The sequence below is a fragment of the Flavisolibacter ginsengiterrae DSM 18136 genome (assembly GCF_059568575.1).
Genome location: NZ_JCANTR010000003.1, coordinates 57,672 through 115,342 on the forward strand (window position 1 = coordinate 57,672; position 57,671 = coordinate 115,342).

The 57,671-nt window shown below is 38.2% G+C and carries 44 protein-coding genes and 2 tRNA genes (2 of these 46 cut by a window edge); 20 read left to right on the forward strand and 26 right to left on the reverse strand.

The annotated features are described in order from the left end of the window. The 4 genes from BP74_RS04050 to BP74_RS04065 form a co-directional block, all read left to right on the forward strand. Nucleotides 1-38, forward strand: the final stretch of a protein-coding gene (locus BP74_RS04050) for a hypothetical protein (RefSeq protein ID WP_496371326.1). Its footprint begins 355 nt before the window's first position; 38 of the gene's 393 nt are visible here — the last part of the coding sequence; its start codon lies off the left edge, out of view; the stop codon is at nt 36-38. Nucleotides 39-198: 160 nt separating this feature from the next. Further along, complete coding sequence (locus BP74_RS04055) at nt 199-1,281, forward strand: efflux RND transporter periplasmic adaptor subunit (protein WP_496371328.1); 1,083 nt, start codon at nt 199-201, stop codon at nt 1,279-1,281. Nucleotides 1,282-1,308: 27 nt separating this feature from the next. Further along, complete coding sequence (locus BP74_RS04060) at nt 1,309-4,503, forward strand: efflux RND transporter permease subunit (protein WP_496371330.1); 3,195 nt, start codon at nt 1,309-1,311, stop codon at nt 4,501-4,503. Then, nucleotides 4,496-5,926, forward strand: coding sequence for a TolC family protein (locus tag BP74_RS04065; protein ID WP_496371332.1), 1,431 nt, complete (start codon nt 4,496-4,498; stop codon nt 5,924-5,926). The genes BP74_RS04060 and BP74_RS04065 overlap by 8 nt, the downstream gene beginning before the upstream one ends. 54 nt (nt 5,927-5,980) lie before the next feature. Here BP74_RS04065 and BP74_RS04070 read toward each other — a convergent pair. Next, nucleotides 5,981-6,064 (reverse strand) — tRNA-Leu (locus tag BP74_RS04070). A 413-nt stretch (nt 6,065-6,477) separates the two neighbouring features. Between BP74_RS04070 and BP74_RS04075 the strand changes: the two genes are divergently transcribed. Next, complete coding sequence (locus BP74_RS04075) at nt 6,478-7,710, forward strand: NAD(P)-dependent oxidoreductase (RefSeq protein WP_496371334.1); 1,233 nt, start codon at nt 6,478-6,480, stop codon at nt 7,708-7,710. On the opposite strand, the gene BP74_RS04080 is transcribed toward BP74_RS04075, so the two are convergent. The 3 genes from BP74_RS04080 to BP74_RS04090 all read right to left on the reverse strand — a co-directional run bounded on the left by BP74_RS04080 (nt 7,685) and on the right by BP74_RS04090 (nt 10,761). Next, nucleotides 7,685-8,395, reverse strand: coding sequence for a tRNA1(Val) (adenine(37)-N6)-methyltransferase (locus BP74_RS04080; RefSeq protein WP_496371336.1), 711 nt, complete (start codon nt 8,393-8,395; stop codon nt 7,685-7,687). The two genes, BP74_RS04075 and BP74_RS04080, sit on opposite strands and share 26 nt — an antisense overlap. Nucleotides 8,396-8,405: 10 nt before the next feature. Then, nucleotides 8,406-9,428 carry a tRNA (adenosine(37)-N6)-threonylcarbamoyltransferase complex transferase subunit TsaD gene (gene tsaD, locus BP74_RS04085; protein ID WP_496371338.1) on the reverse strand — a complete coding sequence of 341 codons (1,023 nt, stop codon included), beginning with the start codon at nt 9,426-9,428 and terminating at the stop codon, nt 8,406-8,408. Nucleotides 9,429-9,516: 88 nt separating this feature from the next. Next, the gene (locus BP74_RS04090) at nt 9,517-10,761 is read right to left on the reverse strand and encodes an ABC transporter permease (RefSeq protein ID WP_496371340.1); all 1,245 of its coding nucleotides are present in this window, start codon (nt 10,759-10,761) and stop codon (nt 9,517-9,519) included. Between the two features lie 151 nt (nt 10,762-10,912). Here BP74_RS04090 and BP74_RS04095 point away from each other — a divergent pair, with 151 nt between their 5' ends. Together BP74_RS04095 and BP74_RS04100 are read left to right on the forward strand one after the other, a co-directional pair. Then, a complete protein-coding gene (locus BP74_RS04095) occupies nt 10,913-11,278 on the forward strand; it encodes a response regulator (protein WP_496371342.1) in 366 nt (121 codons plus the stop codon). A 243-nt stretch (nt 11,279-11,521) separates the two neighbouring features. Beyond that, entirely contained in the window at nt 11,522-13,108 is a 1,587-nt protein-coding gene (locus BP74_RS04100; RefSeq protein WP_496371344.1) for a peptide chain release factor 3, read from the forward strand. A gap of 13 nt (nt 13,109-13,121) precedes the next feature. Here the strand turns inward: BP74_RS04100 and purB are convergent, their stop codons facing one another. Beyond that, on the reverse strand, nt 13,122-14,468 hold the full coding sequence (purB, locus tag BP74_RS04105) for an adenylosuccinate lyase (RefSeq protein WP_496371346.1): 1,347 nt from the start codon (nt 14,466-14,468) through the stop codon (nt 13,122-13,124). Nucleotides 14,469-14,581: 113 nt separating this feature from the next. On the opposite strand from purB, the gene BP74_RS04110 reads away from it, so the two are divergent. Beyond that, nucleotides 14,582-15,328, forward strand: a complete 747-nt coding sequence (locus tag BP74_RS04110) for a menaquinone biosynthetic enzyme MqnA/MqnD family protein (RefSeq protein WP_496371348.1) — start codon at nt 14,582-14,584, stop codon at nt 15,326-15,328. Between the two features lie 14 nt (nt 15,329-15,342). On the opposite strand, the gene BP74_RS04115 is transcribed toward BP74_RS04110, so the two are convergent. Genes BP74_RS04115 through BP74_RS04125 form a run of 3 tightly spaced genes read right to left on the reverse strand, consistent with a single transcriptional unit; the run spans nt 15,343 to nt 17,718 of the window. Next, the gene (locus BP74_RS04115) at nt 15,343-16,197 is read right to left on the reverse strand and encodes an alpha-1,2-fucosyltransferase (protein ID WP_496371350.1); all 855 of its coding nucleotides are present in this window, start codon (nt 16,195-16,197) and stop codon (nt 15,343-15,345) included. Nucleotides 16,198-16,225: 28 nt separating this feature from the next. After that, nucleotides 16,226-16,924, reverse strand: coding sequence for an FkbM family methyltransferase (locus BP74_RS04120; RefSeq protein ID WP_496371352.1), 699 nt, complete (start codon nt 16,922-16,924; stop codon nt 16,226-16,228). 8 nt (nt 16,925-16,932) lie between these two features. Further along, nucleotides 16,933-17,718, reverse strand: coding sequence for an FkbM family methyltransferase (locus BP74_RS04125; RefSeq protein WP_496371354.1), 786 nt, complete (start codon nt 17,716-17,718; stop codon nt 16,933-16,935). A gap of 308 nt (nt 17,719-18,026) precedes the next feature. Between BP74_RS04125 and BP74_RS04130 the strand changes: the two genes are divergently transcribed. Continuing rightward, nucleotides 18,027-20,555 (forward strand): T9SS type B sorting domain-containing protein, encoded by a 2,529-nt coding sequence (locus BP74_RS04130; protein WP_496371853.1) that lies wholly within the window; start codon nt 18,027-18,029, stop codon nt 20,553-20,555. A 21-nt stretch (nt 20,556-20,576) separates the two neighbouring features. Here BP74_RS04130 and BP74_RS04135 read toward each other — a convergent pair whose 3' ends face one another. From BP74_RS04135 to BP74_RS04155, 5 genes are all read right to left on the reverse strand, one after another. Continuing rightward, the gene (locus BP74_RS04135; RefSeq protein WP_496371356.1) at nt 20,577-21,488 is read right to left on the reverse strand and encodes a glycosyltransferase family 2 protein; all 912 of its coding nucleotides are present in this window, start codon (nt 21,486-21,488) and stop codon (nt 20,577-20,579) included. A gap of 12 nt (nt 21,489-21,500) precedes the next feature. Further along, nucleotides 21,501-22,517 (reverse strand): glycosyltransferase family 4 protein, encoded by a 1,017-nt coding sequence (locus BP74_RS04140; RefSeq protein ID WP_496371358.1) that lies wholly within the window; start codon nt 22,515-22,517, stop codon nt 21,501-21,503. A 163-nt stretch (nt 22,518-22,680) separates the two neighbouring features. Further along, the gene (locus BP74_RS04145) at nt 22,681-23,496 is read right to left on the reverse strand and encodes a glycosyltransferase family 2 protein (protein WP_496371360.1); all 816 of its coding nucleotides are present in this window, start codon (nt 23,494-23,496) and stop codon (nt 22,681-22,683) included. Continuing rightward, nucleotides 23,493-24,599, reverse strand: a complete 1,107-nt coding sequence (locus BP74_RS04150; protein WP_496371362.1) for a glycosyltransferase — start codon at nt 24,597-24,599, stop codon at nt 23,493-23,495. The genes BP74_RS04145 and BP74_RS04150 overlap by 4 nt, the downstream gene beginning before the upstream one ends. After that, nucleotides 24,596-27,064, reverse strand: coding sequence for a YfhO family protein (locus BP74_RS04155; RefSeq protein ID WP_496371364.1), 2,469 nt, complete (start codon nt 27,062-27,064; stop codon nt 24,596-24,598). The genes BP74_RS04150 and BP74_RS04155 overlap by 4 nt, the downstream gene beginning before the upstream one ends. Nucleotides 27,065-27,486: 422 nt before the next feature. On the opposite strand from BP74_RS04155, the gene BP74_RS04160 reads away from it, so the two are divergent. Next, complete coding sequence (locus BP74_RS04160) at nt 27,487-28,290, forward strand: queuosine precursor transporter (RefSeq protein ID WP_496371366.1); 804 nt, start codon at nt 27,487-27,489, stop codon at nt 28,288-28,290. A gap of 19 nt (nt 28,291-28,309) precedes the next feature. Here BP74_RS04160 and BP74_RS04165 read toward each other — a convergent pair whose 3' ends face one another. The 4 genes from BP74_RS04165 to BP74_RS04180 form a co-directional block, all read right to left on the reverse strand. Next, on the reverse strand, nt 28,310-28,774 hold the full coding sequence (locus BP74_RS04165) for an NUDIX domain-containing protein (protein WP_496371368.1): 465 nt from the start codon (nt 28,772-28,774) through the stop codon (nt 28,310-28,312). Next, nucleotides 28,774-29,715, reverse strand: coding sequence for a magnesium transporter CorA family protein (locus BP74_RS04170; protein WP_496371369.1), 942 nt, complete (start codon nt 29,713-29,715; stop codon nt 28,774-28,776). Before BP74_RS04170 ends, BP74_RS04165 begins: the two co-directional genes overlap by 1 nt. Before the next feature lie 85 nt (nt 29,716-29,800). After that, on the reverse strand, nt 29,801-30,586 hold the full coding sequence (gene dapF / locus BP74_RS04175; RefSeq protein WP_496371371.1) for a diaminopimelate epimerase: 786 nt from the start codon (nt 30,584-30,586) through the stop codon (nt 29,801-29,803). Between the two features lie 103 nt (nt 30,587-30,689). Beyond that, the gene (locus tag BP74_RS04180; protein WP_496371373.1) at nt 30,690-31,568 is read right to left on the reverse strand and encodes a nucleoside phosphorylase; all 879 of its coding nucleotides are present in this window, start codon (nt 31,566-31,568) and stop codon (nt 30,690-30,692) included. 133 nt (nt 31,569-31,701) lie between these two features. On the opposite strand from BP74_RS04180, the gene BP74_RS04185 reads away from it, so the two are divergent. The 4 genes from BP74_RS04185 to BP74_RS04200 all read left to right on the forward strand — a co-directional run bounded on the left by BP74_RS04185 (nt 31,702) and on the right by BP74_RS04200 (nt 34,130). Beyond that, a tRNA-Cys gene (locus tag BP74_RS04185) sits at nt 31,702-31,772 on the forward strand. A gap of 42 nt (nt 31,773-31,814) precedes the next feature. Further along, entirely contained in the window at nt 31,815-32,162 is a 348-nt protein-coding gene (locus BP74_RS04190) for a hypothetical protein (RefSeq protein WP_496371375.1), read from the forward strand. Between the two features lie 21 nt (nt 32,163-32,183). Then, nucleotides 32,184-32,660 carry an FKBP-type peptidyl-prolyl cis-trans isomerase gene (locus BP74_RS04195; protein ID WP_496371377.1) on the forward strand — a complete coding sequence of 159 codons (477 nt, stop codon included), beginning with the start codon at nt 32,184-32,186 and terminating at the stop codon, nt 32,658-32,660. 45 nt (nt 32,661-32,705) lie between these two features. Beyond that, nucleotides 32,706-34,130: an L-serine ammonia-lyase gene (locus BP74_RS04200; protein ID WP_496371379.1), complete on the forward strand. Its 1,425-nt coding sequence runs from the start codon at nt 32,706-32,708 to the stop codon at nt 34,128-34,130. Between the two features lie 12 nt (nt 34,131-34,142). On the opposite strand, the gene BP74_RS04205 is transcribed toward BP74_RS04200, so the two are convergent. The 3 genes from BP74_RS04205 to BP74_RS04215 all read right to left on the reverse strand — a co-directional run bounded on the left by BP74_RS04205 (nt 34,143) and on the right by BP74_RS04215 (nt 38,258). Continuing rightward, nucleotides 34,143-34,727 carry a hypothetical protein gene (locus tag BP74_RS04205; RefSeq protein WP_496371381.1) on the reverse strand — a complete coding sequence of 195 codons (585 nt, stop codon included), beginning with the start codon at nt 34,725-34,727 and terminating at the stop codon, nt 34,143-34,145. Nucleotides 34,728-34,845: 118 nt separating this feature from the next. Then, on the reverse strand, nt 34,846-35,973 hold the full coding sequence (gene mqnE / locus BP74_RS04210) for an aminofutalosine synthase MqnE (protein ID WP_496371383.1): 1,128 nt from the start codon (nt 35,971-35,973) through the stop codon (nt 34,846-34,848). A 113-nt stretch (nt 35,974-36,086) separates the two neighbouring features. Next, on the reverse strand, nt 36,087-38,258 hold the full coding sequence (locus BP74_RS04215) for a M43 family zinc metalloprotease (protein WP_496371385.1): 2,172 nt from the start codon (nt 38,256-38,258) through the stop codon (nt 36,087-36,089). A gap of 350 nt (nt 38,259-38,608) precedes the next feature. On the opposite strand from BP74_RS04215, the gene BP74_RS04220 reads away from it, so the two are divergent. Next, nucleotides 38,609-39,892 (forward strand): nucleoside permease, encoded by a 1,284-nt coding sequence (locus BP74_RS04220; RefSeq protein ID WP_496371387.1) that lies wholly within the window; start codon nt 38,609-38,611, stop codon nt 39,890-39,892. 68 nt (nt 39,893-39,960) lie between these two features. Here the strand turns inward: BP74_RS04220 and trxA are convergent, their stop codons facing one another. Then, nucleotides 39,961-40,281 carry a thioredoxin gene (gene trxA / locus BP74_RS04225; protein ID WP_072835048.1) on the reverse strand — a complete coding sequence of 107 codons (321 nt, stop codon included), beginning with the start codon at nt 40,279-40,281 and terminating at the stop codon, nt 39,961-39,963. A 168-nt stretch (nt 40,282-40,449) separates the two neighbouring features. Next, nucleotides 40,450-44,079: a DNA polymerase III subunit alpha gene (gene dnaE, locus BP74_RS04230; protein WP_496371390.1), complete on the reverse strand. Its 3,630-nt coding sequence runs from the start codon at nt 44,077-44,079 to the stop codon at nt 40,450-40,452. A 173-nt stretch (nt 44,080-44,252) separates the two neighbouring features. On the opposite strand from dnaE, the gene BP74_RS04235 reads away from it, so the two are divergent. Beyond that, the gene (locus BP74_RS04235) at nt 44,253-44,963 is read left to right on the forward strand and encodes a C40 family peptidase (RefSeq protein WP_496371392.1); all 711 of its coding nucleotides are present in this window, start codon (nt 44,253-44,255) and stop codon (nt 44,961-44,963) included. Here the strand turns inward: BP74_RS04235 and BP74_RS04240 are convergent. Both BP74_RS04240 and BP74_RS04245 read right to left on the reverse strand, forming a co-directional pair. Beyond that, the gene (locus BP74_RS04240) at nt 44,946-46,442 is read right to left on the reverse strand and encodes a lipopolysaccharide biosynthesis protein (protein WP_496371394.1); all 1,497 of its coding nucleotides are present in this window, start codon (nt 46,440-46,442) and stop codon (nt 44,946-44,948) included. The two genes, BP74_RS04235 and BP74_RS04240, sit on opposite strands and share 18 nt — an antisense overlap. 432 nt (nt 46,443-46,874) lie before the next feature. Then, nucleotides 46,875-48,536 carry a M1 family metallopeptidase gene (locus tag BP74_RS04245; RefSeq protein WP_496371396.1) on the reverse strand — a complete coding sequence of 554 codons (1,662 nt, stop codon included), beginning with the start codon at nt 48,534-48,536 and terminating at the stop codon, nt 46,875-46,877. A 58-nt stretch (nt 48,537-48,594) separates the two neighbouring features. Between BP74_RS04245 and BP74_RS04250 the strand changes: the two genes are divergently transcribed. Further along, nucleotides 48,595-50,226 carry an ABC transporter substrate-binding protein gene (locus tag BP74_RS04250; RefSeq protein ID WP_496371398.1) on the forward strand — a complete coding sequence of 544 codons (1,632 nt, stop codon included), beginning with the start codon at nt 48,595-48,597 and terminating at the stop codon, nt 50,224-50,226. On the opposite strand, the gene BP74_RS04255 is transcribed toward BP74_RS04250, so the two are convergent. Together BP74_RS04255 and BP74_RS04260 are read right to left on the reverse strand one after the other, a co-directional pair. Continuing rightward, a complete protein-coding gene (locus BP74_RS04255; protein WP_496371400.1) occupies nt 50,218-51,864 on the reverse strand; it encodes an aminopeptidase P family protein in 1,647 nt (548 codons plus the stop codon). The two genes, BP74_RS04250 and BP74_RS04255, sit on opposite strands and share 9 nt — an antisense overlap. A gap of 86 nt (nt 51,865-51,950) precedes the next feature. Next, nucleotides 51,951-52,223, reverse strand: a complete 273-nt coding sequence (locus BP74_RS04260; RefSeq protein ID WP_496371402.1) for a hypothetical protein — start codon at nt 52,221-52,223, stop codon at nt 51,951-51,953. 477 nt (nt 52,224-52,700) lie between these two features. On the opposite strand from BP74_RS04260, the gene BP74_RS04265 reads away from it, so the two are divergent. The 3 genes in view from BP74_RS04265 to BP74_RS04275 are tightly spaced (at most 41 nt apart) and all read left to right on the forward strand, a layout consistent with a single transcriptional unit that may run on beyond the window. Next, on the forward strand, nt 52,701-54,596 hold the full coding sequence (locus BP74_RS04265) for a DNA topoisomerase IV subunit B (protein ID WP_496371404.1): 1,896 nt from the start codon (nt 52,701-52,703) through the stop codon (nt 54,594-54,596). Nucleotides 54,597-54,637: 41 nt separating this feature from the next. Further along, nucleotides 54,638-55,498 carry a DUF1835 domain-containing protein gene (locus BP74_RS04270; protein WP_496371406.1) on the forward strand — a complete coding sequence of 287 codons (861 nt, stop codon included), beginning with the start codon at nt 54,638-54,640 and terminating at the stop codon, nt 55,496-55,498. 40 nt (nt 55,499-55,538) lie between these two features. Continuing rightward, nucleotides 55,539-57,671, forward strand: the 5' portion of a protein-coding gene (locus BP74_RS04275; protein WP_496371408.1) for a DNA gyrase/topoisomerase IV subunit A. 402 nt of this gene lie beyond the right edge of the window; 2,133 of the gene's 2,535 nt are visible here — the first part of the coding sequence; its start codon is at nt 55,539-55,541; its stop codon lies beyond the right edge, outside the window.

The window sequence follows — 57,671 nt, forward strand, 5'->3', positions numbered from 1 at the left end:
CTCCAAGGTATATAGTACATAGGGTCATAATAATTTAAATCAGCCGGCAATCAAAGCGGCAGGTATGTTATACCATACCTGGCTATGTGTTTTACACTTCCTCGTAGTACCAGGTATGCTGCCGGAGAATGATTGCACTTCTTATCACAGGAATTGCTGGTTTCTACTAATTCCATCTTTTAATTATCACTTAATACCATGAAAAGAATTGTAAGCTTTATGAGTTTGTGTGCCTTATTATGCCACACAAGCTGTACATCTGAAAAGAAAGTAAAGGAGGAAACAAGTAAGTACAAGGTTACTTCTCCTTTAAGAGTAGATACCTCATTTGTCAAAGAATATGTTTCGCAGATAAAATCGGTCAGGAATATTGAGATCAGGGCCCAGGAAAAGGGATACCTGCAAAAAATTTATGTTGATGAAGGACAATTTGTGAAAGCCGGCCAGGTATTGTTTCGCATCATGCCAACAATATATGAAGCTGAATTGCTGAAGGCACAAGCCGAAGCCAGGGCATCGGAGATAGAACTGAATAATACAAAAGTACTGTCGGATAAAAATGTGATCTCAAAAAATGAGTTTGCAATTGCTAAGGCAAAATTGGACCAGGCTAAGGCAGAAGTAGCGTTAGCAAAGATCCATCTTTCCTTTACGGAGATAAAAGCTCCATTTTCCGGAACAATAGATCGTATCCCGTTAAAACTGGGAAGCCTTGTGGATGAAGGCCAACTTTTGACCAGCCTTTCTGACAATAGCCAGGTATTTGCCTATTTCAATGTTTCGGAACCTGAATACCTGGATTATAAAACAAACACTCAAAACAGGGGAAGCAACAAAGTGAGCCTGTTGTTGGCCAATAACCAGCCTTTAAAATACCAGGGTGAAGTAGAAACCGTAGAAAGTGAGTTTGACCATGAAACGGGAAATATTGCTTTCAGGGCAAAATTCCCCAACCCGGACAATCTTTTAAAAAACGGTGAAACTGGGAAAGTTGAAATGACAGTTCCTGTTAGAAACGCCCTGGTTATTCCTCAAAAATCCACCTATGAGATCCAGGAAAAGACCTACGTTTTTGTTGTTGATAAAAATGGCGTGGTCAGATCAAGAAATATTACCATAACCAATCAAATGCCCGACCTGTTTGTGGTAGGAAGTGGTCTTGAAGAAACTGATAAGGTATTGCTGGAAGGGGTGCAAAAAGTAAAGGATGACGATAAGATCGATACTGAATTTGTGGCACCCAGGGAGGTGATCACACACCTGAAATTATATGCAGAATAGTGGTTCACCTACTAAAAGAATTTATCAATGTTTAATAAGTTTATACACAGGCCAGTCCTGTCCATAGTGATATCGCTCATTATTGTTTTTTTGGGTGTGCTGGCCATTACCAATCTGCCTGTCACGCAATTTCCTTCCATCTCACCCCCTAAGGTAACTGTAACAGCAGAATACCCTGGTGCCAATGGTGAACTGATGACGAAGGCTGTACTTATTCCCCTGGAAAGAGCCATCAATGGAATTCCCGGAATGAAATACATGGCTTCTGATGCTGGTAATGATGGTGAGGCTACCATACAAATTGTATTTAATCTGGGCACTGATCCAAACCTTGCATCTGTAAATGTGCAGAACCGTGTAGCTTCTGTGGTGAATAAGTTACCACCACTGGTAGTTCGGGAAGGAGTGAAGATCACCCGGGAAGAATCAAATATGTTGATGTACATCAACCTGTACAGCAAGGATACCAGCATGGATCAGAAGTTCCTTTTCAATTTTGCTGATATCAACATCTTATCGGAACTAAAAAGAGTTAATGGAGTAGGGTTTGCCGACATCCTGGGTAACCGGGAATATGCCATGCGCATCTGGCTAAAGCCTGATAGGATGCTGGCTTATAAAATTTCAGCAGATGAAGTGTTAAAAGCCCTGGATGAACAAAGCCTGGAAGCTTCTCCGGGAAAAACAGGAGAAAGTTCCGGTAAGCGATCGCAGACCTTTGAATATGTATTGAAATACCCAGGAAGATTCAGTACAAAAGAAGAATATGAAAATATCGTTTTAAAGTCCAGCCAGGCGGGCGAACTATTACGTTTAAAAGATGTAGCTGATGTGGAGTTTGGAAGCTCCATGTACGATATTTATTCTACCCTGAACGGCCGTTCATCGGCTGCCATTGTCTTGAAACAATCTTATGGTAGTAATGCCAGCCAGGTGATAGCAGATGTAAAGGCTAAGCTTAAAGAAATCAAAGAAAGCTCTTTTCCAAAGGGAGTGGATTATGAGATCAGTTATGATGTTTCCAAATTCCTTGATGCCTCTATTGAGAAAGTTATTCACACACTTGTAGAAGCTTTCATCCTGGTTGGTCTTGTAGTGTTTCTTTTCCTTGGCGACTGGCGCTCAACACTCATCCCGGCCATTGCAGTTCCTGTGTCGCTTGTTGGAACATTTTTGTTCATGCAATTTTTTGGGATCACACTGAATCTTATAACGCTGTTTGCTCTTGTTCTTGCTATTGGTATTGTAGTGGATAATGCCATTGTAGTTATTGAAGCGGTGCATTCCAAAATGGAAACCAGGCACCTTTCACCTTTAAAGGCAACAGAAGAGGCGATGCATGAGATCAGTGGGGCAATTATCGCCATTACATTGGTAATGGCAGCTGTATTTATCCCCGTTGCTTTTATGTCAGGACCTGTCGGAATATTCTACCGGCAATTTTCCATAACCATGGCTACAGCCATTATTCTTTCAGGTCTTGTTGCATTAACGCTTACGCCTGCACTTTGCGCGATGATGTTAAAAAATACTCATGGAAAGGCAAGGAAAAAAACGTTGTTGCAAAAAATGCTGGATGGTTTTAATAACCGTTTCAATCGTTTGAGTGGCAGGTACCAAAGGCTGCTGGGAAGGATAGTGAACAGGAGGGCTATCACATTTGGAATGCTGATAGCTTTTTGTGCAGCCACATGGTTTTTGAACAATAGACTCCCTTCAGGATTTATTCCAAACGAAGACCAGGGAATGTTCTATGCGGTCATTCAAACTCCTCCCGGCTCATCGCTGGAAAGGACCAACCAGGTTGCAGAAAAGCTGCAAAAAATTGCACAGGGACTGGAAGATGTGCAATCTGTTTCTTCTCTTGCCGGCTATGAGATTCTTACCGAAGGTACCGGCTCCAACTCCGGCACCTGCCTGATCAACCTGAAAAGCTGGGAAGACAGAAAACATTCTGTTCAGCAAGTGATAGATGAACTGGAAGAAAAATCGAAAAATATATCCGGAGCAACTATTGAATTCTTTCAGCCACCTGCAGTTCCTGGCTATGGAGCAGCAGGCGGTTTTGAATTGCGCTTATTAGATAAGTCGGGAACCGGGGACTATAAAAAGATGGAAACAGTGAGCAACGATTTTGTAAGACAACTAAGCAAACGACCTGAATTGGCATCTGTTTTTACTTTTTATAGTGCCAGCTTTCCCCAATACATGTTGAAGATCGATAATGATATTGCCCAGCAAAAAGGTGTCACTATCGATAACGCTATGAATACACTTTCCACGCTGATAGGAAGTAATTATGAGACCAGTTTTATCAAATATGGCAGGCAGTACAAGGTAATGGTGCAGGCGTTGCCCCAATACAGGGCCTTGCCTGAAGATATCCTGAAATTGTATGTAAAAAACGACCACGACGAAATGGTTCCGTTTTCTGCATTTATGAAGATGGAAAAAGTATATGGACTGTCTGAGATCACGAGACATAATATGTACAATTCTTCAGAGATCAGTGGAGCTTCTGCACCAGGATACAGCAGTGGATCTGCCATCGAAGCGATTACAGATGTTGCTAAAAAAACCCTACCCAGGGGCTTTGGAATTGATTGGGCTGGTATATCAGCAGACGAGGTGGCAAGAGGTAATGAAGCCATTTACATATTCCTGATTTGCCTTGTCTTTGTGTACCTGTTACTGGCAGCCCAATATGAAAGTTTCATTCTTCCATTAGCGGTTATTCTTTCCCTTCCTGCAGGTGTTTTTGGTTCATTTCTATTATTGAAGATAATGGGATTGGAAAATAACATCTATGCACAGGTTGCATTAGTAATGCTGGTAGGACTGTTGGGAAAAAATGCTGTATTGATCGTGGAGTTTGCAGTGCAAAGACACCGTTCAGGAGAAACAGTTTTAAAAGCGGCTATGCAAGGTGCGGCATTACGATTTCGTCCCATCCTTATGACCTCCCTGGCCTTTATTGCAGGATTGGTACCACTTGTGTTTGCCTCAGGTCCAGGAGCTATAGGCAACCGTACCATAGGTGCTGCATCTGCAGGCGGAATGATACTCGGAACTATTTTCGGCGTTTTGCTTATACCGGGTTTGTATTATGTATTCGGTAAAATATCGGAAAGACGTTTATTGGTAAAAGATGAAAATGAAAATCCTTTAACAGAAGAAATCGATCACCATACAGAGAGAGAAAAAATAGAGCACTATGTTTAACCACAAACGATACGTATATTTTATAATAGGGGCCATGATGGCCATGGCAAGCTGTAAGGTTCCATCGGTAGTTCAGAGAAATGAAAATACGATGGTTCCTGAAGCGTTTACTGATAGCAGGGATTCTACAAATATGGCTGGCACAGCATGGCGAAAAATCTTTGCAGATCAGAACCTGGTTAACCTGATAGATACAGCACTTCTACGAAACCAGGAATTAAACATCACATTGCAGGAAATAGAAATTGCAAAAAATGATATACTCTCCCGTCAGGGTGCTTTGCGTCCAATGGTAAGTGCAAAACTTGGTATTGGGGTTGAAAAGGTGGGCAGGTATACCAGCCAGGGAGCTGGAGATGCTTCTACCGAAATTGCGCCGGGAAAAGAAGTGCCTGACCCGTTGACCGACATTGCAGGTGCAGTGTATGCCAACTGGGAAGTGGATATCTGGAAAAAACTTCGCAATGCAAAGAAGGCTGCTATTTCGCGTTACCTGTCAACCATTGAGGGTAAAAATTTCGTTGTTACCAACCTGGTTGCTGAGATAGCAAATTCCTATTTTGAATTGCTGGCGCTGGATAATCAATTGGAGATCGTTCAGCAAACTATCGGGTTGCAAAAAAATGCCCTGGATATTGTAAAGATCCAGAAAGAGGCTGCACGTACAACGGAATTGGCTGTTCAAAAGTTTGAGGCCGAAGTGATGAAATCACAAAGCATGGAGTTTGACATTCGCCAGCAGATCAAAGAGACCGAAAACCGTATCAACTTTTTGTTGGCGCGTTATCCACAAGAAATACCAAGAAATAAGGGTAATTTTTTAAACCTGGTTCCTTCTGTTATTAACTCTGGTATTCCTTCACAATTGCTGGCAAATCGTCCGGATATAAGACAAGCAGAATTGAATCTTACTGCAGCAAAACTGGATGTGAAAGTTGCGAGGGCAGAATTTTACCCTTCACTTGATATATCTGCTGCATTAGGTTTGCAGGCATTTAAGCCTTCTTACCTGGTGAAATTTCCTGAGTCGATGCTTTACTCGCTGGCAGGAGACCTGGCTGGACCGCTGCTCAACAAAAATGCTATCAAAGCGGAATTTTATAACGCCAATGCCCGCCAATTACAGGCCATGTACAATTATGAGCGTAGCATATTGAATGCCTACCTGGAAGTGTCTACACAGCTTTCTAAGATCGATAACCTTAAAAAGAGTTATGATTTGAAGTCAAAGCAGGTAGATGCCTTGACCAAATCGATAGATCTTTCGAATGACCTCTTCAAATCAGCAAGGGCAGATTATTTTGAAGTTTTAATGACCCAGAGAGATGCTTTAGAGTCGAAGCTGGAATTGATAGAAACTAAAAAAGAACAGTTGAATGCAGTAGTAAATATCTATCATGAGCTGGGAGGTGGCTGGCGATAAAAACGATGGAAATAAAAAAGAGCTGGTAGAAATACCGGCTCTTTTTATTTTTCGTGCCCGGGACTGGAATCGAACCAGCACATTCTTGCGAACGGCAGATTTTGAGTCTGCTGCGTCTACCAATTCCGCCACCCGGGCTTTCTTTACCCTTTTTGAAGGGGTATTAAAGGGGTGCAATGTTACAACTTTCTAGTCAATTGCAGGAAAACTTGCAGGTTTTTTTGATGAATTATTTGCAACAGCTTTTTCTAGGAATAAATATTTTCCCCAGAAAAGAGAGTATTTTTTTTAAATAATACATATGGCCTTATTCTGAATAATGTATAATAATCTAATGTTCCTTTGTAAAGCTCTGATATAAATCAGGATAGAAAAAGTCAAAGTAACGTTATTAACATTCCTGTATCACATTATTGGTTTCCCCCTGTGATTTGATGATGAATAGCTCATTTATTTATAGAGTTTGATTAATTTTCTTCATTCTATCTCAAACCTGGTGATCCTGATAAAAGGTGAAAAGGCGCGTATTTGTATCAATAGAATGTTTGTATATGATCAAAATAGGATTATTAAAAGAAGGTAAAGTGCCTCCGGATAACCGGGTAGCATTGACCCCAGCTCAATGCAAATGGCTGGTGAAGCATTATCCTGACCTCCAGGTAAAAGTTCAAAATTCAGGCAACAGGTGCTTTAGTGATGAGGAATATAAGCGGGCAGGTATTGAAATAGCTGTTGAACTCTCAGATTTTGATATTCTTCTTGGAATCAAAGAAGTGCCCGTAAACCAATTGCTTGAGAATAAAACCTATTTATTTTTTTCTCATACACGAAAGAAACAGGCATATAATCAGCGTCTTTTACAAACAATCATAGAGAAGAAATGCACCCTGATTGATTATGAATGCATGGAACATGAAGATGGCCAGCGAATAATCGGATTTGGATTTTTTGCAGGCATAGTAGGTGCTCATAATGGAATGATGACATATGGTCAGCGATCGGGAAGTTTTAAGCTGGAGCGGGTATACAAGCAAAAAGATTTTAAAGAGTTGATTCATTGTTATTTTGGATTGAAAGTGCCCAATATCAAAATAGCTGTTACCGGATCGGGTAGGGTGGCTCATGGTATATTGGAAGTGATGAACCTGATGGGTATAATAGAAGTTGAAAAAGAGGAATACCTGTCAAGAGATTTTTCCTATCCGGTATATGTCCAGTTAAAGGGCTCGGACCTGTATGCGCATAAAATAACCGGATTGTATAACAGAGAAGATTTTCATGAAAATCCGGATAATTATCGATGTCTGTTTGAACATTATCTATCTCAAACAGACATCCTGATGAACGGTGTGTACTGGGATGTGAAGGTGCCGCGTTTGTTTGATTTGAATGCTATAGCTGAACCGAACTTCAGGATACAGGTAATTGCTGATATTACTGATGACAGTAATGGGTCTGTACCAATAAACCTGGGCGACCAAACCATTGAAGATCCTGTTTATGGAGTGGACAAAATAAAGCTTTGCAAAACCGCACCCTATTTACCTGGTTCAATAGATGTCATGGCGGTTGGAAATCTGCCCAATGAATTGCCAAGGGATGCATCAAAATATTTCGGGGAACAGTTGATCAAATATATTTTAGATGACCTTTTTAAAGGGGCATCTTCTATTTTGGAAAGAGCCACTATTGTTCATAAGGGCGAACTGACTCCCAGGTTTGAATATCTCCGGGATTATGCGGAGGGTAAACCTGTTGTTACAGGTATAAATAATAATCTTTAAGAAGATTCTTAAATCTCGCTGAATAATCCTGTCCTTCTTTAATAGAAAATAATTCATTATCAGTCAACTCAACCCTGTATTTGCTGCCCATGATCATTACACGGAAAGGGGAATGCTGAGTGGTTTGTTTTACGACGAGTTTTTTATGAATATAAATGTTTTGCGCGTCCAGCATTTTTTCAATTTCTGCAATCCTTTTATAGGGTAATAGCAAAAATATATATCCCTTGTCTGTAAGACTTTTTCCAGCATATTCGAGCAGGTCCAATAGGTTTAAACTTGAACTATGGTGTGCGAGATTATTCCTGGAATCGGGTGAGGGTAATTCGTTTTCATAGAAAGGAGGGTTACTGATAATGCAATCATATTTTCCCCTATGCTCCATTATATCGGAATGATAAACGGATATTCTGTCTTTCCAGGGTGAGGATGATATGTTTTCTACTGCCTGGCTGGCAGCATTTTCATCCAATTCTACAGCATTAATTTGAACGGCATTTTTTTGAGCGATCATCAGGGCCAAAAGACCCGTACCTGTTCCAATATCAAGGATATTTATGCAATGCAGTTTTTGAATTTCATCAGCGCACCAGGCCCCAAAAAGACAGGAGTCTGTTGTCACTTTCATGGCACTGCGATCCTGGGAAACTGTAAATTCTTTGAATTGGAAATAAGTGTTAGCCACAAAAAATGTTTTATGACCATGATGCCCTGGCGCTGGCACTTACAGACAAATCAGAAAATTCATTATTCAAATACTTGTAATAGCCTGTAATAGCTATCATAGCGGCATTATCCGTACAATATTCGAATGGAGGAATGTAGGCGTTCCAGTGATTATTCCTGCAAAGTTCTTCAAAGTTTTTTCTTAGACCGCTGTTGGCAGAAACGCCACCTGCCAGGCAAAGTTCTGTAATGCCGGTTTGTAATGCTGCTTTTTTTAGCTTCTTAAGCAGAATAGATATGATTTTTGACTGTATGGATGCACAAATGTCGGCCAGGTTATCTTTTATAAAATCCGGATCTTTCTTCGTTTCTTTTTGTAAGAAATAAAGAATAGAGGTCTTTATGCCACTGAAACTAAAATCCAGGGCTTCTATTTGGGGTTCAGCAAATTGGAACCGGGTAGGATCACCTTCACTGGCATATTTATCAATCAATGGTCCTCCAGGGTAAGGAAGTCCCAAGAGTTTGGCTGATTTATCAAAGGCTTCTCCTGCAGCATCATCCCTGGTTTCTCCAATCACCTGCATTTCGGAAGTACTGATAACTTTTACAATTTGTGTATGCCCGCCGCTAACAGTGAGGCAAAGAAATGGAAAAGAAGGTCTGTTCATTCCTATGAGGTTGGCCATTACATGTGCCTGCATATGATGAACGGAAATCAATGGTTTGTTTAATGACAGTGCCAATGATTTTGCAAATTGAGACCCCACAAGCAAAGAGCCTATTAGTCCCGGAGACTGAGTAAAGGCTATTGCATCAACTGAGTTCAAATCAACCTCTGCCTGTTGTAAAGCGATATTGATAACCGGAACAATATTTTGCATATGCGCCCTGCTTGCCAACTCGGGTACAACTCCTCCATATTGCTCATGGACTTTTTGATTGGCAATAAAATTGGAAAGGATTTCTCCATTCCTGCATATCGCTACAGATGTTTCATCGCAGGATGATTCTATACCCAGAATTGTGACCGTGGACTGATTAATTTCCATTGTTGTACAACGTGTAAATAATTAAAATGCTTTTGCAAAGAAATGAAAATACTTAGGGATGTAAACAAGTAAGAAACGACTATGGAAATTAGCTTCTTATGGCTACTACCGGATCCATCCTTGCGGCCTGCGAGGCTGGTATGATGCCTGCCAGAATACCCGCAACGATACAAATAATAATAGCGATCAAAATGATAAAAGGTGAAAGAAAGAAAGGAAAGTCAATAAGAGAACTAGCCACCTTGGTAAGAATAAAAACCAGGAGCAAACCCATGATTCCCCCGATTATACAAAGAAAGGCTGATTCTAATAAGAATTCCATCAAAATGACCCTGCTCTTGGCTCCAATTGCTTTTTTAAGCCCAATCTGAGAAGTTCTTTCCTTGACGGTAACGAACATGATATTGGCAACACCAAATATACCTACAATAAAAGCCAGTGCACCAATAGCCCATCCGCCAATATTGACACTAACGAAGGCTTTTTCCAGCGACTCGCTAAGGTCATTGATATCATTCAATGCAAAGTTGTCCTCCTGTGTAGGATTTAAGTGCCGGATAGATCTCATAGTTCCGGTCAGTTCATCTTTCAGGACTTTACTGCTAACTGCCGGTGCTCCTTTTACCATAATAATGGGATCTGACCGTCTTTCGTCAATGACTGACTGGGCAAATTGATAAGGTATGATCATACTTTTATCAAACTGCCAGCCACCAACTATCTGGCTACCCTGTTTTTTAATTACCCCTGCAACATTGACTTTTCTGCCCTTTATATCAATTACTTTTCCGGGAGCTCTCTCAGCCTCGCCAAATAACTGTTCTGCGATCTCATTACCGATGACCACCGTATTCGTGCCACGCTGGAATTCGCCTTCAGTTAAAAATCTTCCATATTGAATGTCCAGGGGCTGAATATTGGTATAGTCCTGGGAAACGCCGTATAGCCGGACATTACTAAGGGTGTTTCCATCAACTTCAGCACTGACACTTGAACTAATAAAAAAAGCGGCAAAATTGGCTGTTGCTGTACGTTTTTTGATCTCCGCCACTTCATCATACTGCGCTAAGGGTCGTTTGGAATATTTCCAAAAAGGGTAATCGGCACCGCCGCCCCATTCCCATTTGTCAATGTAAATTGTATTATTACCCAGTGATTTTAACTGGTTTTGAATATTTGTTTGAAGGCTATTAACTGTTGCCAGAACGCCAATGATGCAAAATATTCCGATTGTAACCCCAAATAAGGAAAGAAAGGTTCGGAGCTTATTCTTCCAAAGCTCCTGCAAAGCCATCTTAAAACTACTGCCTATAATTTCCAGTATGCGGCGCATAGTTCAAAAGTAAATCTTTGTTTTCTTTACCCATGTAGAATTTAGCACATTCTTTGATTACAATATCCTATTTTCCCTAATTTCGGATATTTCATTTTTTGCAGGGATTAAACCTTAACCAATTGAAAATTATCAATATTGTATAAGTGCTATGGCTAAGATTTTAGTAATTGATGATGATCCGGATATTAGGACGGTATTGAATATACTCTTGAAAAAACAAGGTCATGTGGTGGATACGGCATCCAGGGAAGAAGAGGTTTTTGATAAGATATCTCAATTTCAGCCATCTATTATCTTGTTGGATGTTTTACTTTCCGGTGCAGATGGCCGGACTATATGCCAGCAGGTAAAAGCCAATAAGGAAACAAGCCATATTCCAGTGATCATGTTTTCAGCTCATCCCGGGGCCGCAGGAAAAATTGACACTTACGGGGCTGATGATTTTATAAGTAAGCCTGTTAATACAGATACCTTAATATCCAAGATTCAAAACCAGTTAAAACTTTCAAATTAACCAAAGCATTTGAATTTCTGTCTATTCAAAATAAGATTAGATTGAATGAGGCTAATAATCAGATTAGCTGCTTAATTTTTGATTTCAAACTCACCTTCTTTTATTTCAAAGCTTTTAACGTATGATGCTGTACTTTTGCGCGTCCAAAAATCTCAATTTATTACCTTTTAAATACCGCTAAAATTGAGCATAGCGGTACCGGGGAGCAGAAAGATTATAATTGATTCATTGGATATTAACAACATGAAGTATCAGCAAGAAATAGAAAAGCGTCGCACTTTTGCTATCATATCGCACCCCGATGCGGGAAAAACCACGTTAACTGAGAAGTTTTTGTTATTCGGTGGTGCCATTCAAGTGGCAGGGGCTGTAAAGAGTAATAAGATCAAAAAGGCAGCTACTTCTGACTTTATGGAAATAGAACGCCAAAGAGGAATTTCAGTTGCTACATCGGTAATGAGCTTTGAATATGAAGGAACTCTGATCAATCTGCTTGATACACCGGGCCACAAAGATTTTGCGGAAGACACATTCAGAACCTTGACTGCTGTGGATAGTGTGATCCTTGTTGTAGATAGCGTGAATGGTGTGGAAGAACAAACAAGAAGATTGATGCAGGTATGCAGGATGCGTAAAACGCCTGTGATCGTTTTCATTAATAAACTGGATCGCGACGGTAAGAATCGCTTTGACCTTTTGGAAGAAATTGAAAAAGAACTGAGTATATCATTGCATCCTATGACCTGGCCTATTAACCAGGGAAAAGATTTCAAGGGTGTTTATGATCTGCACAATAAGAGCATCCGCCTATTTACTGCTAATACTAAGGCAACAGATGAGGATACTATATCCATATCAGATCTTTCCTCTACAGTCTTAAATGAAAAATTAGGAGAACGTGACGCTGCCACTTTAAGGGAGGATGTTGAATTAATTGACGGAGTGTATGGGGAACTGGATGTCAATGATTATTTAAGTGGGGACGTAGCACCCGTATTCTTCGGCAGCGCTATTAACAATTTTGGTGTGAAAGAAATGCTGGACACTTTTATCCGTATTTCTCCTAAACCCCGCGACAGGGAAACCAACAAGGGCACGGTAAAAGTGGATGCTGATAAGTTTAGTGGTTTCATTTTTAAGATACATGCTAATCTTGATCCTAAACATAGGGACAGGATTGCCTTTTTAAGAGTATGTTCTGGCAGGTTTGAGCGCAACAAATATTTTCATCATGTGCGCCTGGATAAGGATGTTCGCTTTAGTAATCCTTATTCATTTTTAGCCAGGGAGAAAAACGTTGTGGATGATGCCTACCCGGGTGATGTAGTTGGTTTATTTGATACTGGGAACTTTAAGATAGGAGATACACTTACTGAAGGGGAAGAATTCTTCTTTACCGGCATTCCTTCTTTTTCACCTGAGATATTTAAAGAGGTGGTGAATAAAGATCCTATGAAAACAAAACAACTGGAAAAGGGATTGATTCAACTGACAGATGAAGGCGTTGCCCAGTTGTTTACACAATTTGGAGGAAATAAGAAAATTATTGGTTGCGTTGGTGAACTACAATTTGAAGTGATCCAATACCGCCTGCTGCATGAATATGGCGCTTCTGTAATCTTCAACAGTGTACCCTTTTATAAGGCATGCTGGATCACCAGTGAAGATCCCAAAAAGCTGGAAGATTTCATTCGCTTTAAATCTGGAAATATTGCCATTGACAAGGACGGACATTTAGTGTACCTGGCCCAAAGCGAATGGTTTTTGAACACAGAAAGGACCAACAATCCTGATGTAGAATTTCACTTTACCAGCGAAATCCACAAATAATAAGATCACCGCATTAAAATTCAGGGTGCTGGCCGATATAATTTTGGGGAGTTATTGCCTTCAATTCCTTTTTTAGCGTCACTGGTACTTTGAGGCCTTCTATAAATTTATGCATTACTGCTTTGTCAATTTTTTTGTTTCCCCTGGTCAGTTCTTTTAATGCTTCATAAGGATTGGGGTATTGTTCCCGGCGCAGTACGGTTTGAATAGCTTCTGCAACTACTGCCCAATTATTTTCAAGATCTGAATTTATAGTATCTGCGTTCAATACCAGTTTATTGAGTCCTTTATCTATTGATTTGAAAGCAAGGATAGTATGTGCAAAAGGAACTCCTATATTTCTTAGAACTGTGGAGTCGGTGAGGTCTCTTTGTAATCTAGATACAGGCAACTTGGCGGAGAGATGTTCAAGAATAGCATTCGCAAGACCTAAATTGCCTTCTGCATTTTCAAAATCAATAGGGTTCACTTTATGTGGCATTGCTGATGATCCTACTTCCCCTTTTTTTACTTTCTGTTTGAAATAGTCCTGGGATATGTAGCTCCAGATGTCCCGGGAGAGATCAATAAGTATGGTGTTGATTCTTTTAACGCAATCAAAACTGGAAGCTAAATTATCATAATGTTCGATCTGCGTAGTATATTGAAGTCGTTGCAGCCCGAGCGTATCCTGTATAAATTCGTTTGCGAATCCAATCCAATCTTTTTTGGGGAAAGCCACATAATGAGCATTGAAATTTCCTGTAGCACCACCAAATTTGGCACTGATTGGAATATTGATCAACTGCTCAATTTGGTTTTCGATCCTTTCTATAAATACCATTAATTCTTTGCCAAGCAATGTAGGGCTGGCAGGTTGGCCATGTGTGCGGGCAAGCATCGGTATCTTTTTCCATTGCCTTGCCAACACCTTTAATTCAGCTACAAGGTTGAATACAGCAGGCAGATATTCGAATTCAAGTGCATGCTTCCAGGATAAAGGAATTGATGTATTATTTATATCCTGGGAGGTCAGTCCAAAATGGACCCATTCTTTGACCTTGGTCTCTCCAATTTTATCCAGTTGCTCCTTTATAAAGTATTCTACTGCCTTAACATCATGATTGGTGACCTTTTCAATTTCCTTGATCTGCTGTGCCTCTTCGATAGAAAAGTTATCCCGGACCTGGGCTAATTGTTCCGCTGCTTTGGCTGATAATTTAAATACTTTTTTATGTGAAAGAAACAGCAGGTACTCCACTTCCACTAAAACTCTGTACTTCATCAAAGCATATTCTGAAAAATAATCGTCCAGGTGTTGCACTTGATTCCTATACCTTCCATCAATTGCAGAAATAGCGGTCAGTGAAGAAAGTTCCATTTGTTATAAAGAATAAATTTTACTGTCAATAGATACAAAGAACGCATAATTAAGATTTCTAATAGCGATCAAACTATAAACAGCGTTTATATTTGCACGCAAAATTAAATGATTTGGGTAAGATAAGAGTTGCGGCAGTAAGTTATCTCAATACAAAGCCTTTGTTATATGGTATCATACATCACCCGGTAAGTGCTCAAATCGAATTGATTGAGGATTACCCGGCAAAGATTGCCCAAATGTTGATAGATGATGAAGTGGATCTTGGACTTATACCAGTTGCGGCTACATTAAAACTTAAGGAATGGCATACTGTTACAGATTTTTGTATTGGGGCTAATGGCCCGGTAGCATCTGTATGTATTTTCAGTGAAGTTCCAATTGATCAAATTGAGACCGTTTACCTGGATTATCAATCCCGCACTTCTGTAAACCTTGCTAAGGTTTTATTAAAGGAATATTGGAAGAAAGACGTCGTTTTTTTAGACGCAAAAGGAGAGGACTTTCGTCAAAAGATATGCGGGCAAGTTGCAGGTGTGGTAATAGGGGACAGGGCGCTTGAACAGAGGCAGTATTCTTCTTACATTTATGACCTTGCTGAAGCATGGAAATTACATACAGGACTTCCATTTGTTTTTGCTGCATGGATAGCCAATAAAAAGCTCCCGGCAGAATTTGAACAATTATTTAATGAAGCCAACAGTTTGGGTTTTGAGCATATTGATGAAATAGTGCTTCAAAATCCTTTTAATGCATTTGATCTAAAGAAATATTATACCCAGTGTATTGATTATAACCTGGATGAGGAAAAAAAGAAGGCGATGCGATTGTTTTTAGGAAAACTTTCAGTGAAATTGTAAAAAATCTCATTGATCTAAATCGTAGTCCAGGTTTTGGGGATCAGATCCTGGAGATCCCGGGGGCCATTTTTAAACCAGTTTGCCGGGGTTATTACTACTTTATTTTCATTTTTATTCAGCCAGGCGCCCCACCAGCTAAAGCTACTATTGGCAATGATATTATGAGAACAATGCGACATCAGAAACAAATCCTCAAAATGGTTTGTTGAAATGTTTCCGGATACAATAGTAGAATTTGGCAACTGAAGGTTTTGTTCTGCCCATGTTTTGTCATCTGTAAAAATATAAAACCAGGGATCTTGCACTAATGCAGTTATTTTGTTTATGGCTGCCTGGTAATATTCTATTGGTAACACACCATGAACTTTTTGCGTTTCTACGTTTTTATAATCGCCTTTCCTGATATGAATGGCAACAGAATTTATTGATTTCAATTGTGTACTGAATTCCAGAACATTGCCTATTACTTCATGATTTATCGCAAAGTCTTTTTTTATTATTTCTTTGATCTTCTGGAAGTACTTTTCACTTTGAAAATAACCCTGTATATAAACATTTGATCCAAGATTAAAGAAATTAGTGTCAAAATGAAAGAAAGGTTGTTTGTAAAATTTTTTTTTCTTATTTGAGGTAAGTTTTGCCCGAACTCGGTCAAAAGAATTAAAAGCTTTTAATTGATCAATTTCATTTTTTGATGCTATTGAGACATCTGCATTCAAATTAATAAGGTCAAAGTTTCGGAGTTGATCCCTGGAAAATCCAGATATATCCAGCTTAACTTCGGTGTTATTTTTAATGCTTAGTGCTTTTGCTGCGGCATATTGAAACATCTGGTTTCCAAGTCCCCCATTAATTCTTGCAATAATCATTGTTTGAGAATCTAATAGTAATTATGATTTAATCTCTTTTTTCCAAAAAAGTCCATACAAATGGATAATCATAAACTTGTTGATGTGTGGCGGATAATCGTTCAAGAATTTCTTTCATTCTTTTTTCTGCATCATTGGAAAAATTATGAAACTGTATTAATAAACTTCCAATTTTGTTTATTAAATTTTTACCAATCAAATATTCTAAAAGGTCATACTCAGCGCCTTCAATATTTATTTTTATCAAATCAATGGAATTAATATTTTCTTGTATGATAAACTGGTGGAAATCCATCAGTTTAATAATTTCCGTTTGCTTTGATTCTACTTTATTATTTAGGATAGTTGATGCAAATTCATCAATTGTTATAGGTACTTCCTGGTTAGAACCAGCTAATCCATATTGAAAAACCTGGATTTTGGAGTTTTGCTTAAATCGATCCTTTATGATATCAGCATAGGCTTTTACAGGTTCGAAAATATATACATTGCAATTATACCTTGCATATACATCACTTGACCATTGGCCTTCATATCCACCTAAGTCAAAAACAGTGCTTTCTTCTGTTAATTTTGTAAAGGTACTTTTCTTCAAATTGTGGAGATCATCTTCATACCATTTTGACAATGTTTGATATTGTTTGTTTGTTTTTAATTGTAGATTCTTTTTGACTCTTCTAGTTAATCCCTCTGCTTTTTCTAATAGCGATATAATTGTTGTAATCATTTTATTATCTAAGATTTTACTATTGCATAAATGTCTCCAAAATCACTATTTTGAAAATTTGCTGAATGAACAATTGAAGTGAATTTTTCAAAAGGCAGCCATTGGGACAATTTTAAGGACATCGATTCTCCAATGGAATAGTTGAATAAATAGTCTGTAGAAATGTCATTTAATAATTGCAGACAAAGTGATACATTACCTGACATTTCAGGCACATTGTATTCAAAAGATACAAGTGGAATTTTTGCAGATAAACCTTTTAAAACCTCCGATTCAAAACCTTCAACATCTATTTTGCAAAAGTCAGGCATTCCATATTTATTTATCAAATGATTTAGTGTGGTAATCCTGATTTTTTCTCTTTTGTTCCAGTTATTTCTTTTGAATTTATTATTTTTTGTTTTTTCAACAAACTCACTGGAAAATGTAGAAATGGTAGATTCATCTGCAATTAACATTTCCAATTCACCCTCTTCTTTGCCTAGACCTTTTTGTTCTATTACTATTGAGTCGCCAAATTTTTTACGCAAAACCATTACGCAAGCCTCCTGGGGTTCTACAGCAATAACACTACAACCTAGTTCTTTAAATACCTGAACTCTATTTCCAATATTAGCTCCAACATCAAATACGAGTTGACCTGGGTGCAAGAAACGCTTATAAAACGAGATCCTTTTTTTATGATAAGATCTTTCAATTTTTTGAGCTTTTATAAGGTCAAACTTTCTTTTAATATTTACTATAGGCTTGTATAGCCCTATAGTTTTTAATATTTTATTAAGTGACTGGTTCATTTATTGATTAGTAATTATAAACTTGCAACTTAAATTAAAATGGATTTAAAAATATTTTTTTGTGTACTTACATGGTAAAAACTTTTAAAATTATTATAATAACTACCTGATAGTAACAATATTTTTTATATTTTGTCGATCCGGGTTAATCCTGGATGTTTATGAGAAAAATTATCTGTACCGTTATTTATGTTTTTGTGTCATTAATAGTTTTCTCACAGGTTAACTTAACTAATGGCCTGGTAGCATATTATCCCTTTTCTGGAAATTCAAATGATTTATCAGGGAATGGTCATCATGCTATGAATATGGGAAATATATCATTAACTACGGACCGTTTCGGAAATGCCAATAGTGCCTATTATTTTGACGGAATTGACGACTACCTGAAAATAAGTGATGATAACAGTGCATTCTCTACACCCCAGTTTAGCCTGGTGTTGTGGTTTCAAACAGAAACAGATGCACTTCAAAACCTGGTAGGGAAAAGAAGTTTTACAAATGCAAGTGGATCTGGAGGATCTCAATATCAGTTTTTTATAAATTACCCACCTTTTCCAGGAATAGGATCAAATATTGTAGGCAATAATTCAACCTGCTTCAATACCAATTCTTCAAGTTATTTAAATACAAACAATTGGATTTGTAGAGATAAATGGTATTGTGCTGTCATTGTTTTTGATGGATTTAGTCATTCCATTTATATTGATGGAAAACTTAAAACCAAGAGTGTTACCTCATTTAGTAGTTTTTTATCTTGTAATTCAGAATTGCGTTTTGGAAATTGGTGGCAACAAGATCTACTTTCATTTAAAGGTAAGATGGATGATATTCGATGGTATAACAGGGCTTTGAATAAGGATGAAATAGAAGCCCTGTATGGAAATTTTGAAGCTTCAACGCGATCAATAGATTTTTCATTTGATCAATCAACATGTAACAATAAGGAAGTTAAATTAATTGCAAATAATGCCAACCTAGCTTCATCAAACTGGAGTTTTGGAGATGGGACATTTGGTGCTGGTTCAACTGTAGCTCATACCTATTTTGATTATGGTGATTACTTCATAAAATTTAAATCTGAAAATGCTTTAGGTTGTTTTGACAGCATTGAAAAAAAACTTTCAATTGTCAAACCTGTAAAAAGTATTTTATTAAATTTAAAAGATACAACTATTTGTAAGGGCCAATCTGTTTTAATGACCTCAAATATTTCAAGTTTGGATAATTGCTGGAAATCAACAAACGGAGTTTCTTTTCCAAATAGTACTATGCAACTAGTAACTCCATCAAATTCAGAAACTTATTTTTTAACAGCACAAATAACGGGCACTAACCTGATCCCAAATGGCAACTTTAGTCTGGGCAAATCAGATTTTACATCTGATTATGCATTCGCAAGTTTGAATTCAAATGAAGGTCAATATTGGGTAGGTAATGATGTTCCCAAATGGAATATTTCTTATGGAAATTGTAAAGACCATACAAGTGGCTCGGGAAATATGTTAATGGTTAATGGCTCTTCCTTATTAAAAGCTAAAGTTTGGAGCACCACTATTAATGTTCTACCTAATACAAGCTACAATTTTTCATTTTGGTTGCAATCATTACGTTCTGTCAACCCTGCCAAACTGAGGTTTTCGATCAATAATGTTTTAATGGAGAAAAATGTCAATGGGGAAAATACTTCTTGTAATTGGAGTTTTTGGCAAACATCATGGAATTCGGGTAACCTATCAAAGGCCGAACTAAGCATAATTAATGACAATTCTTTAAATGATGGCAACGATTTTGCCATTGATGATATTTCATTTTCCAAAATTGATTTTCAATATGATTCTGTTCACGTAAATGTAGTAGAACCGCCAAATCTTTCTGCAAGGACTGATACATCTATATGTGCCAATTCTACCATTATGCTTCCTGCTAATGGGGCGCAACATTATTCATGGACTCCGGCATTGGAGGTTTCAGATCCCAAAGGTCAAAGCCCTGTGGTTAGTCCTAACAAATCTTCTCAATATATTGTGACCGGGTGGGATATGCCTGGCTGTTATAAAAAGGATACCGTTAATGTTGACGTTTTTCCAAAAGCTGTTTTTTCAATTACACCAGATAGATTTGATGTTTGTGACGGAGATCAGGTAACTATGACCGCTTCCGGAGCAGATCAATATTCATGGTTCACTGATGAAGAAAACAACATCTCTTCTTCCACATCTTTAACCCTAACTGCCAGAATTACTGATACAATATTCGTCAGGTTGGATTCACGTTGTTCAACGGATACTTTAAGAAGTATTGTTAAGGTGAATCCAAAGCCAATTATTGCTATTAAAAAATCGAATGATATCGATTGTGTGTCTTTAGAAGCTCAATTAACAGCATCAGGTGGCACTTTGTTTAATTGGAGTCCTAATGTTAATATTGATAATCCAAATATACCAAACCCAATTGTCCATCCTGAGAGCGATACATGGTATAAGGTTTTTGTAGCTAATGGTGGTTGTACTGTTTCAGATTCCATTCAGGTACATGCTAACCTATTATATGGCACAAATGGATTCCACATTCCCAACGCGTTCACACCAAATAATGATGGTAAAAACGATTGTTTTAATTTACGGCATTGGGGAGAAACAACCTATTTCGAGCTTTGGATTTATAACCGTTGGGGCGAGCTTGTTTTTCACAGCACCGAAAAAAATTCATGCTGGGATGGTACCTACAAGAATGTAAAACAGCCTTCAGGAGTTTATATATACCAGGTAAAGGCAGAAAGTCCTTGTAGTTATGAGCCTATTTATAAAAAAGGGGTAATAACCCTTATAAGATAAAAATATTATTAATAGTAGCACTTAATACCAGAGTCTTGCATTAAGTGATTTCAAATAGTCTAAAGTCTCCTTATTAATTGTTGTTCTAGGACTTTTAGTTATACTTATAGTCTCTTTCCATGCTTTTATCCAACCATTAAGATGGTATCCTGTATTTTTTAAATAAAATAAGGACCATAGGAATGTTGTACTTATGAAATATTTTAGAGGAAGATAGCGCCAGCAAACCTTACTCTTATTGACCCACATCATCCGCAATTTTTCTTCTTTAGGCTTTCTTCCTAAAGGAGATTCTTTATGCAGCATTATTATTTTATTACTGTAAACGATGGAATAGCCTGCATTTAAAATACGGTAACTAAGATCGTACTCTTCCATACCATAAAAGAAATCTTCAGGATATGTCCCCACTTCACCTAATACTGATCTCTTAATAGCATGCGCACCTCCGGCATAAAAGTAAGTTTCAAAAAAATCCTTGTCCTTATATGTATTGAATTGTTTATGAGGTAAAGCATTAACCTGCATTTCCCTGGTGTCGAAGTATAAAACTTTAAACGAAATAATAGCTTTGGGACGTTTTGTATTTTTATTTTCAAACTCTTCCAACAAGCGTATAAGGCAATCTTTGTTTTGTAGTTCAGCATCATCATCCAGCATAATAAGAATCGGGCTCGTGCTTTTTTGCAAGGCAAAGTTTCTGCCTTTGGCTACTCCCAGGTTCTCTTTTGAATAAAAATAATGATAAGGTAATTCGGGGTGCAAAGCAATAAAATTTTCTACTTCACCATAATCTGAAGTAGAAGCATTGTTTACTATTATTATTTCTTCTAATAGTTCTTTTGCATTATCCAGCTGATAGATATTTTCTAATAGTAATAAGGCATCTGCTGGCCTGTTGTATGTAATGATAATAAAACTTAGAGGTTTCAAATTAGTTGCATTTTATCGTAACAGCTTTTGATAAGATATGGCAAAATCTTTTATATCAAAATGTTGACTGGCATATAAGACATTATAGTTACTTATTTCTGAAAATAATTTTTCATTAATAGCTAATTCCTTAATGTAGGATACTGCTTCATCAATTATTTTTGGCTCATCTTCTATAGAGTTAAATAAAAATCCATTAATGCCATTCTTTAAATGATAAGGAATGTCACCAACAGGTGTTGCCACAATTGCAAGACCATTTGCCATTGCTTCAATCATTACCATTGGAAATCCTTCAGTTTCAGAAGGAATGATTAAAACATGCGTATTTTGATATATTGAGTCAATTGCTGCTGTGTCTGTTACATTGCCCCAGAATTTTATAAATGGATAATCTGATATACTTATTGCTTCGGTTACGTCTCCCAGCATTTGAAAACTAATATCCTGATCAAAATGAAGTTTTTCGGCAACCTTAGTAAAAATATGCGGTCGTTTTTCAGATGTTCCCCTTCCTACATATAAAATGGTAAATGGCTTTAAAGGTTTTGATACAATACTTTTAGGCAATTCTATAGCATTTGAAATAAACTGAATTTTGCTATCATATTCTTTTGGAACCTTTATTTTTTTGTAGAGATACAGGTGGTCATTGATCCTTTTTTTGCTGATCATGACTGTTCTATTTATGAAAGGCAAAAATGGAATACGGATGTAAGAAAAGGTATTAAAGGAATGTATTAATTCAATTTGCTTGCTTTTTTTTGTTATCCATGGACTGATCTTATAGCCAAAATTGCATTGCCCATTAAATATGGTGCTTGAAGTTTTTTGATTATTTACATATCCACTTATGATCCCCCTGTAAATCAGGTTAAGGAAGTATAGCCATTTATTATCCGTATAAAAAGATATATCCTTGATTGTACATCCTGTGGTTTTAAATTCATGTATATAGCCCTCGTTATGTGAGCGACGCGTAAAAAATATTATAGTATCCGACCCTCCCGTATATTCTGCTATTTGCAAATGAACTTTTTCTGCTCCTCCTATATGGTAGAAAGGGAAAAAATAGTAGATCTTATATTGTTTTTCCAGGGGCTTTAACAGACTGATAAACCTGCCCATTAGAATGAATGGGAAAATAAAAACGTCCTCAATTCTTCTTTTTAATATATAAAGACTGTACATGTTAATTCAATATAGCTTTTAAAGCTTTTGCGCAGCCCTTTATAATATCTAATACTATGGCTAAGAGGATACGTAGTTGGTATGCAGAAAATTTCTTGCCTTTGATGGCAGCCCATATGATATCTTTTTTCATACGGGCATGCCTGAAAAAGAAATTATCTTTTCTTAAAGTTTGATTGGTAATTGATCCAGGATTGTCACGGTAGAGCAAAATGGAATGTGAAACTTTTTCTATGATGATGCCATTTGATAACATTCTTAACCAAAGGTGATAATCCTCCAGGTGATTCTGTTGGGGGTCATACATAAAGGCTTTAAAAACAATTGTTCTTCCCATAATGGAAGGGTGTGCCAGGCAATTTTCAAAGGGCATCGTTTTACAAATGGACTGAAAGGTAATAGTATTTCTATCCAAAGGCCAATGACCTATATTTCTATTATTATGATCAATAAGGGTTATACACCCGGCAACGACATCACAACCTGGGTGTGTATCAAGAAAATTATTCTGTTCCAATAACCTTTCAGGTAAGGCAATATCATCTGCATCCATTCGGGCGAGATAAACTCCTTTGGCCATATTGATTCCCAGGTTCAAACTGTATATTAGCCCTGAATTTTTTTCATTTTTAATATACCGAATGCGTGGATCAGTATAACTGCTTATTATCTTTTCGGTGTCATCAGTTGATCCATCATTAATGATCAATAATTCAAAATCTATAAAGGTCTGTGATAACAGGCTATTAATACACTCTTTTAAAAAAAAGGCACCATTAAATACTGGCAATATGATGCTTATTTTAGGTAAGTTCATGCCAGCAATTTTATTTTTTCTGCCACATTTTTTGTTATTCTTTCCCAGCTTTGACCGCTTAACAGATCAACGCAAAAGGATTCACAATGGGACTTTTTAACCCTAAGCATTTCGCAGCTGAATTTTTTCCAGTCACCATTGTTCGCCGGGTGAATCAAAGTTCCAATAAATTGAGATGGTATTCCGGAAAGCATAACATCGAAACAAATGACGGGTAATTGGTAGGAGAGAGCGTCCAGAATTTTTGTTTGAATACCACCACCAATTGTCACAGGGTTAATAAACACATCGGCAGCAAAAAAATATTCATCAATATTATCTACTTCACCTGCATTGATAATATGTTTGGCTGTTAATTTCTGTAGATAATCGAAGCCTTTGATCTTATTTCTTCCACAAATAATAATTGAATAATCAATACCTGAATTATCCAAATATGGAAACAGTTTTTTGTAAATATTCTCTATAGCTTCCGCATTTGGCTTATAGTCTAATGTTCCTGCAAATAGAAAGATCTTGCAATTATCTGATAGATTGTATTTAGTTGAAATCTTTGACCTGGCCTCCTTATTAAATGTTCTTTTTTCAATTCCATAGGGAACAATAAATGTTTTTCCAGGGTTTAAATGAAATAACTCTATTGCCTTTAATTGGTCTTGAAAAGTTTTAAAAAGAACCAGGTCCGCATGTCGACTTAGCTGGGATTCTAAAAATTTTAATATGGGCCACCAACTATAACCCATTTCCCTAAACCTTACATGTTCCAGGTTATGTTGGTGTAGTACTAGCCTGACTTTTAATAACTTTTTAGCCAATATGCCAGTAATGGCGTGATATGGGTGCTCAATAATGAGAACCTCAGCATTTTCTTTTTTGATTCTAAGTAAAATACTTACCCAAATTATGGGATTAATAAATTGCCATTTTCTTACTGGAAGTTTGGGAACTACTTTTAAAGAGTTTCCTAAATAATTGTTATCCCTGGAACATAAACAGGTTATGTCAAAATATGCGGTCAAATATTCAAGGAAAATTGCAATGCCTTTCTGCCCACCGAATTTTGCAGGGAAAATTTTAAACCAAACAAGACTTACAATTTTCATTTTATTTCAAGCTGCCTGCTTCTTTTCCATTGTAATACTAAACCTGCAACTAATAGCAAGACCATAATAATGGAAAAGATTGTGGTAATCTTCCTGCCTAACAGAAAACCAGGTGGTTCAAATCTAAATACTATTTCATGATTACCTGCAGCTACCGGTATACCGCGTAAAACATAATTAACTTTTACAATGGGTACTTCTTTATTGTCAACCAACGCTTTCCAGCCTGGTTCATAAAAAATCTCACTGAACACAGCAAACTCGTTTGCTGGATTCGAGGATCGATAGGTAACTACTTCGTTATCATTTTTAATTAACTGTATAGTTCCGGTTGCAGGATATGAAACAGGTATTGACCCAAGTTTGCTTTTATATGATTGTTGAATTACTGCGGTATCCCTGGGATTTAAATTATCAAGTGCCCTCATTTCGGCATGTGCGTCCGGAACAAAATGTAAATATTTTACAAACCAAGCATTACCGAGTGCATTAGGATTTACCCTTGCTGATTGTGTAGCGCCATTTTGATCCTTTTGAATAATATACTTGGTATTAAGCATATTATAGACCATAGGATTGCCCTTCCTGAGTTGGCTGTCAATAAGATCATTATAAATAGCCAGCCGCGCTGTTTGATATCCTCCGACTGAATTATATTGATAGGATACATAATTATTACCACTAAAAGGATCACCTGCTTCATTTAGTACTCTATAAAAACTGGTGTCTTTTTTTAGTATTTGATCGGCCTGCGTTTCTGGTATCATTACCGATCCTTCATAGGGTGCATCTACATAATTTTCTTCATTGAGATATTTTGAATCTATTGCTATCAAATCAACCAGGCTTAATAATGCAATAGCAGCAAAGCCAATGGTTTTGTTTATTTTTTTCTTATATAACAGGTATACAAATAAAAATCCAGCTGCCATAAAGCCGAGGGAACGAAACAGGCTTCCCAGCATCAAAGATTTGCGATCTTCTTTTAAGCCGTTGAAGAAAGTATGCAATGCATCGGATAATTGGGGTTGACCAGAACTATTAACCTGTTTTAATATGTCTTTGTCTCTCTCACTTAAAAAATCAAATGACATATAAAGAAGCAACAAAATAGCTATAATTATACCTGTAGCGATCAGTCCTTTTTTTATTGATGGCCATAACGATTCTTTATTTTCGTAAAAGGCAATTTTATGTAAACCCATCACAGCTAATGCTGGGAGCAATAACTGTGGAACAACTAGGATCATGGATGGGGCTCTGAATTTATTGTATAGTGGCAGGTATTTATAAAATAAAGTATTTACCTGTTCCAGGTTTGATCCCCATGACATAATGATTGTTAGTACGATAGCAGAAAACATCCACCATTTATGTTTGTTGTCAAGTACAAACATGGCTAATATGGCAAGAAGACAGATAATGGCGCCAACATAAGGAGGGCCACTTGTAACTCCAATACCTCCCCAATAATAAGTTAATGGCAATTGTTGTTGTATTTCCCGTGGCAGGCTACTTGCTGCTTCAATAGCCTTCGAACTTTCCTGGTCCACCTCAGCTTTATCACTGCTACCTCCGAACATTTTTGGCACCATCATTACAAATGGTTCCGAGTTTTCCATGCTGTATGCAAAAGCATAGTCTTTACCTAACCCGTTTTTAGCATCATCCTTCTTGTGCTCAGCTAAAGCAGAGCCGCCTCTAATCGTTGACTTTTGATATTCATAAGTAGATAAAAGAGAAACCGCATTTGTAAGTAATCCTACCAATGCAGCTAATAACGTCAATGACAATGCTTTAATCAAATGGGAGTAATCTTTCTGCCTGATCCACCTTACGATAAAAAATATGCTCATTATTACAAGAGCAATAAATAAATAATAGGCAATCTGGGGGTGATTCATTGAAATCATTATGGATGTAAATAAACCAGTCAAACCAGTCCCTAACCAATATTTTTTATCGTAAATTAATAGTATGCTTGCTAAAAGAGCTGGCATATATGCTATGGACCACATTTTGGTATCATGTCCTACACTTATTATCACAGGATTATAGGTTGCATAAGCAAATGAAAGCGCCCCAAATATTCCTATGTATGGATTTATTCTTAATACTATACATAAAAAATAAAAGCAAATACAGGCAAGGAAGAAAAATTGTATGGGTTTGGGTAAATGGAGCGTTAAAACTTCATGTGCATACCAGGGGATATAGTTGTTAGTAGGATAAGCAATGGCAAAAGTTGGCATTCCACTAAATAAGGCATTTGTCCAAAGGGGAACTTGTCCATGAGAAGCCTTGTAATCTTCTGATTGCTTCATCGATGCCTTCCATTGTGTAATATCTTCCTGGTTTAAGACTTTACCTTCAATGGCAGGCCTGCAATAAATTAAAGCCACAACCAAAAAAACAACTACAGCTATTAAATGGGGAAGGATTCGTTGAAAGAGCCCTTTGTTCATATTCCGTTTTTTAGATGGCGACAAAATAATGTTATTTTGAATGAATAATACCGGGTTATATGGAAAAATCTGGTAAAGTTTAATTACCTATTTTTAAAATCAGACTAGCTACAATATTTTGTTTGATAATTCAGTTTCGATGCGTTGGCTTTTATTTCTATCCAGACTGGCTTTTATATGTAATATTTTCTTTGTTTTGGCCATTTTGATTCAAATGACCAATTGGCTATCCCATGAGACACTAATTGGCACTATTGCAATCATGGGATATCTAATGGTGGCCCTTCTTAATCCAGTAGTAAACATCTCTTACTTAGTACTTTTTGTGCTGGGCAAAAAAATTCGGGCTGTCATTCCGTTGTGGCTGATCTATGCAAATACTGGATTCTTAATTATGCAATTTTTTTACATCTTATACTTAAATGATACACTACATACTTAAAGACAAACCAGCCAAGCTTTTTCTAGGAATTACCGCTTTTTTTTGCTGTAATGCCCTTATCGCAGAATCAATAGGAACCAAGATCTTTTCCCTTGAGAAACTCTTCGGGTTTCACCCTGTGAATTTTAGCTTGTTTGGACAAAGCGGGCTATCTTTTAATTTAACCTGTGGCGTGTTATTATGGCCCCTCGAATTTGTTATCACAGATATTGTGAACGAGTATTATGGGCCTAAAGCAGTAAGGCGTATTTCCTTTACTGCGATTATTCTGATTTCCTATGCTTTCCTGATGTATTTTATCGCTATAGGTGTTCCTCCTGCAGATTTTTGGATCGGCTCAGGTGTTGCTAATGGTATCAGTAACATGCAAACTTCCTTTAATGCCATTTTTGGGCAGGGCATGCGGATCATCATTGGCAGCCTGGTAGCTTTTTTAGTGAGCCAACTGGTTGATGTATATATTTTTCACAGGATCAAAAAAATAACAGGAGACAAAAAGATCTGGCTTCGTGCTACAGGGTCCACCCTGGTATCCCAACTCATAGATAGTTATATCGTGTTGTTCATTGCATTCAGCGGTGTATTCTCCTGGCAAATGATCCTGGCTATCGGTATAATGAACTATATATATAAGGCTCTTATGGCATTAATATTAACGCCCGTAATTGTATTTGCAGAAAAGAAAATAGAAGTTTATGTGGGTCATGAAATGGCACATAAAATGAAAAAGGCAGCGATGGGGCAGGAAGATGATGGATTTTTAAATATTCCTGCTGCAGGTTAATATAGTGATGAAACCGGATTTACTGCCTGTTCTTAAGCATTCCAGCTACGATCTTATCAATAGGAAGTGTAACTGTTTCTTCGGAGAAAGCATCCCATTCTATGAAACGAAAACTTTCTGTCTCCTGTTGCCGGGCGTAAATATTCATTTGGGTTTCATCAAAATCAAATGGGCTGGTACTGATACGGGTTGTAATGGTTTCCAGTGCCATTACCCTGTAATAGATCGAAATGATCTGGTGTTCCGGATGAAAAGCAGAAAGTTGAAAATAATCCGTTGTATAAATATGTTCACCAACATCCACTTTCAGATTCATCTCTTCTAAAAATTCCCGTCGAAGGCAATCCCTGGTTCCTTCACCAAATTCCAGGCCTCCGCCAGGGAACTTTGTGTAATAGTTGCCACGGATATATTCATCACTTACCAAAACCTGGTGCTTTTCATTAATCAGCACTCCATAAACCCGAATATTGAACCGGAACATTACTGGAAGAGTTTTTTTCTAAGAAAGAACCAACCTACAAGCATGGATATCGTTAGGGATAATACAGCTACTATATAAAAGGCATAAGGTGAATGTTCGAAGCCACTTGGAACATTCATGCCGAATAAACTCGATATCAGTACGGGAAATGTAAGGACAATAGTAATAACAGCCAGACGTTTCAAAACAAGGTTTTGATTGTTGGCAATAATGCTTGCATAGGCATCAAGGGTACTGCTTAGGATATTGGTGTAAATATTTGCCATTTCCAGGGCTTGCGAAGTATCAATGATAAGATCTTCAAGTATTTCTTTCTCTTCTTCGCTAAGTTTCAGGAAATTAGTGCGTTCCAGTTTGATGAACAATAATTCATTGGATCTCAGGGCAGTAACGAAGTATACAAGGCTTTTTTGAATACGCAGAAGTTGCAACAGTTGCTCATTCCGGTTGGCATCGTACAGTTGCTGTTCCAGGAGATTTCTTTTTTGGTTAATCTCTTTTAAATGATCCATGAAATCCTGGACTATTTTTTCAAAGATCTTCAGCGCCATCATATTCTTTTTATCAGGGTGCCGATTTTGAAGCGTATTGAGAAATCTTTTGATGGCCGGGTTTTCAAAAGAGTTGACAGTTACTATCTGGTTGTGTGTAAGAATAATACAAATAGGAATAGTGATATAATAGGCATCACTTTCGCTAAATGAATTGTTCTGAGTTGGAGTTTTTAAAACTATCAACCGAACATTGTCTTCTTCTTCAAACCTACTCCTTTCATCTATATCAAGGGAATCTGTCAAAAAATCCAATGGTATATCCAGCTTGTCAGCAAGCTCGGTAAATTCTTCTTGCCTCAATGGGGGAGATATATTGATCCAGGAACCTTTTTCAGGTTTGTCTATCTCAATGGTTTTTTGATTGGTATTGACAAAATATTTGATCACAGTACTTCTTTATAATTTTAAGGTATTTATTTCTGTTAAAAAGTCCTGGATTGTCATTTACCCATACTATAAAAACAGCTAAAATTTAATTGATGTCAATATTTCCTTTAAAAACTCTTACAGCAGGCCCATTAAGCCAGATGTTTTTAAAAGTATCACCTTTTTTTTCGTATTCCACACTTAATAATCCGCCTTTTGTTTTCACTTCCACACGATTAAAACCACTGTCATTGTGTGCACTGACCAGGGCGGCAGCTGTAACGCCAGTGCCGCAGGAAAGGGTTTCATCTTCAACACCTCTTTCGTAAGTACGAACAATAATGCGATCTGTTAATTCTGTTTGTTCAACAAAGTTGACATTAATGCCTTCTTTCTCAAACTCTTTATTGTATCGTATCTCTTTACCTTTTTTATAAACATCAAGGTGCATTACATCATTCGTGAATTGTACAAAATGGGGTGAACCTGTATTTATAACATAATCTCCATGTTCATGTTTTACCTCGTTTACATCCTTCATCTTAAGTGCAACAACACCATTTTCATTGATATTGGCTTCATGTGGTCCATCAATTGCAAGGAAAGTGAATGAAGTTTTCTCAATTCCTATATCATATGCAAATTGCGTCAGGCAACGGCCTCCATTACCGCACATAGTACTTTCCCGTCCATCTGAATTATAATATTTCATTTCAAAATCATAATCTGCATGTCCATTTAAAAGCATTAAACCATCTCCACCTATTCCAAAACGCCTGTCGCATAAAAACGATACCTGTTCTCTTGTCAAATGGTCATAGCTCTTATCACGGTTGTCCATTATTATGAAATCATTTCCTGTACCCTGGTATTTATAAAACTCAATATGCATAGATCATCTTTTTATTTCAGCAAAGTCTTTTACCAGACTTTTTTGCCGAGAACACAAATTTAGATAAATAGGCTCTGGCCAAAGCTCTTTGTTACATATGGATTTACAAAGAGGTTGAAATGGTCTCTAATGCCTGGCGAATTAATTTATGTATAAGCTTATCACCATCTTTTGTAAATTCTTTCTGGATCCGGTTAGCAACAATTGCATTTAAAGAAAGGCAGTGATGCCCTAATAATTTGCCCAGACCATAGATCGCTGAAGTTTCCATTTCAAAATTGGTGATCCTGTGCTGACCAAATGTAAATTCTGTTAACCTGTCAATGAGTTGTGGATTCTGAATGCCAAGACGAAGAACCCGTCCCTGTGGTCCATAAAACCCCGGGCAGGTTACAGTAATTCCCTGGTGATAGCCCTCTACAAAATGCTTTAATACAGAACCGCTTGCAGAAGCAATATAAGGATTGCAGACATTTGAATTTAATTGGGTATGGGTTACAAAAGATTGTAACAACTGATTTTCCTGTTCATTTTGATCAAGCCTGTAATAGTTCAGTAAATTATCCAATCCCAATCCATGTGTTGATGCTACAAATGTATCCACCGGCACATCTGCTTGCAGTGATCCGGAAGTACCAATACGAATAATATTCAGAGAAGTCAGTTCCTGCTTGATCTGCCTTGTTTCAAAATCGATATTGACAAGGGCATCCAATTCGTTCATTACTATATCTATGTTGTCCGGGCCAATGCCGGAGGAAATTACAGTAACTTTTTTCTTGCCCACAAAGCCTGTGTGCGAAATAAATTCCCTGTGTTGAAACTTGCTTTCAATAGAATCAAAATATTGGCTAACAAGGTTGACCCTGTCAGGGTCTCCAACCGTTATAATATTATGAGCCAGTTCTTCAGGTTTGAGATTTAAATGGTATACGGCGCCTCTGGAATTGATGATCAATTCGGATTCTGCAATTCTTTGCATGGTGGATTATTTCAGAATTGTTAAGCTACAAATGTACTTGGATTACTTAGTAAAAAAACCCTATTTTCGCAGCGCTTTAGAACCAGGATTTGACTGTTTGTAATTTACTATTATCTTCATCCCTGGAACTAATGGTACCTTGGCCGAGTGGCTAGGCTGAGCTCTGCAAAAGCTCCTACAGCAGTTCGAATCTGCTAGGTACCTCTTTTCCCGTTTCAGCTAAACCTGGACGGGATTTTTTTTAACATGCTGACACCAGAAGAAGAAAAGTTTTTTTTGTATTGGAAGGATCAGAGAAAAAGGAAAAAGCAGTTTCTGAGAAAGCTTTCTATTGGCATGCCTTTAGGCGTTTTGATTGCAGGAGCCTTGCTTTTAAACTTGTTTTCCGGATGGTATAAAAAAGCAACTATGGTTTTAAACAGTGATCCTTCACTGATCATTGTTATTTTAATTGCCCTTATTGGAATAGTCGTCTTTATAACGATCTTTTCTGCCTACCACCGTTGGGACAGAAATGAAACGCTGTACCAGGAACTTGTTAAAAAAAATAGGAAAGAAAATAATAATAATATTCGTCAGCCTTCAGAAGATTAAATTGAAACTTAAAATATACCTATGTTGAAGAAGATAGTATTGGGCTTTTTTATTTTGGCCACTTATAGCAGTTGTTTGAAAGGAAACACCAATTATGAGTGCAATTATGATCCCTGTTCCATTAAAGCACCGGCTTCTGAAATACAGGCAGTCAAGGATTACCTGGACCAACATAATATTACAGCCATCCAACATTGCAGTGGGCTATTCTATACTATTGATAATCCCGGAACCGGTGCTTCGCCCTTAGCATGTGGGGGCGTTAGAGCAACTTATGTTGGGAAACTAACAGATGGAACACAGTTTGACGCTAATACAGCTGATTTTATGTTGAATGGGGTCATTACGGGTTGGACAGATGGCATACCCCTGATCAAGCAGGGTGGCAGCATTCATTTATATATTCCGCCTTCTTTGGGTTATGGGAACAGGGCTGTAGGTTCCATTCCAGCTAATTCTATTTTGGTATTCGATGTTACGCTTAATACTGTGTATTAAAAATATATACAGAGAGTAAAAATTACCTTTGTTCAAACTGTTCCTGTGGTACACGAATCTATTTCCGTATTCGACATATTCAAAATCGGTGTGGGACCCTCAAGCTCTCATACCTTAGGTCCATGGAGGGCAGCCCAACGATTTGTCGAAAACCTGGAAAGTAAGGGGCAGTTAGACCAGGTTACTACTCTGACTATTTTATTGTATGGCTCCCTGGCCAAAACAGGTAAGGGCCATGGAACCGATGTTGCAGTTCAATTGGGGCTAGCTGGTGATGATCCGGTTACATTTGATGTAGACCAGATAACACCAAAAATGCAGGGAATTGCTTCAGCCAAAAAAATAAGACTGAAAAATCACCATGAGATAAATTTTGATCCTTTAGCTGATATTCATTTCCTTTTTTCTGAAACACTTCCTTTCCATCCAAATGCATTGAGCTTCCTGGCTACATTCCATGACGGAAATTCTATTTCAGAAACCTATTATTCAATAGGAGGCGGCTTTGTGATTAAGGAAGGTGAAGAAATTTCCAATGAACAGGCTCAATTGCCATTTCCTATCAATACTTCGGAGGAGTTACTGCATTGGTGTATGAAAACTGGCATGGCCATTCATGAAGTAGTTATGGAGAATGAATTATCCTGGCGAACAGAAGCGGCAACCAAAACAGGGATATTAAAGATCTGGGAGACTATGCGTGATTGCACCTTTCGGGGTTGTCACACTCCTGGTACGCTACCTGGCGGGCTAAATGTCAGGCGAAGAGCGGCTGAACTTAGTAAAAAGTTATTAAAGGGTAAATCCTATCATAATCATGAAGATTGGTTCACAGCTATTCGCCAGGGTGGGAATTCTTTTCAATACATTCTTGATTGGGTAAGTTGTTTTGCACTGGCAGTGAATGAAGAAAACGCCTCTTTTGGAAGAGTAGTGACTGCGCCAACCAATGGTGCTGCTGGAGTCATACCTGCAGTGCTTCAGTATTACATCGTTTTCCATGAAAATGTCACCGATGAGAAAATTGTCCAATTCATACTAACTGCATCCGAAATTGGCTGTATTTTTAAAAAAGGTGCAACCATTTCAGCTGCTATGGGTGGTTGCCAGGCTGAAATAGGAGTTTCATCCAGTATGGCAGCGGCTGCACTTACCGAAGTTTTAGGGGGAACTCAAAGACAAGCATTAATGGCTGCTGAAATTGCTATGGAACACCACCTGGGCATGACTTGCGACCCAATTGCCGGCCTGGTACAGGTGCCTTGTATAGAACGTAATACTATGGGGGCCATTAAAGCTATTACAGCATCCCAACTGGCCCTTCAAAGTTCTCCTGATTTTGCGAAAGTTTCATTGGATGCAGTTGTTGAAACCATGTGGGCAACTGCACTTGACATGAACAGTAAGTACAAGGAAACTGCCGAAGGTGGCCTGGCTGTCAATATTCCCTTAAGTCTTAGTGAATGTTAAGATATTCCCGGATCATCTCAACTTCACCTTGAATCTTCCTTCACTTACAGTTGCAATATTGCCATTAGCCATAAATGCATAACCTGAAAACTTACCTACAGTTATACCTGTCTGGTTATTATAGTTTTCTATGGTTAAAGTAAACGCGGTATTGGGTTGGCTCATGAGGATATAATTACTTCCCACATGGTCATAATAATAAAAAGCTACCATGCCTGCATTTATATTTGATCTGTCTCCGTCCAATACCCATGGATTTAAGTAAACAGTAATCACCAAACCCGAATCAATAGAACATGATGAAGGTCCAAAAAATGTAAACGAACTTCGTTCTATATTGATAATAGCTGTATCAGCATGTCCACATAATATGGCATTATTAAGTTTGAATTTCCATGACCATACTGCCAGTGTATCATTATTTATGCAACTTGTGCAGGAAGGAAAATCGGTTGCTGTGGTTACTGGTAAAGTGTCTTGAACCGGGACCGGGCTACCTTCAAAACTGTATTCCTTTTGGCAGCCGGTCATGTATATTATGACAACAAAGGACAGGGAATAAAAGATCCATTTGTTTATCCACCAGGGCTTGTTCATACAAAACAGCTTCTTACTTAAATATACGAAGGATACACTTGGCTTAAACAGCCCTTTTATTGTGAAAATGGAAATAAAAAACCGCTGACATTGCAGCGGTTTGAGAAGTTTAAATTAGTTAATATTCCCGGATGGTATTATAGAGCGTATCCCTTTCTACAGGTATTCGGTTTACCTGTTTAATCAAGGTTACTATCTCTTCTGTACTCATTGCTGGAGTTTGTTCTTCTGCCCCTGCCATAGAGTAGATCTTAGTTGTATCATCAATAGTACCATCTATGTCATCCACCCCAAACGCAAGTGCTAATTGGGCATTTTTACGACCCAGCATCGGCCAGTACGCTTTTATGTGTGGGAAGTTGTCCATATACAACCTGGCAATAGCATATAACTTTAAATCTTCCACCAGGCTTACTTCAGGAACATGGCTCATGTCATTATCACCATTTCTAAATTTAAGGGGAATGAACGTATTAAATCCTCCCGTTTTATCCTGCAACTGCCGTAATCGCTCCATATGATCTATCCGATGGTCGTAATTCTCTATATGTCCATAAAGCATGGTCGCATTACTATGCATACCTGCATTGTGAATAGTCTCATGTATTTCAAGCCAGCCTTCTGCGTTGACTTTGTCTGCACATATTTTTTGCCTTATCTCTTCATCGAAGATCTCGGCTCCACCACCAGGGATGGAATTTAAACCAGCTTCTTTAAGAATGTTTACGCCCTCTTCAATACTAACTTTAGCTTTTCTGAACATATAATCCAGTTCCACTGCTGTAAATGCTTTTATATGGAGGTCTGGCCGATGTGAACGAATGGCTTTAAGCAGATCTGCAAAGAAGTAAAGATTCATCTTGGGATGTACTCCACCAACAATATGAACTTCCGTTTCAGGCTTGTTGTCATATTTTTTCACAATATTCAACATATCCTCCATGCTTAATTCCCAGCCTTCATCTCTATGTGCATACAGCTTAGAATATGCACAAAAATTGCAGGAAAATACACAAACATTGGTAGGCTCAATATGAAAGTTGCGGTTGAAAAAGGTCTTGTCTCCATGCAACTTTTCCCTTACATGATTCGCCAATGAACCTACAAAGGGTAGGGAAGCTTTATTGAAAAGTAAAAGCCCTTCTGAAGGATTAATTCTTTGGCCATCATATATCTTTTGGGCAATTGCCTGTAATTGTGGATTTGTATCTCTAAAGGGTACTTTATCTATTATAGCTTCGATCATATTAAAGATTTGCGCAGCAAAGTTAAGATGTACGATCAATTGCTACATGATCCAGGTCAATTTGAGATATCTTTAACCTGTGATTTTGCTAAGGTTTCTGAAAGACTTGATGATCAATATTTGACTATTTGCTGGGTAAAATTCTTTGTTCCATCCAGGTATTCAAGTCGCACAAAATAGATCCCTGCAGGTTTACCTAACAGATCCACTGTGATATAAGTATCAGCATTGCCTTTATACTCCTGTGACCACATTACCTGGCCCAATGAATTGTAAACGCTTATAAATCGCAGATCTGAGGGCTGATGGTAATGCCAGACCACAAAATTTTGCCTGAAAGGGTTTGGCAATACCAGGTAGCCTTGTGATTTCAACAAAGCAGGTACAGCACTCGTGATTACATTGACATTATCAATAAAAATATTGTTCTCAAAATTATTGGTAAGCCTGAAGAATAGTTGGATAGGGCTTTGTCCTGAAAAAGCTGAAAGATCAACGTTTTCTTTTCTCCACTGTTCTGGTGCAGGAATAAATTCTACTGTTTGAGGTGTATCCACAGTCCGAAGGTCCTTACCCCATTTTTTATATACACTGGTAAAACTGTTGCCGCAATCCTTACTTACCAGTATTTGCAGGGTATCCATGGTTATTGATGGATCTGAGGGGTCACTATATGTGGCAGCGGCCAGGTCAAAAGATAATTTGATAGAATCAATACCTACCTGGTTAAAGCTTAACCTGGGGGAAACAAGATCGTCAACCTCATTGTTCTTGTCATAGTTAAAAGTGTTTACGTAGGCTGAACCAGGATTATTTTTTCCTGCCTCGTGCCTTTGCCATGTGATTCCTCCATCAGGATTGATTACAGACCAGCTGGGAGGTGGGAAAGTGGCACTTAAAAAACTTTCATTAAAAGGAACCGTAGAAGTCCCATTTACTGTGAAACTGGCAGTTATGCTATCATTTGATGGTACCTGGTCTGAACTTCCATTTGGATTAGAAGTGAAATACCTGATGTCATGGTTACCTGCACCAATAGAAATAGGATCAAATGATACTACTGTGGATGAACCTAATGCCAGGTTAACTGTAAATACTTTAGTAACTGCCGTGCCGTTGTCTAATTGATAACCAACAGTAATGGTGGTTAATAGTGTGGAGGAATTATTAATAATGCGAACCTTGGGAACAAATATTCCGGAACAGAATACCACAGAAGTGTAGTTTTTTGAAATACAACCAACCAATTCTACACCACCAGGATTCACACTTTCCAATGGACTCGCATCCCTTGTAATGGTGCTGGAAGGTGGTTGACAACCTGTTGATGATTTTAAAGATGCCCTGCAATGATCCAAAACCCACTCCATGCGTTCTACCTGCTTTTTTGTGAACATTGTAAGGCAGGCATCTAAGGAATAATCCATAAAATTCTGATACATTTTCCCAGGTGAGGTAGTTGCGCAGGCATCCGTTATTTCACCAACAGAGCAATTGGTTGTTTCTCCACCCTGGTTAGGCGTGTCACCTATATCTTCAGAAGTATTTCCTTTTCCAATGGGGTTAAATAAACCCGCTGGAAGCGAACAGGTAGATTGCACTTCAGTAAGATTTCTGAAATCATCACCAGAACAACCATTGTCATCTCCCCAAATATGCATTAAACCAAAATAATGGCCTATTTCATGTGTAGCCGAACGTCCTTTATTATATTCAGGTAAGGTATAACAGGTGCTTGATCCCCAACTTCTATAATTAATAAATACGCCATCTTCTGCAACTGGCGTAGTTCCGGGAAAGTGGGCATACCCAAGAATTTCACCACTTCCATCATCATTACCAATCCATAAGTTTAAATAAGAATTGGGATCCCACTGATCCAAACCGCCCATTGATTGATATTTTATCGGGTCTTCCGTGTTAAGCGGACTTGAAGTTGTTGCACTTGACTTTCTTTCTATGCCTGAACTTAGTTGTCCTCCTGGAGTTCTTTTAGCCAAACAAAACTGGATCATGCTATGCCCCCGCAAAGCCAGGAAAGCTGCAGAAGCATTGGTGCTGTCGCCATTTATGCCAGCAAAATCAAGGTTCAACCTGTCTATTTGTGCCTGGACGTCAGCATCGGTAACAACATATGGGTTAGGTAAAACAATATGTACTACAACAGGAATAGTAACAGTGGCATTCAATCGATAGGTTGATAAAAAGGGGCCAGTACTTGTATTATTATTCCTTTGATTAATGGCAGCCCGCGAAAGCAAGTCATTGGAAAATAGTTTTTCCATTCTTTGCATGGTTGCGCACCTTGTAATTTGCTTTCCGCTTTCAGTTTTTTGGGCGAAAGAGTTAAAAGTCAATAAAGAACAAATAACTAAAAGGAAAACAAAATAAAAGACCTTTTTCAAGCAGGTATAAATTTATTTAATAGTAAGATGGGGACAAGGCACACTCTTACAACAATAATAATTCATTTCCTCAATATAATACGAAGAATATGGATGGTCGTCTAGGCCATTTTAAGCTTTTTTTGAGCCTGGAAACAATGTTTGAATAACAAGACTTCCTAATCAGCATTATTTTTTGCTTTTAGTAAAAAAGCTATCTTTCGTTTTTTAATCAAAACAGCAATTGCAGCATGAATATTAAGCTTCGTCTTACTGTAATGAATTTTTTACAGTTTTTCGTTTGGGGTTCCTGGTTGATCACGATCGGTGCTTTCTGGTTTCAGTATAAGAACTGGGCTCCCGACCAATTCGGTGCTATTTTTTCCACTATGGGCATTGCTTCCCTTTTCATGCCAACTATTGCCGGTTATCTTGCCGATAAGTATATCAATGCCGAAAAATTGTATGGTATTTTTCATATCTGCGGGGGTATAGTTTTGTTTTGCCTGCCAATGGTAACCACACCCACCTGGTTTTTCTGGGTTTTATTATTAAATATGTGTTTTTACATGCCTACCATTGCCTTATCTAATGCTGTTGCCTATGCAGCGCTCAAGAAAAGCGGCACCAATGTGGTAAAAGATTTTCCACCGATCCGCGTATGGGGCACCATTGGATTTATTGTTGCATTATGGGTAGTTAGTTTGCTGCATTTTGAAACATCGCCCAACCAGTTTTATGTAGCTTCGCTGGCTTCAATATTATTGGGATTTTATTCTTTTACATTACCACCATCCCCCCCACAGTTAAAAGCTGTAAAACTGGGTGAAGGAACACAAACGACACTGGGCTTAAGCACGTTTGCTTTGTTTAAGAATTATAAAATGGCCACTTTCTTTCTCTTTGCCATGTTATTGGGCGCGGCTTTGCAATTGACCAATGCTTACGGAGATACTTTTCTGCATGATTTTGCCAATAATCCGATTTACAAAGGTACTATGGCTGTCAGGTACCCGGCTATCATTATGTCCATTTCGCAGATATCCGAAACACTCTTTATCCTTGCCATACCATTTTTCCTGCGTCGCTTTGGTATTAAGCAGGTCATGCTGATAAGCATGGTGGCCTGGGTGCTGCGTTTTGGTTTATTTGCCTATGGCGATCCTGGTGAAGGATTGTGGATGATCATACTTTCCTGTATTGTATACGGAATGGCTTTCGACTTTTTTAATATTTCAGGTTCTTTATTTGTTGAGACAGAAACAAGTCCTTCCATACGTGCCAGTGCACAAGGTTTATTTATGATGATGACAAATGGGGTAGGCGCTGTTTTGGGAAGCCTGATCAGCGGGATGGTGATACAACATTATTTTACGAATACCGATAATAGCAAGAACTGGCATGGCATCTGGATCTCCTTTGCCTTATATGCGCTTGTGGTTGCAGTATTGTTCCTTTTCCTGTTTAAACATAAGCATGTAGCCAGCAAACGTGAAATTAGTGAAGCGGAAACACTTGAGATGACTCCACATTAAAGAGCTTTCATTACAAGAAAAACCCCGGAATTAGATCCGGGGTTTTTCTTGAATGTATTGTTGGATATTTAGCTAAGGTGAGCTTCAATCTTTTTAACAAAATTCCCTTTTGGTTGAGCACCTACCAATTTGTCTACAACCTGTCCGTTTTTAATGAAAAGAATAGCAGGGATTGAGGTAATGCCATAATTCATACTTACCTGTGGGTTTTCATCAACGTTGACCTTGCCAACGTTTACCTTTCCATCATATTCTTTTGATAATTCATCAATAACTGGTCCTATAGCACGACAAGGACCACACCATTCAGCCCAAAAGTCAACAACGGTTAATTTTTCAGAGCTAAGTACTTCATTTTGAAAATTAGAATCTGTGAATGCTTTTGCCATATTTCTTATTTTAAAATAGTCAAACGATTAATTGAATCTGCAAATTTAACTCCAACACCAGTTCAAAGGAACAGTTGTCAGTTAATGTTTCATTTTGGCAGCCTTATCAATAGAATTAAGATTGATTGGTACAAGTAATTTTGTTTTAATATAATAAGTTCCTGCTCTCTACACAGCTGTTACCTGTACATCTATTTCTGGTTTATTTTGAAGGAAATCAATCAAATCTGTGTTCATTTCCAGTCCACTATCCAGGGTTACCAGGTTTGCCTTCATAGCTGTTTTAGGTTCTGATACGATCAGCCTGAGAGATGATTTGCCCGGGTATTTCTTTATATTTTCTTCCAGGAAATCGATCATTTCCTTCTGAATGTTTCTGACATCAATTTCCAATTGCACCTGTTTTGTTAACTGCCGTTTAACATTTTCAGCAAGAGCGATACTGCTTACTTTGAACTCATACTCTGCCTTATTGAATCTCTGTTTAAATGACCCAACCAACATAACCGCATGGCCATTTTGCAGGTAAGCATTATATCGTACATAATCATCCCCAAATAATACGATCTCGGTTTTACCGGAATAGTCCTCCAGGACAAAAGATCCGAACTTATTGCCTTGCCTGGAAATCCTGTGATTGGCTGCGGATACGAGGCAAAGCAGCTTGTAAGTTTTTCCTGCGCTTGCCAGTAATTGCGAATCCTTGATCTCATTGAAATCTTCAACTGATGTAATGCCATAATGGTGGATCTCGAACTTGTAATGATCTAAGGGATGTCCGCTTAAATAAATGCCCGTTACTTCTTTCTCCTTATCTAATTGCTCAGTTAATGACCATTGGGGGCAATTAGGAATAGTGGGAGTTTTTATATCCAATACTGCTGGCAGATCACCAAATAGTGTATTGGAAGTATTTACAGACTGTGCCTGTACGATACTGCCAAATTTTGTAATCTTTTCAAGTCCTGTTTGTGATTCTCCTTCAGGTATACAGAAATATTGAGCCCTGTGTAACTGTGGGAAAGTGTCAAAAGCACCTGCATAGATCAGGCTTTCCAAAGTTCTTTTGTTAACTGCTCTCTGGTTAATTCTTTTGATGAAATCAAACGGGTCTTTAAACCTTCCGTCTTTTTTACGTTCCTGGATGATATTCTCAATGGCATTTTCACCCACACCTTTCAAACCTCCGAGTCCAAACCGGATCTCACCCGCATCATTTACGGCAAATCCTTTATGAGATTCGTTGATATCCGGGCCGAGCACCTTAATTCCCATGCGTTTACATTCTTCCATAAAAAATGTAAGCTTTTCAATTGCGTTGGCATGGTTCAATACTGCCGACATATACTCGGCAGGGTAGTGGGCCTTTAAATACGCTGTCTGGTAGGCTACAAAAGCATAGCAGGTTGAATGCGATTTATTAAAAGCATATTGTGCAAAAGCTTCCCAGTCGGTCCATATTTTTTCTAAGGCTTCTTTTTTATGTCCAAGTGTTGTTGCGCCTTCCACAAACTTGCTCTTCATCTTGTCCAGGGTCTTCCTGTCCTTTTTTCCCATGGCCTTTCGCAATACGTCTGCATCACCCTTAGAGAAATTGGCTAGTTTTTGAGCCAGCAACATCACCTGTTCCTGGTAAACTGTAATACCGTAAGTTTCCTTCAGGTATTCTTCCATTTCCTGCAGGTCATATTGCACTTCCTCCCTTCCATGTTTGCGGTCTACATACTGTGGTATGTATGCCATTGGTCCAGGGCGGTATAAGGCATTCATGGCAATCAGATCCGCAAATTGGTCAGGCTTTAACTCCTTCAGGTATTTCTGCATACCCGGGCTTTCAAACTGGAAGGTTGCTATAGTATCGCCGCGTTGATACAATTCATACGTTTCCTCGTCGTCTAATGGGATCTCATCTATGTTAATATCTACACCATGTTTTTCTTTTATCATGATCAGTGCGTCACGAATAATAGAAAGTGTCTTTAATCCCAGGAAGTCCATTTTGATCACCCCGGAATCCTCAATGATGCTTCCTTCAATCTGGGTTATATAAAGGTCAGTCTCCTTGGAGGTAAACACAGGAATCAAATCAGTCAGGTCTTTGGGAGCAATGATGATACCTGCGGCGTGGATACCAGTATTTCTTACCGATCCTTCCAATCGCTCTGCTTCATGAAGCACCTCGCTTTGAAGTGATTTGCTGTTATATATCTCTCTTAAACGTTTGGCATTTTCTATATCCTCACTGCTGTATTCATCGTCCAAAGGTTTTTCACCCTCTTTGGCAGTTAAGGGTGCATGCAAAACCCTGTATAATTTTGTACCCGGTTTATCTGGAACCAGCTTTGCCAGGCCATTTGATTCAGCAAGTGGCAGGTCCATTACCCGGGCAACATCTTTTATACTCGATTTGGCAGCCATCGTACCGTAGGTAACAATCTGGGCTACCTGGTTCTTGCCATATTTCTGAACTACATAGTCAATTACTTTCTGACGACCCTCATCATCAAAATCCGTATCAATATCGGGCATTGACTTTCTATCCGGATTCAGGAATCTTTCAAACAGCAAGTTATACTTAATAGGGTCAATATTGGTAATGCCTATACAATAGGCCACAGCACTTCCAGCAGCTGATCCACGGCCAGGTCCTACAAAAACGCCCAGATCGCGTCCAGCTTTGATAAAATCACTCACGATCAGGAAATAACCAGCAAATCCCATGGTGCGGATAGTGAATAATTCAAAATCAAGCCGCTCCCTGGTTTCTTCTGTGATTTCTGAGTAACGTTGCCTGGCACCTTCATAGGTAAGGTGCTTTAAAAATTCCCATTGGTTGAGATTGGAATCCTCATGAATCTGGAATTCTTTAGGTAAAGGAAAGGCTGGCAGCAGAATATCCCTTTTCAGGTTCAATAATTCTACCTTGTCCACTATCTCACCTGTATTATCAATTGCTTCCGGAAGATCCCGGAAGGTCTTGATCATTTCATCTGATTTCTTAAAATAGAACTGGTCATTGGGGAATGCAAACCTTCTTCCTTTAGCATTCACATCATCATCTGAAAAATCTCCCAATTTTTCAGTAGCCTGTTTTTCACCAGTGTTGATGCAAAGAAGGATGTCATGGGCATTATAATCCGATTGGTCAACATAATGAGAGTCATTGGAAGCAATGATCTTGACCCCATACTTACGGGCAAATTTTATCAGTACCTGGTTCACTTTGTCCTGTTCAGCCATCCCATGTCGCTGAAACTCCACATAATAATCCTCTCCGAAAAGGTCCAGCCACCATTTGAATTCTTTTTCCGCATCAGCCTCGGATCCTCTCATGATAGCCTGGGGCACCATGGCACCCAGACAGCAGGTTGTGGCGATCAGTCCTTCCTTATATTTTACAATCAGCTCTTTATCAATCCTTGGGTATTTGCTGTAAAGACCTTCCATAAAACCCAGTGAGGTTAGCTTTACAAGATTCTTATACCCCTTTTCATTTTTGGCAAGTAGTATCTGGTGAAAGCGCTGGTCTTTTTCCTCTTTGGTAAAGGTTTTCCTGTGACGGTCTATTGCCACATAAAACTCGCAACCTACAATGGGCTTTACCTTAGGTTTCCCGTTTTCATCCAAATTCTTATATGCCTGGGAAACAAATTCAAAAACCCCGAACATATTTCCATGATCTGATATGGCTAATGCAGGCATTCCATCATCAATTGCCTTTTTATACAGACCAGAAATTGAGGCGGCTCCATCGAGCAAGGAATATTGCGTATGTACGTGTAAATGTGAAAATTTCATAATCTGTAACCCTCTTGTTATGAATCAAAGTAAAGGATTCATGCACCATAATTCTACAAGTAACTACGAAGTTGGCAATAATTATCTATTAAAATCGTTGATAGTAATCCACAACCTGTGGGAAAAAATCTATATTTTCGTAAGTATCCACCATCCACCTAATTAAAAGCCAAATGATTAAACCCATCCTCTCCACAGTCACCATCCTCTTTTTCCTGGGGGCTTACCAACCCGTTATTGCACAAGCAAAACAAGTTAGTTTAAATAGTTCTAAAGGAGATGTAAAGTTTCTAGATGACATTACAGTTGAAGTAGCTCCGATCAATTCTTCCAACACAGAAGTTTCCACCTCTTATTCTTCCAAAAAGAGCGAAGCTGTTTTGAGTAATAAAAAGATTGTTGAATCATTTTCCAGGCCTGATATTGAAACTGCCCAGAAATTACAATTCAAATATGCTTTGATATTGGATACGGAAGTTGAAATGGTAAAAAATATAAACCTGGTCAGCCTTATAGATGAATGGATGGGAACCAGGTATCGTTTAGGTGGTACCTCAAAATCAGGTATTGATTGCTCTGCCTTTATGCAGGTATTATTTGCAGGTATCTATGGAATTGCACTGCCACGCACTGCCAGGGAGCAATACAATAACTCCCAAAGGATCTCGCGGACTGAACTAAAAGAAGGAGATCTGATCTTTTTCAATACTACTGGTGGCGTTTCTCACGTAGGCATGTATCTTCAAAACAACAAGTTTGTACATGCATCTTCTTCAGGGGTCACTATCAGTGACATTTTTGATGAATATTGGGTAAGACGTTTTGTTGGTGTAGGCAGGGTACAAGATACCCAGGAATCGCCTGTTTTAATCTCCAAACTTTAATCTCTTCTTTATTGTCTGCACTATAGGTGCCAGGTCCGGGGACAATTCAAGGTAAATAGCAGTTGTAGTAAACAGAACTACAAAAGCTATGCTCCTGATTATAATGCCTGACCAGCCTTCAAAATTCTTAAAGATGAAATAAATGACCAGGTAGCAAACAATACTATGCAGCAATACATATACTGTTTGCCTGGTAAATGGCTGAAGATTGAATTTTCTTTTCAGGAAAATGATTCTTATAGTATTGTAAATGATATAGGATCCCAGGTTGGACCATGCCGAACCGATTATTCCAAATTTTTTAACCAATATAATATTAAGTGGAACAGCCAGCACCAGTAATATAACTCCACTGAAAAAATCAAATCTCCAATAAGTTGAGGTGCCAATGATCTGGCCGTTCACCCCTGTTCCCATATCCACAATGTTTTTCAAGGCCAGGAAAAAGACCACCCATCTTCCTTGCTCATAGATGGGGTCCAAATGAAGAGAGGCTACCGCATACTCGTAGTTGAGCCAGATCAGGGCAAATAAAAAGGTTGATATCATTAAAAGATTCAAGCTGGATCGTTTATAAACCCTGTCAATAGTGGCAAAGTTTTTATCTTTCCAGGCCCGGGAAAGAACAGGAATAGAAATAGAAACCAGGCTTCGTTGTGGTACCTGGATGACATTGGCCAGGTAGGAACTAAAATCAAATACTGCTCCGAAATTCAATCCCCTGAAAGATGCAATGGCAAGAAAATCAACACTTTGAGCTGTAATATTGATGATGTTGGCGCTGTAGGTATAGGCCATCAAAACAAGGATCTTCTTTTTAAATTTCCGGGTTACCCTGCTTATTTCGAATATAAACCTGAATTCATGCAGCCTGATCAGATAAATTAGTAATACGAGGAAGCTTATAGCATAAAGGAGTGAAAAAAGCCTGATAAATAGGTCAAAATTCTTACCAGTTAAAATGAATACTATAATAAGGAAGGTGGTAAATACCCGGAACCCGGCTTCCCGCAAAAAGTTGGGAATTATCGTTTTACCTATAGTCCAGGCATAGGCTTCCAATACAGAGAAAAAAAGCAGGAAAAAAGTAAATGGAAAAACCCAGTAGTAATATTTGACTACCAGGGGTGATTTGGCAATAAATTTTTGAACCACAATAGATTGGAACATTACGCCACCCCCAATGGTCAGTAGAAAACCAAAGAATGCCACAATCAATGCCACACTCAGAAGGTCATTTTTTTCAGCAGGGAGGTTATCCTTATAATAAGGGTAGAATTTATAAATGACTGAGGCAAAACCAAATCCTGCAAATCCATAGAAGAACTGGCCAATAACAATGAAGGCCCTTGTCAATCCATATTGTTCAGGCGTGAAAATGCCCTGGCGGGTAAACAGGTACGTATTTAAGGCCCCAAAGGCAAAACCTACATAGATGAGTAAGGAAGAGATAATGGCCTGCCTTCTGATCACGCTCATGGGGTAAAAATAATTCAGAAGCTTGATTCCCTATGATTAATTAAATCTTCCCTGATCATCTTAATTTCTTCTTGCTTTGATTCACAAGACATTTAACTATACTATATATCATTATGTTTTAATGTGTATAGGTTCTCCCGACTTGCGCCTAATATGAGCCGCCTTTGAACCGCCTTTGAGCCGCCCCTTTAAAGAGGCGATACAAAGACCTTTCAAAGATGGGTAAAACAGGGATTAAAACCGCATGGTATTGGAATCAGGCCAACAACAGCCTCTATTTATAGTTACATACTGAAATCTGGAAGCCTAAAGTTTACCAGGCATTTTATTACTATATATACTTGAAATATTCTTTTTCAATGTAATGCCCCGCTTGATTTTTGAAAAATGTGATTAATCTAGTAAACATTGAAAATTTAGTTTTAGACAATGTCAATCCTTTTGAACCCGGATATAAAAATTGTTATCTGCTGTAATTGAGCTTAAATTTTTACCTGCAAGTTTAATTTTTTGCTCCAACATTGTTGGCCGTATCCACTGGCCATTCGTCAATTTAACCGGCATATTAAAACCCTTAATGCAATTTGTCCATTTGTATCTTAGATTAGCCCCATCAGTTTTTAATTGGAGAACTGGTATCATAATAGTGCGCAGGTATTGGTCAAATACCTTAGAAAGGTCCTTGCCGCTTTTTTGTGAGATATATTCTTCCACCTGTTTAGAAGTAACTGTCTGGTGGTAAAAATCTTTATTTAGGCCTCTAAGTATGGTCCTGAACAATGAATCATTATTAATGACCTGGCGAACAGTATGAAGAAGATTGGCACCTTTAGGATACATATCACCACTTCCTTCCTTATTTACCCCGTAAAATCCTATAATAGGTACATCATTATTAATGGTATTTCTTAATCCCTGTACATACTCGTCTGCTGCTTGCTTGCCATAATAATATTGAATAAACAACACCTCGGAATAATTGGTAAATCCTTCATGCACCCACATATCAGCAATATCTTTTGTGGTAATATTATTGGCAAACCATTCATGGCCACTTTCATGCACAATAATAAAGTCCCACTTCAGGCCCCAGCCCGTTCCTGACAGGTCTCTGCCCAGGTAACCGTTTTGGAATCCATTACCATAAGCTACTGCACTTTGGTGTTCCATTCCAAGGTGGGGTGCCTGCACCAGTTTATAACCATCTTCATAAAAAGGGTAGGGGCCAAACCAATATTCAAAAGCCCTGAGCATCAACTTCACTTGTTCAAATTGCTTTTTGGCTTTTTCCAGGTCTTCCTGTAACACCCAGTATCCAAGATCAAGAGTTCCTTTTTCTCCCTGTAGGGTGTCGGTCCAGTTTACGTATTTCCCGATATAGGGGATAATATTGTAATTATTAATGGGAGCAGTTACTTCCCAGGTATAGGAAGCTATTTTATCAGTAACTTTTTTATTTTTTAATCTTCCATTGCCAACAGCGATCAGTGAATCGGGAATATTAATGGTAAGCGTTGCCCCATTATCTGGTTCGTCGCCCTGGTAGTCTTTGCAGGGATACCAAACAGAAGCGCCTAGACCCTGGCAGGCAACGCTCATCCATGCATTACCAGCTTTATCTTTTTTCCAGATCCAGCCGCCATCCCATGGTGGTTTGATTGCTTCCCTGGGTTGTCCATGATAAGCTATGGTTAGGGATTGAACACTTCCTTTAGCTGCACGGGGCAATGGTATATGCCATACATTTCCCTCATTATAATAAGGCTTGGGAGGATAGTTGATATACAATTTATTGTTATAAAAAATAGTATCAATGACAAGGGGTCTTTGAAGATCTACCTGCAGGTAATCATTGTGTTTGTCTTCGGTTATTTTGTATTCAATGGTTGTTTTGCCTTTAATTGTTTTGGAATTATAATCTGGTGTAACCGTAATATCATAATGTAAAACATCCCACCATGATCTTTGGGGTCCAACAGTACCTCTCAATGTATCCTGGTGTGTAAATGTTTCTTTATGGTGCAATGGCTGGCTAAAAAGACTGGTTGTTAAGAATAGTAAACAAGCTAAAAGGGGCAGGAATTTTATTTTCATTTTAGAGGTTGTTATTTCAACAAATACTTGTCTAATTTAGAACCCTTTTGATTACTACATGTTCCGTTGGTGTAAATATTTACTAATCTTTTCTATTTTACCATTTGCCAGCTGTTATAACAGTGAGCAAAAAGACACAGGGATATTTCATTATAATGAAAGCACCGGTATTGCATCCCTGGATCCGGCATTTGCCAAGAATCAATCTATCATGTGGCCAGTACACCAGTTGTACAATACATTGATCGAGGTGGATAATAACCTGAATATCGTTCCTTCATTGGCAACAAGGTGGACTATTTCGGAAGATAAAACTGTTTATACCTTTTACCTGCGTAATGATGTTTATTTCCATGATGATCCATGTTTTGTAAATGGGAAAGGCAGAAAGCTTGTTGCAGCTGATATTGCATATAGTTTGCAAAGAATCAGGGATAAGAACCTGGCAAGTCCGGGATCATGGATATTTAATGATAAGGTAGATTCGGTAAATGGCTTTAAAGCATTGAATGATACTATTTTCCAGGTGAAGCTGGTTCGCCCATACAATCCTATTTTGGGCATTCTTTCCATGCAGTATTGTTCTATTGTGCCGAAAGAAGCTGTTAGCAAGTATGGTTCTGATTTCCGAAGACATGCTGTAGGCACCGGACCATTTCAATTTGTGGCCTGGGAAGAAGGCCAGGCCCTGATCTTACAAAAAAACCCACATTATTTTGAAGTAGATCCGGAAGGAAAAAGACTTCCTTATTTGAATGGAATAAAGGTTAGTTTTTTTGATTCAAGAGCCACTGAATTTTTATTATTCCGTCAAAAGAAATTGGATTTCATCAACGATATTGATGCATCATTTAAAGATGAAGTATTAACCAAAACAGGGGCTCTCAGAAAGGACTGGCAAGGTAAAATAACCCTGCAAACGAATCCTTATTTAAATATTGAGTATTTCGGAATCCTGGTAGATGACTCAAACCCATTATTAAAAGATTCGCCTTTGAAACTGAAAAAGGTAAGGCAAGCCATCAACTACAGCATTGACAGGGAAAAGATGGTACTATACTTAAGAAATTCCTTGGGTACTCCTGCCACTGCAGGTTTCGTTCCTGTGGGCTTGCCATCTTTTGATTCAGGTAAGGTAAAAGGGTATAGTTACAACCCCCTATTGGCAAGGAAACTTTTAGATGAAGCTGGAATAAAACGGGGGGAACAAACACCTATTAAATTACAGACTATTCCTATTTATGCTGATATTGGAAGCTATATAGCCAGGCAGATGGAAGAAATAGGGTTAAAGGTGCAGGTGGACGTGGTTCAAAAATCTTTGTTACTGGAGTTGACATCCAATTCAAGAGCATTATTCTTTCGGGGAAGTTGGATTGCAGATTATCCGGATGCGGAAAATTACCTGTCAGTATTTTATTCTAAAAACCCGGCACCACCCAATTATACCAGGTATTCCAGCAGGCAGTTTGATGCTTTATTTGAGAAAGCGATCAGGGAAACAAATGATTCTATCCGTTATCAACTATACCAACAGGCTGACCAGGTAATGATGGAAGATGCACCAGTGGTACCTTTATGGTATGATAAAGTTGTACACCTGGTGCAACCCAGTGTTTCCGGCTTTGAGCCAAATGCACTGAACCTGCTTGAATTGAGAAGTGTTCAAATAAAAAAGAGATCAGAATGATCTTTTTTCAGCACTTTTCAATGCTGGTGTTTTATAATGATCCAAAAGACTTTTTTCAGCAATCATTTTTTCAATGCCTTCAATAGAACGTGGCGCAAAAGATGATAATAATTCATATCCATTTTCAGTGATCAGGGCATCATCTTCAATGCGCACACTGATACCCCACCATTTTTTATCGCATGGACTATCTGAAGAAATATAAATTCCGGGTTCAATGGTAATAACCATTCCTTTTTTTAATGTTTGCGATATACCCTTATCATGCACATCCAGGCCTATATGGTGGGATAGTCCATGCGGATAATATTTAGACACCTCATCTTTATTTTTGATAATTCCCAATTTTACAAGGCCATTGGCAATAATATCTTTAGCTGCTACAGAAGCATCTGCCCATTTAGCTCCATCTTTTAATAATTTGAATGCTGCTTCCTGTGCATCATAAACAAGCGAATAAATAGCTTTTTCTTCCGGTGAAAATTTTCCATCCACAGGAATTGTTCTTGTTACATCGGAAGAATAACCATGGTATTCAGCACCAACATCCATTAATAAAAGATCATTGCCTACCCGGGTTTTAGTGTTTTCCATATAATGCAAAATGCATCCATTTTCACCAGCTCCAATGATGGAGCCATATCCCACTCCTTCAGCTCCATATCTTTTATGGATGTATTCATGAAGTCCCTGGATTTCTAATTCTGACATATCCGGGCGCACGGTCTTCATTACTTCATTTTGCCCAAGGCAGGAAATTTCAACAGCTTTCCTGATCAGGGACAATTCTTCTGGAGTTTTGATCTCTCTTAAAGTGCCGGTGATCTGGTCAAATAAAAAAGTATTGATCCTTGCATCAGCAATTTGTTGTTTAACCTGTTCCAGGTCTTTTTCATTTTTAATGCTGACAATTGCATTTACCAGGGCATTGTCCCTGTAAACTGTGGTAGATGCCATTTTGGTCTTAAAAGCATTGATGGTGCGGTCAATATTAGGCATGGATGCTCTTCCATAAAAAATGCCCAGGTCTTTATAAAGTGTATTGGAGTAATTATCCGGTAACTGAATTTTTTGCCTGAATTGAGCCACCAGGTCATATAAATCTGCTTTGTCATTTGTTTCATCAGTCATGCCCTCAGGTAAGCTGCCAAAAATAACTGTCTTAAACTTTGAAAGGTCCAGTGGAAATTCCCTGAATTCATCATTATTGAATACATGAGTAATGCCTAGTTTCTCTTTAACACCATCAACTCCAAGTCTACGACCTGTCCACTGTTCAGCTAAAGCATTTCTTTTTTGTACAAAAAACAGTTCATTAAATCGATCTCCATCCGGTGCAGACTGATCTTCCTTAAATATCAATAAAACTGAATTGGGTTCTTTATACCCGGTAAAATAAAAAAGGTCTGGATTTGGATGATAGAAGTAGTTGATATCATTGGAGAAGGTTCGGGTGGGTGCAGCAAATACAACCATGACCGAATTGTCGGGCATTAGTTTGCGCGCAGCATCTCTCCTGGATCTATGGAATTCTTTCGATAAATAATCCTGGGGCAAATCTTTTTGTGCCCTTGTAGAAATGCCAGTCGCCAGGATTAGGGCCATAATAATCAGGCACCTGGTTGTTTTGGTATGCATACGAATGGTTTGGGCTTTAAGTTAAACCATTCACATCAAATAGAATCCGCCAATATTTATATGTTCATTATAAGAGGACGATTTATTTAATCGTCATCCTCTTCATAATAAGATTCTTCATTATTATTATAATGCTTTTCCCATGCTTCGACCATGGCATCGTTCAGGCATTCCAGTATATCAAAAAGTTTATCGTTCTTTTTTTTCCATTCTGTTTTTAGTTCATCCCTGTATTTAAATATATACATACAGTGATCACTCTCCATGGTCACTTTGATCAACTCAATAGGTGAATCCACTTGTTCCTGTACAAGATAATAACATCCGGGTTCCAGCAATCCATACGAATACATATTCAATCCTCCGTTTTTGGGTGGTTTATTAACTCTTACTATGGGTTAGTAAGCTAATAAAATTGTAAGTAGAATTAATGGGTAGTGAGGCAGTCCTGGTATCAAAGGCAATTAAACATGCCTTGTATAGAGTCAAAATTAGGGGTTTTCAAATCATAATTCCCAGAAAGTCTGCAAAAAATACTTAAGTTTTTAAGTCATTGGTTATCAATATTATATAGAACAAAAATTCCGATAAAAATAATTTTAAAAAACTAAACATTTTAGTAAATTAAGCATTTTTTTTCATTATATTTGCCCGCTGCTGAGCTGATAGATTAATAGATATTTAAATATTATCCTGGCTCAAAAGCAATGCCCCAGACCAAGGTGCTGCTCATGAGGTTCTAAAACCCTGTTGGAATAATGGACTATCCGGTAGCTAATTAACTGTGGTAAGCTCAATCAAATTATTTTTACTCAAATTACTCTTGAAATAATCCTATGGCAGAAACTAAAAAAAATCTCTTTGAGTATACAGAGGATAGTATCAAAAGCCTTGACTGGAAAGAGCATATTCGCCTGAGGCCAGGTATGTACATTGGAAAATTGGGAGATGGCTCCAGTCCTGATGACGGGATCTATGTTTTGGTGAAAGAGGTTATTGATAATTGTATTGATGAATATACTATGGGGTATGGTAAGACCATCGAGGTTTCTATTAAAGACCATTCAGTAACCATCCGTGATTATGGCCGTGGCATTCCTTTGGGTAAGGTGGTTGATGTCGTAAGCAAGATCAATACCGGGGCCAAATATGACAGTAAGGTATTCCAGAAAAGTGTTGGCTTAAATGGGGTAGGTACCAAGGCTGTAAATGCCTTGAGTAGTTCTTTTAAGGTGGCCTCATTCAGAGATGGTAAAGTAAAAGAAGCTGAGTTTGAAAGGGGTGTATTGATAAAAGATAACAAAGAAACCAAAACAGATGGTGAAAATGGAACCCTGGTAACCTTTATCCCGGATGAGACCATATTCAAGAATTTTCATTTCATTTCAGAATACCTGGAAAAGCAAATCTGGAATTATTGCTTTTTGAATGCAGGTATGCGCATTGTTTTTAATGGTAAATCCTATATCAGTAAAAATGGATTGCTGGACCTGCTGGAACGTAATACCAATGCAGATGAACTGCGTTATCCTATTATTCATTTAAAAGGAGAAGATATTGAAGTTGCCCTAACCCACAATAATGATTATGGAGAGGACTACTATAGTTTTGTTAACGGTCAGCATACCACGCAGGGTGGAACGCACCAGCAGGCATTCAGGGAAGCGTATATAAAAGTGATCCGCGATTTTTTCAAGAAAGATTATGATGCATCGGATATACGCCAAAGTATCGTAGCTGCCATTTCCGTGAGGGTAGTTGAGCCGGTATTCGAATCACAAACCAAAACCAAGTTAGGCTCACTGAACGTAGATGAAGGTGGTCCAAGCATGCGACAGTTCATTCTTGATTTTTTATCTAAACAGCTTGATAATTTTCTACATAAAAACCCTACTATAGCTGATGCGTTAAAAAAACGCATTGAGCAAAGTGAAAGGGAACGGAAAGACCTGGCAGGTATAAAAAAACTTGCCAACGAAAGAGCGAAAAAAGCCAACCTGCATAATAAGAAACTGCGGGATTGTCGCGTTCACATGAATGACGAGCCACCTGCCAAAAGCAAACAAGAGTTTTTTGCCACTCAAAAAGAGACGACCATTTTTATCACTGAAGGTGATTCTGCCAGTGGATCAATTACAAAAGCAAGGAAAGTTGAAACACAAGCTGTTTTCAGCTTGCGTGGAAAGCCTTTGAACTGTTTTGGCATGAGCAAGAAAGTGGTTTATGAAAATGAAGAACTTAATCTTTTGCAACATGCACTTAATATTGAAGAAGGGTTGGAAGGATTGCGATTCAACAGGATCGTAATAGCTACCGATGCTGATGTTGACGGAATGCATATCCGCTTATTGATCATGACCTTCTTCCTGCAGTTTTTCCCCGACCTGGTTAAAAATAACCATGTGTACATACTTGAAACTCCTCTTTTCCGTGTAAGAAATAAACAGGAAACGATCTATTGTTATTCCGAACAGGAAAAGCAGGCCGCTGTTAGAAAACTTGGTTCCAAACCAGAGATCACCCGTTTTAAAGGTTTGGGAGAAATCTCGCCGGATGAATTCGGGCGATTCATTGGAGAAGAAATGCGTTTACAACCGGTCATTTTAGAACACGGCGACCATATTCAACAATTGCTGGAATATTACATGGGTAAAAATACCCAGGAAAGGCAGGAGTTTATAATCAATAACCTAAAAGTAGAGTTAGATACAGTAGAAGAAGCAGTGGCATAGTCATAACTATTTGGCTGCTGTCTAATAAAATAAGAAAGCGAATGATACATATAGTTTTTCAGGAAGCAGATATCGAGGTATTAAAAAAAGCAATTGAACTGGATGAAAGTTTGATAGGAAAAGTGGAAATTATACGCGATGATTATGCCGTTGGCCCAATATCCAATATATATGAAGCCGAAGGTTACCAGCAACGAAGGGATTGGTGGAAAGAACTTCTGGAACTATCTCCCTATAATATGGAACAGGTAACAGATATGGTAGATGACCGCCTGACTGTACATAATCTTAAAAAGGAGTTAGAAGAAAATGCCAAAGAAGAAGTATGGATCTGGATGGGCCAAAATCAACATGATGTGTGTGGTTATTATTGGTTGATCACACAATTACAGGCCTTCCAGGGGCGGATAGTTGTGTTATACTTAAATAACCTTCCTTTCATCAATGAAAAAGGAAATATTTTTTACCCTATCTCATTACATGAAATACAACCTAAAGAATTTCTGAAAGCGAAGAAGCTAAACCGGAAAGTTACTCCCAGTGAATTTGAAGTAGATCCGGATGAATGGAAAAAATTATATACAGAAAATGACATGGTACGCATATTGGAAGGTGGTAAAAAGATAGCAGGCAAACCCGAAGATTTTTATGATGCTGATGTATTGAAGGGGCTTTCAAATGAATGGCAGAAAGGTAATAAGGCAATGAGTGGTATCCTGGGTAAAATGAAGATAAAGACCGGTGATGTTTTTCTTTTGTGGCGCATGAAAAAAATGGCAGAAGAAGGAAAAATAGAGCTTCATGGTGATACATCCAGGGGCTGGAAAGATTTTGAAGTGCGTTTGAAAAATACTGCAGTTGAAGAAGTAAACCTTGAACAACCAAACAACAGTTTATCCTGATTCCTTTGAATAAATACCATTGGGAAGAAAATAAAATGCAATGAGTACTACGAAAAACAAAAATTACGAACATGTACAAAATGACCATGGTATCAATGGTCAGTATAAGACCTGGTTCCTGGATTATGCATCCTATGTTATCCTGGAAAGAGCGGTACCGGCTGTGGAAGATGGACTAAAGCCTGTACAACGCCGGATCTTACATGCCATGAAAGAAATGGATGATGGAAGGTTTAATAAGGTAGCCAATGTTATTGGTCAAACCATGCAATACCATCCTCACGGAGACGCATCTATTGGCGATGCATTGGTTAATATGGGCCAAAAAGACCTGCTGATTGATACACAGGGAAACTGGGGAGATATCAGAACTGGTGACGATGCGGCAGCATCAAGGTATATCGAGGGGCGTTTGAGTAAGTTTGCCCTGGAAGTAGTCTTTAATCCAAAAACTACTAACTGGCAATTAAGTTATGATGGGCGTAAAAATGAACCCATCACATTGCCAGTAAAATTTCCACTACTACTTGCACACGGAGCAGAAGGAATTGCTGTTGGCTTAGCTACCAAAGTATTGCCACATAATTTCTGCGAAATCTGTGAGGCAGCTATTAAATATTTAAAGGGGCGAAAATTTGACCTGTATCCCGACTTCCTGACCGGGGCCATGGCAGATGTAAGTGATTACAACCAGGGTATGAGGGGAGGCCGGGTAAAAGTGAGGGCACATATTGAAGAACTTGATAAAAAAACCTTATTGATTAAAAGTGTGCCGTACGGTGTTACAACATCCAGCCTTATGGATAGCATTGTAAAGGCTAATGATAATGGTAAGATCAAGATTAAAAAGGTAACGGACAATACAGCAGCAGAAGTTGAAATACAGGTGGATCTTGCGCCAGGCATTTCTCCAGACATCACAATAGATGCATTATATAAATTCACTGATTGCGAGGTTTCCATATCGCCAAATACCTGTGTGATCATTGATCAGAAGCCACATTTTGTCACTGTCAATGAATTATTAAGGATCTCTGCAGAAAACACTAAAGAACTATTACAAAAAGAGCTTGAGATCCGGTTAGGAGAATTGCAGGATAAATGGCACTATACGTCATTGGAAAAAATATTCTTTGAGGAAAAGATCTATAAGGAACTGGAAAAAAAGCATGAGACATGGGAGAAAGTGATCCAGTCTATCGATAAGGCTTTTGTTCCTTTTACAAAACAATTAAGAAGGGCTGTTACCAGGGAAGATATTTTAAAACTTACGGAAAAACCTGTTCGCCGTATCTATAAACTGGATATTGACGAACTGAATGCCCAGATAAAAGATCTGGAAGCACAGATCAAACAGGTGAAGCATGATTTGGAATACCTGAATGATTATGCCATTTCTTATTTTGAAGGATTACTAAAGAAATATGGCAAAGGGAAGGAACGTAAAACTGAGATCAAGGTTTTTGAGGTAATTGAAGCTAAACATGTTGCTATTGCTAACACACGTCTTTATATAAATAGGGAAGAAGGATTTATTGGCACTTCTCTTAAAAAGGATGAATTCCTGGTAGAATGTTCTGACCTGGATGATATAATAGCCTTTACCAAAAGAGGAATAATGAAGGTGGTGAAGGTGCAGGATAAGGTCTTTATAGGAAAGGATATTTTATATGCTGCTGTTTTTCGCAAAGGAGATGAAAGGACCACTTATAATATGCTGTATACCGATGGTGGTTCAGGAATTACTTACGCCAAGAGGTTTAATGTTACAGGTATTACCAGGGACAAGGAATATGATCTCACCAAGGGACATGACAAAAGCAAGGTGCACTACCTGACTGTCAATCCCAATGGTGAAGCAGAAGTTGTCAGGGTAATACTCAGCCCTAACTGCACTGCAAGGAATAAAGAGTTTGAATTCTATTTTGAAGAACTTGAAATCAAGAGCCGCGGTAGTATGGGTAACCAGGTTACCAAATATCCTGTACGTGCAGTGAAATTCAAAGAAGCGGGAGTAGCGACACTTGGAAGTATCAAATTATGGTTTGATGACAAATTCGGAAGGCTTAATCATGAGGGTAAAGGAATTGAATTAGGAGATTTTGATGCAGAGGACAGGGTACTTGTCCTGTACAGTGATGGTACTTATGAAATTACTGACCAGGAATTAACA

Coding starts and splice junctions, on each gene's coding strand:
- dapF (WP_496371371.1), bottom strand. CDS start 30,586: ATGCATATTGAGTTTTATAAATACCAGGGTACAGGAAATGATTTCATA.
- mqnE (WP_496371383.1), bottom strand. CDS start 35,973: ATGATCGAAGCTATAATAGATAAAGTACCCTTTAGAGATACAAATCCA.
- BP74_RS04060 (WP_496371330.1), top strand. CDS start 1,309: ATGTTTAATAAGTTTATACACAGGCCAGTCCTGTCCATAGTGATATCG.
- BP74_RS04125 (WP_496371354.1), bottom strand. CDS start 17,718: ATGAACCAGTCACTTAATAAAATATTAAAAACTATAGGGCTATACAAG.
- BP74_RS04195 (WP_496371377.1), top strand. CDS start 32,184: ATGTTGAAGAAGATAGTATTGGGCTTTTTTATTTTGGCCACTTATAGC.
- BP74_RS04265 (WP_496371404.1), top strand. CDS start 52,701: ATGGCAGAAACTAAAAAAAATCTCTTTGAGTATACAGAGGATAGTATC.
- BP74_RS04155 (WP_496371364.1), bottom strand. CDS start 27,064: ATGAACAAAGGGCTCTTTCAACGAATCCTTCCCCATTTAATAGCTGTA.
- BP74_RS04245 (WP_496371396.1), bottom strand. CDS start 48,536: ATGAAAATAAAATTCCTGCCCCTTTTAGCTTGTTTACTATTCTTAACA.
- BP74_RS04130 (WP_496371853.1), top strand. CDS start 18,027: ATGGGAAATATATCATTAACTACGGACCGTTTCGGAAATGCCAATAGT.
- BP74_RS04075 (WP_496371334.1), top strand. CDS start 6,478: ATGATCAAAATAGGATTATTAAAAGAAGGTAAAGTGCCTCCGGATAAC.
- BP74_RS04095 (WP_496371342.1), top strand. CDS start 10,913: ATGGCTAAGATTTTAGTAATTGATGATGATCCGGATATTAGGACGGTA.
- tsaD (WP_496371338.1), bottom strand. CDS start 9,428: ATGGAAATTAATCAGTCCACGGTCACAATTCTGGGTATAGAATCATCC.
- BP74_RS04055 (WP_496371328.1), top strand. CDS start 199: ATGAAAAGAATTGTAAGCTTTATGAGTTTGTGTGCCTTATTATGCCAC.
- BP74_RS04205 (WP_496371381.1), bottom strand. CDS start 34,727: ATGAACAAGCCCTGGTGGATAAACAAATGGATCTTTTATTCCCTGTCC.
- BP74_RS04250 (WP_496371398.1), top strand. CDS start 48,595: ATGTTCCGTTGGTGTAAATATTTACTAATCTTTTCTATTTTACCATTT.
- BP74_RS04160 (WP_496371366.1), top strand. CDS start 27,487: ATGATACACTACATACTTAAAGACAAACCAGCCAAGCTTTTTCTAGGA.
- BP74_RS04235 (WP_496371392.1), top strand. CDS start 44,253: ATGATTAAACCCATCCTCTCCACAGTCACCATCCTCTTTTTCCTGGGG.
- dnaE (WP_496371390.1), bottom strand. CDS start 44,079: ATGAAATTTTCACATTTACACGTACATACGCAATATTCCTTGCTCGAT.
- BP74_RS04240 (WP_496371394.1), bottom strand. CDS start 46,442: ATGAGCGTGATCAGAAGGCAGGCCATTATCTCTTCCTTACTCATCTAT.
- purB (WP_496371346.1), bottom strand. CDS start 14,468: ATGGAACTTTCTTCACTGACCGCTATTTCTGCAATTGATGGAAGGTAT.
- BP74_RS04115 (WP_496371350.1), bottom strand. CDS start 16,197: ATGATTATTGCAAGAATTAATGGGGGACTTGGAAACCAGATGTTTCAA.
- BP74_RS04065 (WP_496371332.1), top strand. CDS start 4,496: ATGTTTAACCACAAACGATACGTATATTTTATAATAGGGGCCATGATG.
- BP74_RS04100 (WP_496371344.1), top strand. CDS start 11,522: ATGAAGTATCAGCAAGAAATAGAAAAGCGTCGCACTTTTGCTATCATA.
- BP74_RS04180 (WP_496371373.1), bottom strand. CDS start 31,568: ATGCAAAGAATTGCAGAATCCGAATTGATCATCAATTCCAGAGGCGCC.
- trxA (WP_072835048.1), bottom strand. CDS start 40,281: ATGGCAAAAGCATTCACAGATTCTAATTTTCAAAATGAAGTACTTAGC.
- BP74_RS04165 (WP_496371368.1), bottom strand. CDS start 28,774: ATGTTCCGGTTCAATATTCGGGTTTATGGAGTGCTGATTAATGAAAAG.
- BP74_RS04270 (WP_496371406.1), top strand. CDS start 54,638: ATGATACATATAGTTTTTCAGGAAGCAGATATCGAGGTATTAAAAAAA.
- BP74_RS04255 (WP_496371400.1), bottom strand. CDS start 51,864: ATGCATACCAAAACAACCAGGTGCCTGATTATTATGGCCCTAATCCTG.
- BP74_RS04220 (WP_496371387.1), top strand. CDS start 38,609: ATGAATATTAAGCTTCGTCTTACTGTAATGAATTTTTTACAGTTTTTC.
- BP74_RS04190 (WP_496371375.1), top strand. CDS start 31,815: ATGCTGACACCAGAAGAAGAAAAGTTTTTTTTGTATTGGAAGGATCAG.
- BP74_RS04145 (WP_496371360.1), bottom strand. CDS start 23,496: ATGAACTTACCTAAAATAAGCATCATATTGCCAGTATTTAATGGTGCC.
- BP74_RS04215 (WP_496371385.1), bottom strand. CDS start 38,258: ATGGAAAAACTATTTTCCAATGACTTGCTTTCGCGGGCTGCCATTAAT.
- BP74_RS04090 (WP_496371340.1), bottom strand. CDS start 10,761: ATGCGCCGCATACTGGAAATTATAGGCAGTAGTTTTAAGATGGCTTTG.
- BP74_RS04120 (WP_496371352.1), bottom strand. CDS start 16,924: ATGATTACAACAATTATATCGCTATTAGAAAAAGCAGAGGGATTAACT.
- BP74_RS04150 (WP_496371362.1), bottom strand. CDS start 24,599: ATGAAAATTGTAAGTCTTGTTTGGTTTAAAATTTTCCCTGCAAAATTC.